Annotated in this window: 55 protein-coding genes and 1 pseudogene (1 of these 56 cut by a window edge); 38 read left to right on the top strand and 18 right to left on the bottom strand. The window is 71.7% G+C overall.

The features are described 5' to 3' along the window. The first annotated feature begins 205 nt into the window (after nucleotides 1-205). From ABLE53_RS05770 to ABLE53_RS05785, 4 genes are all read left to right on the top strand, one after another. Nucleotides 206-676, top strand: coding sequence for an SRPBCC family protein (locus tag ABLE53_RS05770; protein ID WP_348857775.1), 471 nt, complete (start codon nucleotides 206-208; stop codon nucleotides 674-676). A gap of 95 nt (nucleotides 677-771) precedes the next feature. After that, nucleotides 772-1485 (top strand): DUF969 domain-containing protein, encoded by a 714-nt coding sequence (locus ABLE53_RS05775; protein WP_348857776.1) that lies wholly within the window; start codon nucleotides 772-774, stop codon nucleotides 1483-1485. Beyond that, the gene (locus ABLE53_RS05780) at nucleotides 1482-2456 is read left to right on the top strand and encodes a DUF979 domain-containing protein (RefSeq protein WP_348857777.1); all 975 of its coding nucleotides are present in this window, start codon (nucleotides 1482-1484) and stop codon (nucleotides 2454-2456) included. The genes ABLE53_RS05775 and ABLE53_RS05780 overlap by 4 nt, the downstream gene beginning before the upstream one ends. Further along, nucleotides 2456-3481, top strand: coding sequence for a DUF2891 family protein (locus tag ABLE53_RS05785; protein WP_348857778.1), 1026 nt, complete (start codon nucleotides 2456-2458; stop codon nucleotides 3479-3481). The genes ABLE53_RS05780 and ABLE53_RS05785 overlap by 1 nt, the downstream gene beginning before the upstream one ends. A 94-nt stretch (nucleotides 3482-3575) precedes the next feature. Here the strand turns inward: ABLE53_RS05785 and ABLE53_RS05790 are convergent, their stop codons facing one another. From ABLE53_RS05790 to ABLE53_RS05800, 3 genes are all read right to left on the bottom strand, one after another. After that, nucleotides 3576-4541 (bottom strand): hypothetical protein, encoded by a 966-nt coding sequence (locus tag ABLE53_RS05790; RefSeq protein ID WP_348857779.1) that lies wholly within the window; start codon nucleotides 4539-4541, stop codon nucleotides 3576-3578. Between the two features lie 176 nt (nucleotides 4542-4717). Then, a complete protein-coding gene (locus tag ABLE53_RS05795; RefSeq protein WP_348857780.1) occupies nucleotides 4718-5800 on the bottom strand; it encodes an inositol-3-phosphate synthase in 1083 nt (360 codons plus the stop codon). Next, nucleotides 5800-6432 (bottom strand): PadR family transcriptional regulator, encoded by a 633-nt coding sequence (locus tag ABLE53_RS05800; protein ID WP_348857782.1) that lies wholly within the window; start codon nucleotides 6430-6432, stop codon nucleotides 5800-5802. Before ABLE53_RS05800 ends, ABLE53_RS05795 begins: the two co-directional genes overlap by 1 nt. 259 nt (nucleotides 6433-6691) lie before the next feature. Between ABLE53_RS05800 and ABLE53_RS05805 the strand changes: the two genes are divergently transcribed. Together ABLE53_RS05805 and ABLE53_RS05810 are read left to right on the top strand one after the other, a co-directional pair. After that, nucleotides 6692-9190 carry a transglycosylase domain-containing protein gene (locus ABLE53_RS05805; RefSeq protein WP_348857783.1) on the top strand — a complete coding sequence of 833 codons (2499 nt, stop codon included), beginning with the start codon at nucleotides 6692-6694 and terminating at the stop codon, nucleotides 9188-9190. A gap of 9 nt (nucleotides 9191-9199) precedes the next feature. Then, nucleotides 9200-10627: a glycosyltransferase family 87 protein gene (locus ABLE53_RS05810; RefSeq protein ID WP_348857784.1), complete on the top strand. Its 1428-nt coding sequence runs from the start codon at nucleotides 9200-9202 to the stop codon at nucleotides 10625-10627. Nucleotides 10628-10639: 12 nt separating this feature from the next. On the opposite strand, the gene ABLE53_RS05815 is transcribed toward ABLE53_RS05810, so the two are convergent. After that, a complete protein-coding gene (locus tag ABLE53_RS05815; RefSeq protein WP_348857785.1) occupies nucleotides 10640-11674 on the bottom strand; it encodes an alanine racemase in 1035 nt (344 codons plus the stop codon). A 3-nt stretch (nucleotides 11675-11677) separates the two neighbouring features. Then, nucleotides 11678-12829, bottom strand: a complete 1152-nt coding sequence (locus ABLE53_RS05820; protein WP_348857786.1) for a lipid II:glycine glycyltransferase FemX — start codon at nucleotides 12827-12829, stop codon at nucleotides 11678-11680. A gap of 136 nt (nucleotides 12830-12965) precedes the next feature. Here ABLE53_RS05820 and ABLE53_RS05825 point away from each other — a divergent pair, with 136 nt between their 5' ends. The 6 genes from ABLE53_RS05825 (at nucleotide 12966) to ABLE53_RS05850 (ending at nucleotide 20380) form a co-directional block, all read left to right on the top strand. Next, nucleotides 12966-14273 (top strand): UDP-glucose dehydrogenase family protein, encoded by a 1308-nt coding sequence (locus ABLE53_RS05825; protein ID WP_348857787.1) that lies wholly within the window; start codon nucleotides 12966-12968, stop codon nucleotides 14271-14273. A gap of 170 nt (nucleotides 14274-14443) precedes the next feature. Continuing rightward, nucleotides 14444-15046 (top strand): RNA polymerase sigma factor, encoded by a 603-nt coding sequence (locus ABLE53_RS05830; RefSeq protein ID WP_348857788.1) that lies wholly within the window; start codon nucleotides 14444-14446, stop codon nucleotides 15044-15046. Then, the gene (locus ABLE53_RS05835; RefSeq protein ID WP_348857789.1) at nucleotides 15046-15516 is read left to right on the top strand and encodes a hypothetical protein; all 471 of its coding nucleotides are present in this window, start codon (nucleotides 15046-15048) and stop codon (nucleotides 15514-15516) included. The genes ABLE53_RS05830 and ABLE53_RS05835 overlap by 1 nt, the downstream gene beginning before the upstream one ends. 34 nt (nucleotides 15517-15550) lie before the next feature. Next, a complete protein-coding gene (locus ABLE53_RS05840) occupies nucleotides 15551-17317 on the top strand; it encodes a S8/S53 family peptidase (RefSeq protein WP_348857791.1) in 1767 nt (588 codons plus the stop codon). Between the two features lie 15 nt (nucleotides 17318-17332). Then, nucleotides 17333-19753, top strand: a complete 2421-nt coding sequence (locus tag ABLE53_RS05845) for a CHAT domain-containing protein (protein WP_348857793.1) — start codon at nucleotides 17333-17335, stop codon at nucleotides 19751-19753. Between the two features lie 273 nt (nucleotides 19754-20026). Further along, nucleotides 20027-20380: a hypothetical protein gene (locus ABLE53_RS05850; protein WP_348857794.1), complete on the top strand. Its 354-nt coding sequence runs from the start codon at nucleotides 20027-20029 to the stop codon at nucleotides 20378-20380. Nucleotides 20381-20495: 115 nt separating this feature from the next. On the opposite strand, the gene ABLE53_RS05855 is transcribed toward ABLE53_RS05850, so the two are convergent. Together ABLE53_RS05855 and ABLE53_RS05860 are read right to left on the bottom strand one after the other, a co-directional pair. Further along, nucleotides 20496-21518, bottom strand: a complete 1023-nt coding sequence (locus tag ABLE53_RS05855; RefSeq protein ID WP_348857795.1) for an LLM class flavin-dependent oxidoreductase — start codon at nucleotides 21516-21518, stop codon at nucleotides 20496-20498. Continuing rightward, nucleotides 21515-22321: a deoxyribonuclease IV gene (locus tag ABLE53_RS05860; protein ID WP_348857796.1), complete on the bottom strand. Its 807-nt coding sequence runs from the start codon at nucleotides 22319-22321 to the stop codon at nucleotides 21515-21517. Before ABLE53_RS05860 ends, ABLE53_RS05855 begins: the two co-directional genes overlap by 4 nt. 86 nt (nucleotides 22322-22407) lie before the next feature. On the opposite strand from ABLE53_RS05860, the gene ABLE53_RS05865 reads away from it, so the two are divergent. Further along, nucleotides 22408-22995 (top strand): hypothetical protein, encoded by a 588-nt coding sequence (locus tag ABLE53_RS05865; protein WP_348857797.1) that lies wholly within the window; start codon nucleotides 22408-22410, stop codon nucleotides 22993-22995. 125 nt (nucleotides 22996-23120) lie between these two features. Then, nucleotides 23121-25082 carry a CocE/NonD family hydrolase gene (locus tag ABLE53_RS05870; protein WP_348857798.1) on the top strand — a complete coding sequence of 654 codons (1962 nt, stop codon included), beginning with the start codon at nucleotides 23121-23123 and terminating at the stop codon, nucleotides 25080-25082. A 114-nt stretch (nucleotides 25083-25196) separates the two neighbouring features. On the opposite strand, the gene ABLE53_RS05875 is transcribed toward ABLE53_RS05870, so the two are convergent. Then, nucleotides 25197-26174, bottom strand: coding sequence for a serine/threonine-protein kinase (locus tag ABLE53_RS05875; protein WP_348857799.1), 978 nt, complete (start codon nucleotides 26172-26174; stop codon nucleotides 25197-25199). Between the two features lie 56 nt (nucleotides 26175-26230). Further along, the gene (locus tag ABLE53_RS05880; RefSeq protein ID WP_348857800.1) at nucleotides 26231-27493 is read right to left on the bottom strand and encodes an SGNH/GDSL hydrolase family protein; all 1263 of its coding nucleotides are present in this window, start codon (nucleotides 27491-27493) and stop codon (nucleotides 26231-26233) included. Between the two features lie 167 nt (nucleotides 27494-27660). On the opposite strand from ABLE53_RS05880, the gene ABLE53_RS05885 reads away from it, so the two are divergent. The 7 genes from ABLE53_RS05885 (at nucleotide 27661) to rplI (ending at nucleotide 32260) form a co-directional block, all read left to right on the top strand. Further along, nucleotides 27661-28008: a metal-sensitive transcriptional regulator gene (locus ABLE53_RS05885; protein ID WP_348857801.1), complete on the top strand. Its 348-nt coding sequence runs from the start codon at nucleotides 27661-27663 to the stop codon at nucleotides 28006-28008. A gap of 44 nt (nucleotides 28009-28052) precedes the next feature. Beyond that, a complete protein-coding gene (locus ABLE53_RS05890; RefSeq protein WP_348857802.1) occupies nucleotides 28053-28262 on the top strand; it encodes a heavy-metal-associated domain-containing protein in 210 nt (69 codons plus the stop codon). Further along, complete coding sequence (locus tag ABLE53_RS05895) at nucleotides 28262-30367, top strand: heavy metal translocating P-type ATPase (RefSeq protein WP_348857803.1); 2106 nt, start codon at nucleotides 28262-28264, stop codon at nucleotides 30365-30367. The genes ABLE53_RS05890 and ABLE53_RS05895 overlap by 1 nt, the downstream gene beginning before the upstream one ends. Before the next feature lie 98 nt (nucleotides 30368-30465). Further along, nucleotides 30466-30756, top strand: coding sequence for a 30S ribosomal protein S6 (rpsF, locus tag ABLE53_RS05900; RefSeq protein WP_348857804.1), 291 nt, complete (start codon nucleotides 30466-30468; stop codon nucleotides 30754-30756). Between the two features lie 164 nt (nucleotides 30757-30920). Further along, complete coding sequence (locus tag ABLE53_RS05905) at nucleotides 30921-31490, top strand: single-stranded DNA-binding protein (RefSeq protein WP_348857805.1); 570 nt, start codon at nucleotides 30921-30923, stop codon at nucleotides 31488-31490. Nucleotides 31491-31563: 73 nt separating this feature from the next. Next, nucleotides 31564-31800 (top strand): 30S ribosomal protein S18, encoded by a 237-nt coding sequence (gene rpsR / locus ABLE53_RS05910; protein WP_348857806.1) that lies wholly within the window; start codon nucleotides 31564-31566, stop codon nucleotides 31798-31800. Between the two features lie 13 nt (nucleotides 31801-31813). Continuing rightward, entirely contained in the window at nucleotides 31814-32260 is a 447-nt protein-coding gene (rplI, locus tag ABLE53_RS05915; protein WP_348857807.1) for a 50S ribosomal protein L9, read from the top strand. 99 nt (nucleotides 32261-32359) lie between these two features. Here the strand turns inward: rplI and ABLE53_RS05920 are convergent, their stop codons facing one another. Then, nucleotides 32360-33706: an MATE family efflux transporter gene (locus ABLE53_RS05920; RefSeq protein ID WP_348857808.1), complete on the bottom strand. Its 1347-nt coding sequence runs from the start codon at nucleotides 33704-33706 to the stop codon at nucleotides 32360-32362. Between the two features lie 629 nt (nucleotides 33707-34335). Between ABLE53_RS05920 and dnaB the strand changes: the two genes are divergently transcribed. The 7 genes from dnaB to ABLE53_RS05955 all read left to right on the top strand — a co-directional run bounded on the left by dnaB (nucleotide 34336) and on the right by ABLE53_RS05955 (nucleotide 39911). Continuing rightward, on the top strand, nucleotides 34336-36759 hold the full coding sequence (dnaB, locus tag ABLE53_RS05925; RefSeq protein WP_348858845.1) for a replicative DNA helicase: 2424 nt from the start codon (nucleotides 34336-34338) through the stop codon (nucleotides 36757-36759). An 86-nt stretch (nucleotides 36760-36845) separates the two neighbouring features. Further along, a complete protein-coding gene (locus ABLE53_RS24785) occupies nucleotides 36846-37136 on the top strand; it encodes a VOC family protein (protein ID WP_425474859.1) in 291 nt (96 codons plus the stop codon). Between the two features lie 232 nt (nucleotides 37137-37368). Further along, complete coding sequence (locus tag ABLE53_RS05935) at nucleotides 37369-37767, top strand: VOC family protein (protein ID WP_348857810.1); 399 nt, start codon at nucleotides 37369-37371, stop codon at nucleotides 37765-37767. A 361-nt stretch (nucleotides 37768-38128) separates the two neighbouring features. Next, on the top strand, nucleotides 38129-38731 hold the full coding sequence (locus tag ABLE53_RS05940; protein WP_348857811.1) for a hypothetical protein: 603 nt from the start codon (nucleotides 38129-38131) through the stop codon (nucleotides 38729-38731). A 65-nt stretch (nucleotides 38732-38796) separates the two neighbouring features. Beyond that, entirely contained in the window at nucleotides 38797-39114 is a 318-nt protein-coding gene (locus ABLE53_RS05945; RefSeq protein ID WP_348857812.1) for an ArsR/SmtB family transcription factor, read from the top strand. Then, nucleotides 39111-39608 (top strand): SRPBCC domain-containing protein, encoded by a 498-nt coding sequence (locus tag ABLE53_RS05950; protein WP_348857814.1) that lies wholly within the window; start codon nucleotides 39111-39113, stop codon nucleotides 39606-39608. The genes ABLE53_RS05945 and ABLE53_RS05950 overlap by 4 nt, the downstream gene beginning before the upstream one ends. 51 nt (nucleotides 39609-39659) lie before the next feature. Beyond that, on the top strand, nucleotides 39660-39911 hold the full coding sequence (locus ABLE53_RS05955; RefSeq protein ID WP_348858846.1) for a VOC family protein: 252 nt from the start codon (nucleotides 39660-39662) through the stop codon (nucleotides 39909-39911). An 84-nt stretch (nucleotides 39912-39995) separates the two neighbouring features. Here the strand turns inward: ABLE53_RS05955 and ABLE53_RS05960 are convergent, their stop codons facing one another. From ABLE53_RS05960 to ccsA, 5 genes are all read right to left on the bottom strand, one after another. Beyond that, complete coding sequence (locus tag ABLE53_RS05960; RefSeq protein ID WP_348857815.1) at nucleotides 39996-40886, bottom strand: cytochrome c-type biogenesis protein; 891 nt, start codon at nucleotides 40884-40886, stop codon at nucleotides 39996-39998. Continuing rightward, entirely contained in the window at nucleotides 40877-41419 is a 543-nt protein-coding gene (locus ABLE53_RS05965; RefSeq protein ID WP_348857816.1) for a TlpA family protein disulfide reductase, read from the bottom strand. The genes ABLE53_RS05960 and ABLE53_RS05965 overlap by 10 nt, the downstream gene beginning before the upstream one ends. Then, the gene (locus ABLE53_RS05970) at nucleotides 41416-43386 is read right to left on the bottom strand and encodes a heme lyase CcmF/NrfE family subunit (RefSeq protein WP_348857818.1); all 1971 of its coding nucleotides are present in this window, start codon (nucleotides 43384-43386) and stop codon (nucleotides 41416-41418) included. The genes ABLE53_RS05965 and ABLE53_RS05970 overlap by 4 nt, the downstream gene beginning before the upstream one ends. Nucleotides 43387-43408: 22 nt before the next feature. Beyond that, nucleotides 43409-43822 (bottom strand): cytochrome c maturation protein CcmE, encoded by a 414-nt coding sequence (locus ABLE53_RS05975; RefSeq protein ID WP_348857819.1) that lies wholly within the window; start codon nucleotides 43820-43822, stop codon nucleotides 43409-43411. 85 nt (nucleotides 43823-43907) lie between these two features. Beyond that, entirely contained in the window at nucleotides 43908-44642 is a 735-nt protein-coding gene (ccsA, locus tag ABLE53_RS05980) for a cytochrome c biogenesis protein CcsA (protein WP_348857820.1), read from the bottom strand. Between the two features lie 265 nt (nucleotides 44643-44907). On the opposite strand from ccsA, the gene coxB reads away from it, so the two are divergent. From coxB to ABLE53_RS06030, 10 genes are read left to right on the top strand one after another with little or no spacing between them, the layout of a single operon-like run. Next, nucleotides 44908-45846, top strand: a complete 939-nt coding sequence (coxB, locus tag ABLE53_RS05985) for a cytochrome c oxidase subunit II (RefSeq protein WP_348857821.1) — start codon at nucleotides 44908-44910, stop codon at nucleotides 45844-45846. A 7-nt stretch (nucleotides 45847-45853) separates the two neighbouring features. Further along, the gene (ctaD, locus tag ABLE53_RS05990; RefSeq protein WP_348857822.1) at nucleotides 45854-47836 is read left to right on the top strand and encodes a cytochrome c oxidase subunit I; all 1983 of its coding nucleotides are present in this window, start codon (nucleotides 45854-45856) and stop codon (nucleotides 47834-47836) included. Further along, nucleotides 47833-48465 (top strand): cytochrome c oxidase subunit 3, encoded by a 633-nt coding sequence (locus tag ABLE53_RS05995; RefSeq protein WP_348857823.1) that lies wholly within the window; start codon nucleotides 47833-47835, stop codon nucleotides 48463-48465. The genes ctaD and ABLE53_RS05995 overlap by 4 nt, the downstream gene beginning before the upstream one ends. Then, nucleotides 48462-49016 (top strand): hypothetical protein, encoded by a 555-nt coding sequence (locus tag ABLE53_RS06000; RefSeq protein ID WP_348857825.1) that lies wholly within the window; start codon nucleotides 48462-48464, stop codon nucleotides 49014-49016. Before ABLE53_RS05995 ends, ABLE53_RS06000 begins: the two co-directional genes overlap by 4 nt. Further along, nucleotides 49013-49891: a cytochrome c oxidase assembly protein gene (locus ABLE53_RS06005; RefSeq protein WP_348857827.1), complete on the top strand. Its 879-nt coding sequence runs from the start codon at nucleotides 49013-49015 to the stop codon at nucleotides 49889-49891. The genes ABLE53_RS06000 and ABLE53_RS06005 overlap by 4 nt, the downstream gene beginning before the upstream one ends. 29 nt (nucleotides 49892-49920) lie before the next feature. Beyond that, nucleotides 49921-50337 carry a c-type cytochrome gene (locus ABLE53_RS06010; protein WP_348857828.1) on the top strand — a complete coding sequence of 139 codons (417 nt, stop codon included), beginning with the start codon at nucleotides 49921-49923 and terminating at the stop codon, nucleotides 50335-50337. A 1-nt stretch (nucleotide 50338) separates the two neighbouring features. Next, nucleotides 50339-51151 carry a cytochrome bc1 complex diheme cytochrome c subunit gene (gene qcrC / locus ABLE53_RS06015; protein WP_348857829.1) on the top strand — a complete coding sequence of 271 codons (813 nt, stop codon included), beginning with the start codon at nucleotides 50339-50341 and terminating at the stop codon, nucleotides 51149-51151. Further along, on the top strand, nucleotides 51148-52002 hold the full coding sequence (locus tag ABLE53_RS06020; RefSeq protein WP_348857830.1) for a ubiquinol-cytochrome c reductase iron-sulfur subunit: 855 nt from the start codon (nucleotides 51148-51150) through the stop codon (nucleotides 52000-52002). The genes qcrC and ABLE53_RS06020 overlap by 4 nt, the downstream gene beginning before the upstream one ends. Further along, a complete protein-coding gene (qcrB, locus tag ABLE53_RS06025) occupies nucleotides 52002-53387 on the top strand; it encodes a cytochrome bc1 complex cytochrome b subunit (RefSeq protein WP_348857831.1) in 1386 nt (461 codons plus the stop codon). The genes ABLE53_RS06020 and qcrB overlap by 1 nt, the downstream gene beginning before the upstream one ends. After that, complete coding sequence (locus ABLE53_RS06030; RefSeq protein ID WP_348857832.1) at nucleotides 53384-53704, top strand: hypothetical protein; 321 nt, start codon at nucleotides 53384-53386, stop codon at nucleotides 53702-53704. Before qcrB ends, ABLE53_RS06030 begins: the two co-directional genes overlap by 4 nt. Nucleotide 53705: 1 nt before the next feature. On the opposite strand, the gene nrfD is transcribed toward ABLE53_RS06030, so the two are convergent. The 3 genes and pseudogenes from nrfD to fdh all read right to left on the bottom strand — a co-directional run. Then, nucleotides 53706-54743, bottom strand: coding sequence for an NrfD/PsrC family molybdoenzyme membrane anchor subunit (gene nrfD / locus ABLE53_RS06035; protein ID WP_348857833.1), 1038 nt, complete (start codon nucleotides 54741-54743; stop codon nucleotides 53706-53708). Then, complete coding sequence (locus ABLE53_RS06040) at nucleotides 54740-55636, bottom strand: 4Fe-4S dicluster domain-containing protein (RefSeq protein WP_348857834.1); 897 nt, start codon at nucleotides 55634-55636, stop codon at nucleotides 54740-54742. Before ABLE53_RS06040 ends, nrfD begins: the two co-directional genes overlap by 4 nt. 2 nt (nucleotides 55637-55638) lie before the next feature. Beyond that, nucleotides 55639-56437: pseudogene (fdh, locus tag ABLE53_RS06045) on the bottom strand (formate dehydrogenase) (its annotated part continues 1883 nt past the right edge of the window); the annotation flags it as partial.

Consider the following 56437-nt stretch of genomic DNA (forward strand, 5'->3'; position numbering starts at 1 on the left):
GCATCGCCGCCACCCTCAACCAGCGGCCACGGCCTACCCTGGACCTACAGACCCCAGCCCAACGGCTGGCCCAGCTGCTCGACCAAGCAGCCTGACCCAGCGTTGCTTCGACCGATTGACCTCGCCCACTTCGCACGTGGCACCATCGGCGCGGACTGTCACCGTGACACTTTGCGCGGGCGCTACTCGTCGGTAGGTTGCGGCCATGACTGTGACGCAGACGCCGGATGACCTCACCGCCACCACCACGATCGCCGCGAGCCCCGCCCAGGTCTGGGCGATGGTCACCGACGTGGCGCGGATGTCGTCGTGGAGCCCGCAGGTCGTGAGGACGGTGGTGGTCGGCCGGCCGGTGCGGCTGGGCACCCGCTTCGTCAACATCAACCACCAGGGCTGGAAGCACTGGCCGACCACCGCCAAGGTCGTCCGCTTCACCCCGCACAGCGACTTCGCGTTCCGGATCGCCGAGAACCACTCGGTGTGGTCCTACCGGCTCGAGCCGACCGATGACGGCGGCACCCTCGTCACCCACCGCCGCGAGCTCCCCGACGGGATCTCGCTGCTCTCCCGCGGGCTCACCAAGGTCGCCCTCGGCGGTCAGGACTGCTTCGCCGCCGAGCTCCGAGAGGGCATGGAGCGGACGCTCGAGCGGCTCAAGGCCGAGGCCGAGCGCTGAGCTGACCGGGGCGCCTGCCCGCGCGGCGTCACACGACCGAAATCGGGACGCCATAGATTGCCGGACCATCCTGTTCTCGGCCCCAGGAGGTCCCCATGTGGGTTCTGCTCGCCGTCGCCGTCGTGGTGGTCGGCTTCGCCCTCAGGCTCAACTCCATGCTCGTCGTCACCGTCGCGGGCATCCTCGCCGGACTCATCGCCGGACTGTCTCCGCGCGAGATCATCGACACCTTCGGCAGCGGCTTCGCCGGAAGCCGGTCGGTGACCGTCTTCATCGTCGTGCTGCCCGTGATCGGGCTCATCGAGAGGTACGGCCTCCAGCATCAGGCCCGTCGCCTGATCGCCAGGCTCGCCGGGCTCACCGCCGGGCGGCTGCTGGCGGCGTACCTCTTCATCAGGCAGCTCGCCGCTGCCCTCGGCCTCACCGCGATCGGGGGCCCGGCGCAGGCTGTCCGGCCGATCGTCGCGCCCATGGCCGAGGCCGCCACCGAGCGCCGCCACGGTCCGCTGACCGAGCGGATGCGGGAGAAGGTGCGCTCGTACTGCGCGTCGGCCGACACCGTCGGCCTCTTCTTCGGCGAGGACATCTTCGTCGCGGTCGGCTCGATCCTGCTGATCACCGGCCTCGTCGACGCGACGTACGGCCTCAAGCTCGACGCGCTCGACCTCGCGGTGTGGGCGATCCCGACCGCGGTCTGCGCGTTCCTCATCCACGGCTACCGGATGCTCCGGCTCGACGGGGAGCTCTCCCGGATGGCGTCGGCGGAGACGCGGTCCGAGGACGTGGAGGAGGCGGAGGAGGCGCGATGATCAAGGTCGAGTGGTTCTACTGGCTGTGCGCGGCCTTCTTCCTCGTCGTCGCGCTGATCCGGGTCACCGACGGCGGGGACCGCAAGCGCTGGGGCAGCGGCGCCTTTTGGGCGATCCTGGCGTTCACGTTCGCGTACGGCACCGTCGTGGTGAACGGCAGCGCCTCGCCGTTTCCGGAGGGGCTGGCCGTGATCGCGCTGGCGGTGCTCGCCGGTCTCGGCTTCCCCGGCCGCGGCACGGAGCGTACGACGGACGACGCCGAGCGGGCCGCGCTCTCCGACCGCTTCGGCGCGAAGCTGTTCATCCCCGCGCTCGTGATCCCGCTCGTCGCGGTGGTCTTCGGCGCGCTGCTCAAGAAGGTGGACGTCGGTGGTGAGCCGCTGCTCGAGGAGGGCTCGGAGACCATCATCGGACTCGGCGTCGGCGCCGTCGTCGCGCTCGTCGTGGGGCTCGTCCTCTTCCGGCTGCCGCGGCCCGCGGTGCCGTTCCGCGAGGGCGACAGGCTGCTCGGCCACATCGGCTGGGCCGCGATCCTGCCGCAGTTCCTCGCCACCCTCGGTGCGCTCTTCACCGCCGCGGGCGTCGGCGACGCGGTCCGCCGGATCACCAACGCCATCCTGCCGAGCGGAGTGCTGATCCTCGCGATCGTCGTCTACTGCCTCGGCATGGCGCTCTTCACGATCATCATGGGCAACGCGTTCGCGGCGTTCCCGGTCATGGTCGCGGCGGTCGGCTGGCCCGTCCTGATCCAGCAGTACGACGGCAACCCCGCCGTGGTCTTCGCCGTCGGCATGCTGGCCGGCTTCTGCGGGACGCTGTGCACGCCGATGGCCGCGAACTTCAACCTCGTGCCCGCTGCATTGCTGGAGCTGAAGGACCAGTACGGTCCGATCAAGGCACAGATCCCGACCGCCGTACCGCTGTGGGTCTGCAACGTCCTCATCATCTGGATCTGGGGGTTCCCGCACTGATGTCTGCCGACTGGCAGGAGACGTACGCCGAGACGTGGGCGGGCACCGTCGTACGCGTGCTGCGCACGCCGTACCCCTGGATCTCCTCCCACGCCTCCACCGGACCCGACGACTGCGACGTGACGCCCGAGCGGCTCCATCCGGCCTTCCACGGGTCGGTGGACTGGCACTCGTCGTGCCACATGCAGTGGTCCGGCGTACGCCTGCTGGGTGAAGGGGCACTGTCCGACGGGCTCCGGGCGGAGCTGGTCGCCGAGCTCGACGGGAGGCTGACCGCGGCCCACGGCACGGTCGAGGCCGCCTACCTGCGGGAGCGGAGCGGCTTCGAGCGGCCGTACGGCTGGGCCTGGGCCGCGATGCTCGCCGCCGCGGTCGACCGGGCCGCCTCCTCGGGGGCCGTACCCGAGGCCGTGGGGTGGCGGCAGGCGACCGGCCTCGTCGCCGACGCGGTGGCGGACAACCTGCTCGACTGGCTGCCGCGGCTCGCCTACCCGGTCCGGCACGGCGTGCACTCCAACACCGCGTTCGGGCTCGCGCTCTGCCACGAGGCGTACGCCGCCCTCGGCCGCCCCGAGGTGGTGACGGCCATCGAGCGGCGGGCGACCGAGTGGTTCGGCGCGGACCGCGACTACCCGAGCTCGTGGGAGCCGTCGGGGGAGGACTTCCTCTCGCCGGCGCTCTGCGAGGCGGACCTGATGCGGCGGGTGCTTCCCGCGGAGGAGTTCGGCCGCTGGCTGGCCGGCTTCCTGCCGGACCTCGCGACCGGCGGCGATGCGCTCCTGTCGGTCCCGCGGGTCAACGACCGTACCGACGGCAGGATGGTCCACCTGTTCGGCCTCGCGCTCTCCCGCGCCTGGCAGCTCCGTCTCCTCGCGGCGTACCTCCCCGCCGACCGTGCCGACCGCATTCGTGCCGCCACCAGCGCGCAGGTCGGCGAGGTCGAGCGCGAGATCGTCTCGGGCGACCTGATGTCGACCCACTGGCTCGTGTCGTTCGCGCTACTGGCGGTGACGGCGACGGAGTGACCCCCGCCACCTGCCTCGCTGCATCGATCGATCTCCCTGACCGATCGGTGCATCGGGCCAGCCGCGGCCGATGCCAGGATCGGTCACGGCCCGCTCAGCCGCGGCCGGGGAAGTGTGGTCGCCACGCGTCCGACAGTGTCGCCGGTACGCCGGGCTCGCCGCGCTCGCGCAGCAGCCGCCACACCCTGAGGACCGTCTTCTCGGGCTCGACGAACACCCCCTTGGCGATCACCACCACGATGCGCCAGCCGTCGTCATCGGCGTCCTCGCGCCGCTCGAGGTCCGACTCCCACTGCTGGACGACCTCGACGTGCTGGCGCCCGTCGTACTCGACGGCCACCTTCGCGACCCGGTAGAGAAGGTCGTGCTGGCGCTTGGTCCCGTTCTCCGACCCGACCAGCGTGTTGATCTCCGGCTCCGGCAGCCCGGCCAGGACCAGCAGCATCCGCAGCCTGGTCTCCATCGGTGACCTGACTCCGGCCCGGACATACGCCGCCGCCTCTTTCGCCCGCGCGAACCCGCGGAGTCGGCTGGCCGCGGCGTAGGCCCGCAGCCCGTCGGGGCGTACGCCGTGGTCTCGCACGAGCTGGTCGCCGACGACGACCAGGTCGACGAGCGTGAGCTGGTCGGCGAGCTCGACGAAGAGCTGCTCGGGCGCGGAGACGTCGACGCCGTCGATCCGGACGGTCTGCCCCCGCCTGACGACGTGGCAGACGATGCCGGGGTGGGTCCGGCGATGCCGCGGCTCGACCACCGTCACGTGCTCTTCCGGGAGCGCCGGGATCGCCAGCCCGTAGACCCGGGCCGCCGACGCGTGGCTCGCGAACCCGTTGCCGTGGAACGGGATGAGCGCAGCTTGCACTCGTTGCAGTGGGGTCGCGGGCACGTCCGCGGCGACGTAGACCCCCGCGAAGAGCCGCTTGAACCGCAGCCCGCGCAGCGTGCTCTGCTTGAGACCGGCGCTGACGGCGTCCGCGCGGGAGAACGGCATCGAGATGTCGAGCTCGGTGGCCTCGGCGGGATCGGGGGACCCGGCGGGGGCGGGCTGGTCGACCGTCATGCACCAGAGGATGCGACGGATCACCGGCGAACGTCGGCCGCTCTCCACAGGGCCTGCACGATCCTGGTTTCCCATCCGGGCGGCGCGGTGCACCGATCGATCACCGTGACCGATCGGTGCAGGCCAAATGCGCACCGCCCCGCCCGGCTGGCGCCGGACGGGGCAGTGTCACGTGGTCACTCGCCTGCGATGAACCTCTCGAGCATGGCGCGACCCTCGGTGTCCTCGATCTGGACCGGCGGGCTCTTCATGAGGTAGGCCGAGGCCGGGATGATCGGGCCGCCGATGCCGCGGTCCTTGGCGATCTTCGCGGCGCGGACGGCGTCGATGATGATGCCGGCCGAGTTCGGGGAGTCCCAGACCTCGAGCTTGTACTCGAGGTTGAGCGGGACGTCGCCGAAGGCGCGGCCCTCGAGCCGGACGTAGGCCCACTTGCGGTCGTCGAGCCACTGCACGTAGTCGGACGGGCCGATGTGGACGTTGCGGTCGTCGATCTTGTCGGCGAGCTCGCCGCGGAGGTTGGACGTGACGGCCTGGGTCTTCGAGACCTTCTTCGACTCCAGCCGGTCGCGCTCCAGCATGTTCTTGAAGTCCATGTTGCCGCCGACGTTGAGCTGGTAGGTGCGGTCGAGGGCGACGCCGCGGTCCTCGAACAGCTTGGCCATCACCCGGTGGGTGATGGTCGCGCCGACCTGGGACTTGATGTCGTCACCGACGATCGGCACACCGGCGTCCTCGAACTTCTTCGCCCAGGCCGGGTCGGAGGCGATGAAGACGGGCAGCGCGTTGACGAAGGCGACGCCCGCGTCGATCGCGCACTGCGCGTAGAACTTGTCCGCCTCCTCCGAGCCCACCGGGAGGTAGGAGACGAGGACGTCGACCTGCTTGTCCTTGAGGACCGAGACGACGTCGACCGGCTCGGCGGCGGACTCCGCGATGGTCTGGCGGTAGTACTTGCCCAGGCCGTCGAGGGTGTGGCCGCGCTGGACCTCGACGCCCAGGGTCGGCACGTCGGTGATCTTGATCGTGTTGTTCTCCGAGGCGTTGATGGCCTCGGAGAGGTCCTTGCCGACCTTCTTGTCGTCGACGTCGAACGCGGCGACGAACTGCACGTCGGAGACGTGGTAGTCCCCGAACTTCACGTGCATGAGACCGGGGACGGTGCTCTGGGGGTCGGCGTCCTTGTAGTACTCGACACCCTGGACGAGGGAGCTGGCGCAGTTGCCGACTCCGACGATTGCTACACGTACCGAACCCATCAGGGCTCCTTCCACTGGGATGGTTCTTGCGGGCGGGTGCCCACTTCTTCGCCTTCGTGGCCAGACCTCGGCGGGGCCGGCGGCTCTGGCTCGTGCGGATTGCGCTCCGCGTCGATGAGCTGGGAGAGCCACTTGACCTCGCGCTCGACGGACTCCACGCCGTGCCGCTGGAGCTCACGGGCGTAGGAGTCGACTTCCTTCTGGGTCATGGCGAGCTGCTGCTGGATCCGGTCCAGCCGCTCCTGGAGCCGGCTGCGCCGGCCCTCGAGGACCCGCAGCCGGATCTCCATGTCGGTGCGCCCGAAGAAAGCGAACCTGATGTCGAAGTTGTCGTCCTCCCAGGCCGTCGGGCCGACCTCCGACATGAGCTCGGAGAACTCACGGTGGCCGGCCTCGGTGAGCTGGTAGACGATCCGCGGGCGCCGCGTCACAGGGGTCAGCGACGTCGTCGACTCCTCGATGAGGCGCTTGCGCAGCATCTTCTTCAGGGCAGGGTAGAGCGAGCCGTACGACAGCACCCGACCCCAGCCGAGCATCAGGTTGAGCCGCTTGCGCAGCTCGTAGCCGTGCATGGGTCCCTCGTGCAGCAGTCCGAGGACTGCGAGCTCGATGGTCTCCGCGCGACGTGCCATGCAATGCATCGTAGCGATATATCCGCCCGTTGCGAACAGGGGTCACATCGAAAATCTGGCAGTCCGGCCGGAGCCGGTCCGGATCCGGCGGCACCCGCGTCCGGAATGGGGCACGGCCTTGCGGGGTGCGTACCCTGTGGGCTGCCGCCTGCAAGGCTCGGGCGGGCGGCGGCCGTCGGCGCGAGTCTCGTCGACGGTGTGTGCAGTGAGTGCCGGCGGCGTACGCCGGCCGGTCGGTCAACGGGAGTTGTGCGGTTTCGTGAGTGATCACCCCACCAGCGGCAGGCGCCGGACGGGCTCGTCCGGCAAGCGCTCCGCGAGGTCATCCACCCAGGGTGCTGGTCGGGGGGCCGGCACGCGCGGCAGCGCGTCAGCAGGCACGTCGGGCAAGGCCGGCAGGAGCGGCAAGAACGGCAAGAAGCCGCTCACCCGCAAGCAGATCGCCTGGCGGATCGGCCGCTGGGTCATCGCGGCCGGGCTCGCGTTCGTCCTCGTGCTCGTCGGTCTGGCCATCGCGGCCTACAAGATGACCGACATCCCGAACCCGAACCGCGACTTCCAGACCGAGGCGACCTACGTCTACTACGCCGGCGGCCACCAGCAGCTCGGACGGTTCGCGGAGCAGAACCGCGACTCCATCCCGTACGACGAGATGCCGCAGACCATCAAGGACGCGGTCGTCGCCGCTGAGAACCGCACGTTCTGGACCGACAAGGGGATCGATCCGAAGGGCATCATCCGGGCGGCGTTCTCCAACGCGCGCGGCAACGCGACGCAGGGCGCGTCGACGATCACCCAGCAGTACGTCAAGATCCTCTATCTGAACCAGGAGCGCTCCTACAAGCGCAAGCTGAAGGAAGCGATCCTCTCGCTCAAGATCCAGCGGACCATGAGCAAGGAGAAGATCCTCGAGGGCTACCTCAACACGATCTACTTCGGTCGCGGTGCCTACGGGATCCAGGCGGCGGCGGAGGCCTACTTCCAGAAGCCCGCGAAGAAGCTCACCCTGCGCCAGTCGGCGGTGCTCGCGGCGGTGCTGAACAATCCGTACGGCCTCGACCCCGAGAACGGCAAGGACGCCAAGGAGGCGCTCAAGGAGCGCTACGACTACGTCCTGGAGAACATGGCGGAGGACGGCACCGCTCCCGCGGCCCGCGCGGAGCACGCGGAGAAGCGGCTGCCCCGGTTCCCGAAGGCGAAGGCCGGTGACATGTACGGCGGCCAGCGCGGCCACGCGCTGACGCTGGTCAAGAACGAGCTGCTCCGCCTCGGCTTCACTCCCGAGCAGATCGAGGGCGGCGGCCTGCGGGTGAAGACGACCTTCACCAAGAAGGCGATGAACGCCGCCGAGCAGGGGGTCAAGGAGGCCGAGCCGGACGGCTTCAGCGACAAGAATCTCCACGTCGGCGTCGCCTCCGTCGAGCCCGGCACCGGCGCGCTGCGCGGCTTCTACGGCGGCCAGGACTTCCTGAAGTCGCAGATCAACTGGGCCTCCTCGGGCGGCATGGTCGGCTCGACGATGAAGCCGGTCACGCTCGCCGCGGCGCTCCAGGCGGGCTTCTCGCTGAAGGACACCTTCGACGGCAACAGCCCCTACGAGTTCCCCGACGGCCTGACCGTCCACAACGAGGGCGAGCAGGCCGGCGAGGCCGACGGCCACAGCTACGGCTCGCACGTGACCGCGACGTACGCCCTCGAGGAGTCGATCAACACCGCGTTCGTCGACATGTCGAACTCCATCCCCGACGGGCCCCAGAAGATCTACAAGACCGGCCTGCGGATGGGCATCCCGCCGACGAAGGCCGACAAGGCCTACCCGGGGATCCCCGCGACGAGCGGCGACTACGACCCGGACGACGTCCTCATCACGCTGGGCCGCGCGGGCATCAGCCCGATCAACATGGCCAACACCTACGCCACGATCGCCAACGGCGGCGTACGCTCCAACGTCCACGTCATCGACAAGGTGACCGACCCGGACGGCACCGTCCTCTACCGCTACAAGCAGGACGACAACAGCTCGCGGGCGATCTCGGAGGACATCTCCGACGACGTGTCGTACGCCATGCAGCAGGTCGTCCAGAGCGGCACCGGTCGGGCGGCGCTCGCGCTCGGCCGGCCGGCCGCCGGCAAGACCGGGACGGCGACCAACGACAAGGGCGACGTCGTCTCCGCGTGGTTCGTCGGCTACACGCCGCAGCTCGCGACGGCGGTCATGTACACCCGCGGCAACGGGCGCGGGAAGCTGGACGGCTGGCTGCCGTCGTACTTCGGTGCCGACTATCCGGCCGACACCTGGACCGCTGTCATGCAGCGCGACATGGACGGCGTCCCCGTCGAGGAGTTCCCGCCGCCGGCCAACGTCGACGGCGACGCGCCCGACGACGACCACGAGCCGCTGCCGACGCGCACCGCGGCACCGCCGCCGCCGAAGAAGACGCACAAGCCGGAGCCGGAGCACACCCACAAGCCCCACCCGAGCGCGCCGCCCACGCCGACCCCCACCCCGACGCCGACCCAGCCGTCGCCGTCGAATCCCGGCGGGTCGGGTGGCTGCCCGGTGCTGAACCCGAACTGCGACGAGCCGAGCGAGACGCCCACGTCGAGCGAGCCGAGCTCGACCACGTCCAGTCCAGGTGGCGGCAAGACGAAGTCGCCCGGTCAGAACCGCGCGCCGCTGGCGTGGGCTGTCCGGCCGACGTACGCCGACCGGCCGATGTCACCGGCGAGCCGCAGCCTCACCGACGACGCCGCCTAGTCCCGCCCGATGCCCGAGCCCGTGACCGGCCCCGTCGTCGCCCCGACCCGGGAGGACGAGGTCGTCACGGCCGCCTCGGAGGTGGTGGGCGGCCCGCTGGGCCGCTACGCCTGGGGGCGGCGGCGGTGGTTCGGCGCCGCCGGGATCCTGGTGCTCCTGACCGCTCTGACGTTCGCGATCGGGATGGTCCAGAAGAAGCCCTGCTACGACGCGACGTGGCAGAACGCGACCGAGCGCTACACGCACATGTGCTACTCGGACCTGCCGTACCTCTACACGCTGCGCGGGTTCGCCGAGAACGAGTGGCCCTACAGCGACGACCCGACGGTGCGGGCGCGGTATCCGCAGGTGATGGAGTACCCGGTCGGGATCTCCTACTACGCCTGGGGCGCGTCCTGGGTGACGCAGTGGATCACGCACCCCGACACGTCGCTCCGCTACGCGGCGCCGGTCGAGGACCTTCCGGGCCTGCCGGGGATGGACCACGAGGTGCGGGTCTTCACCGTCGTCAACGTGGTCGGGTTCGCCGTCGCCGCGCTGCTCGCGACCTGGCTGCTGGCCGGGACCAACCGGCGCAGACCGTGGGACGCAGCCGCCTTCGCGCTCTCGCCCGCCTTGGCGCTGAGCGGGATCGTCAACTGGGACCTGCTCGCCGTCGCGTTCGTGGCCGGGGCGCTGTGGGCCTGGTCGCGCGGCCGACCGCTGCTGACCGGGGTCCTGGTCGGGCTCGGGACCGCCACGAAGCTCTATCCGCTCTTCCTGCTCGGCGGCCTGCTCCTGATCTGCTGGCGACGACGACACTGGCGGGCGTACGCGGCTGCCTTGGTAGGCGCCGCGCTCGCCTGGGTGGTGGCCGACCTGCCGGCGTACGTCACCGGACCTTCGGAGTGGAAGGTGTTCTGGACCTTCAACACCGACCGCGGAGCCGACCTCGGCTCGCTGTGGCTGGTGGGCTCGCAGATCGCCGACGTGACCCTGAAGCCGCACACGATCAACCTGTGGTCGTGGGTCCTCTTCGCGCTGTGGTGCGCGGGGGTGCTCGTGCTCGGGCTGCGTGCGCCGCGTACGCCGCGGCTGGCCCAGCTCGGCTTCCTGATCGTCGCGGGCTTCCTGCTGGTCAACAAGGTCTACTCGCCGCAGTACGTCCTCTGGCTGCTCCCGCTCGCCGTCCTCGCCCGGCCGCGCTGGCGCGACCAGCTGGTCTGGCAGGCGAGCGAGGTCGTCTACTTCTGCTGCGTGTGGTGGTATCTCGGCGGGCAGCTCACCGCCGGTGCCACCGACGACGTGCCCTTCTACTGGCTCGCCGTCCTCGTCCGGGTCGCGGGGGAGCTCTACCTGGTCGGGATCGTCGTACGCGACATCCTGCGGCCGTGGCACGACCCGGTGGTCGCCAGCGCGAGCGCCGTGGCGCCCGATCCGGTCCTCGCGCGCCTCTGACGGGGCGCGGGGTCAGGTGACCGTGATCTCGTCGAACGTCGTGGTCGTGTAGCGGACCCGGACCTCGAGCTCGTCACCGACCTCCGGGACGCGGTGGCCGTGCGGGACGAGGAGCATCGACTCCTGCATGTGGGGGGGCTCGGCGAAGAGGAGGGACCTGCCGTCGAGGAGGTACGGCGAGCGGGCGACACCGACCGCGTCGAGGCCACCCTTCGCGACGGCGACGGCGCGGCTGCGCAGCCCGGGCGCGCCGGTGGGCGCCTCGAGGCCGAGGCCGTGGCCGGTGCCCCCGGCGGCGACCAGCAGGTGGCCGTTGCGGAGTGCGGTGCGGCCGCGGTAGCCGTAGCCGTCCCCGCGCTCGAGCGGGTGCACGTCGTCGACGGTCGCGGTCGCCCTGAACGCGCCGCGGTCGCCGAGCCACAGCCCGGTGCCGACGCGCGGCCGCACCGTGAGGTCGGCGTACGACGTCCGGAGCTGCTCGAGCTCGGACGGCGTCAGGTGGGAGACCCAGACGGTGGCCGCCTCGGCGCCGACGACGTCGTCCATGAGCGCACGGGCCTCGGGCAGGTTGTGACCGGTCATGGGCAGGTGGATGCTGACGCCCTCGAAGCGCGCCCGGCGACGGGCGAGCGGGGCCGCCTCCCAGAGCTCGGCGGCGGACATGCCGTGGCGCCGCATCGAGGTCATCCGCTCGAGCAGGACGCGGGCGCCGGGCTGGCGGCCGAGCAGGGCCGGGAGGTCCTGGTAGCGGCTGACCGTGTGGATCACCCGGTCGGCGAGGTCGGGGACGAGGTCGGGGACGTAGGGGCGCCACGGGGTGAGCACGACGAGCGAGCCGTCGTATCGTGAGGCGACCTCGGGCAGCTCGGCGTACGTGCCGACGGCGAGGACGTCTGACCCCAGCCAGCCGGCGCGCCGGGCGAGCCGGGCGAGGGTGAGGCCGTAGCCGTTGCCCTTCGCGACCGGGACCAGACCCTGCGTGGCGTCGGCGACGGAGCGCAGGTGGGTGCGCCAGCGTTCGCCGTCGACGGTGAGCTTGAGCGGCACCGGTCAGCCCCTCCGCTTCATGTAGAGGTCGAACGCGGTGTAGAGCGGGCGGTTGAGCGGGAGGTCCCACTCGCCGGCGTACTCCACCGCCCGGCCGCCCGTGCCGACCTTGAACTGGATCAGCCCGACGTGGGAGTCCTCGGCCGACAGCGTCGGGGTGATGCCGCGCAGGTCGTAGACGGTGGCGCCGGCGGCGAGGGCGTCGCGGATCATCGCCCACTGCAGCGCGTTCGACCCGCGCACCTCGCGCTTCTCGGTGGAGGAGGCGCCGTAGGAGTACCACGCGTGCGTGCCGACCCGGACCATGATCGTCGCCGCCAACAGGTCGCCGTCGTGGTGGGCGAGGAAGAGCGTGAAGCGCTCGGGGGCCTCGGCGGACATGGCCTTCTGCATCGTCTGGAAGTACGACAGCGGACGCGGGGTGAAGTGGTCGCGCTCGGCGGTGTGGACGTAGAGCTCGTGGAAGGCCGCGAGCGCCTCCCCGACGTCGGGTCCGTCGGGCGAGCCAGTCGAGACCACCTCGACACCCTCCTTGGCGGCCTTCTTGATGTTGCGGCGCCACAGCTGGTTCATCCCCTTGAGGACCTCGTCCTCGGTCCTCGGGGTGCCGTCGTCGTGGACGAGGGGAATCTCGAACGTGTACTGCGGCTGGCCCGCGCCGAAGCCGTCCTCCGGCGACTGCAGCCGCCAGCCCGCCTGGCGGAGCTGGCTGACAACGCGGGCGCCGGCGGGGTCGCGCCACGTCGGCGCGAGGTCGGTGAGCCGGCGGACGCCGTCGTCGGCGATGCCCTGCTTGACCTGCTCCGCGCTCCAGGTCGCGGTGGCGACCGGCGGGCCGATCCGTACGCCGAAGGCGCCGTTCCTTCTGAGGTACGCCGCCAGCGGGTCGAGCCACTCGGCGAGGTCGCCGGTCCAGTCGATGACCGGACCCTCCGGGAGGTAGGCGAGCGTGTAGCGCCTGAGCTTGGGCACCGGCCGGTGGAGGACCAGTGCCGCCCCGGCGAGCTCGCCGTCGCGGAAGAAGCCGAGGGACTCCGAGCGCCACTCCGTCTTGACGCCCGCCCAGGCGGGGGTCTGCAGGAAGCTCACCAACGGGCGCGTGGCGATGAAGGCCAGGTGCTCGTCGGCGGTGATCGGGCGCACGGTCACAGTCACCCGCGGAAGGCTACCGGCCGGCGGTGGTCGCTCCCCGATCGGCGGGTGTGAGCCGTTCGACGCCGCCCGACCCGCATGCAGGCGGCCTGCGCGTGGCACCAGTGAGACTCCGATCCGATCTGCGAGGAGACGCACGATGAGGATGACGGTGATCGGCTCCGGCTATCTCGGGGCCACCCACGCCGCCTGCATGGCCGAGCTCGGCCACGAGGTGGTGGGCGTCGACACCGACCCGGCCAAGGTCGAGGCGCTGAGCGCCGGGCGGGCGCCCTTCTTCGAGCCGGACCTCGAGCCGCTGCTGCGCAAGCACACCGAGACCGGGCGGCTCCGGTTCACCACCTCGCTCGCCGAGGCGGCCCGGGGCGCCGCGGTGCACTTCGTCTGCGTCGGCACCCCGCAGCAGCCCGGCCGCCCTGCCGCCGACACCTCGGCGGTCGAGGCGGTCGTCGAGGAGCTGGCCCCGCTCCTCGCGCCGGGCGCGGTGGTGGTCGGCAAGTCGACCGTGCCGGTCGGGCTGGCGGCCGCACTCCGGCGTACGGTCCTCGCGGGCGGGGCCGAGGGCGCCGACCTGGCGTGGAACCCGGAGTTCCTCCGGGAGGGGTACGCCGTCGAGGACACCCTCCGCCCGGACCGGATCGTCGTGGGCGCCGACCGCCCGGAGACCGTCGAGGTCGTCCGCGCGGTCTATGCGGATGCCGTTTCACGTGGAACGCCGTTCCTCACCGTCGGCCTCGAGACCGCCGAGCTGGTGAAGGTGGCGGCCAACTCGTTCCTCGCCACGAAGATCTCGTTCATCAACGCGATGGCCGAGTTCTGCGAGGCCACCGGCGCCGACGTGGTCGACCTCGCCCACGCGGTGGGGTACGACGACCGGATCGGCCACCGCTTCCTCAAGGCCGGCCTCGGGTTCGGCGGCGGCTGCCTGCCCAAGGACATCCGCGCCTTCCAGGCCCGCGCGTCCGAGCTCGGGCTGGGCCGCTCGGTCGGCTTCCTCGGCGAGGTCGACGAGATCAACACCCGCCGGCGGGAGAAGACCGTCGACCTCGCCCACGAGATCCTCGGCGGCCGGGTGAGCGGCCGCCGGGTCGCCGTCCTCGGCGCTGCGTTCAAGCCCGACTCCGACGACGTACGCGACTCCCCGGCGCTCGACGTCGCGGACCAGCTCTACCTGCGCGGCGCGGAGGTGACGGTGTACGACCCGGAGGCGCGCGAGACCGCACGCAGGCACTCCCCGCGGCTGTCGTACGCCGACAGCCTGGCCGCCGCGGTCGAGGCCGCCGACCTTGTGCTGCTGCTCACCGAGTGGGCGGAGTTCGTCGCGATGGACCCGGCCGCGGTCGGCGACCGGGTGGCACACCGCGCGATCCTCGACGCGCGCAACGTGCTCGACCCGCGGGCCTGGCAGGAGGCCGGCTGGACCTATCGGGGGCTGGGCCGGGGCTGAGCCCGGGCCGAAGGTCCCGTTCACCTGCCCGACTGACGAACCCACTCCACAAGCCGCGTTGGGAGTGCAAAGGTGGGGCTCGGGAAGATCTCGGCTCCCGGACGTATCACGACCCGTGGTCGGAACTCTTCGGGGTCGTGACCGTAACGACCACTCGGGGAGCCGGAACGATGAGCACCGCGACCTCCAACGAGCCCCGGCCGGCTGACGGCCCCGGGGCTGTCTGGGTTGAGGCGACGCGGGCCTTCGACCGTTGGCTGGCTGGGGACCCAGCCGGGCTCCAGGACCTGGTCGGGGTGATGACACCCGTGCTGTGGCACGTGGTGCGCGCCTACGGTCTCGCGCGCGAGCAGTCCGAGGACGTCATCCAGACGACCTGGCTCGCGCTGGTCCGCCGTAGCTCCGCGATCGTCGACTCAGCCGCCGTGGGGGGCTGGCTGACCATGACGGCGCGCCGCGAGGCCTGGCGGACCGCACGGGGGGCGGGTCGTTCCCTCCCGGTCGACGACGAGGACATCGCCGTACGCCTGCCGCGTCAGCGGTCGGCCGAGGCGGACGCCGTCGACCGGGAGGGCGCCCGGCGCCTGTGGGAGGCGGTCGACGAGCTGCCGGAGCGTTGCCGCCGGCTGCTGCGTGTGATCGCCTTCGAGAACCGACCCGACTACGCGTCCCTGGCCGTCGACCTCGACATGCCCGTGGGCAGCATCGGACCCACCCGCGGGCGCTGTCTGGCGAAGCTGCGCGTCGCGCTCATGCAAAGAGGAGAGCTGTGATGGCGGAGATGAGCCGGGAGAGCCTGCTGGAGATCGTCCGTACGGTCTGGGAGGAGCGCGACCCCGTCCCCGACGGACTCGTCGAGCGGATGCAGGAGGCGGCCGCCGCCGAGGAGGAGGCCGCCGGGCTGGCCTTCGAGCTGGAGCTGATGACCCTCGTCGAGCGCTCCGAGGAGCTCGCCGGCGCGCGGGGCTCGACGGCGTACACCCTGCGGTTCGCGTACGACGACGTCGACCTGCTCCTCCGCATCGCCGCCGACGGCGACCGCTCCCGCGTGGACGGCTGGATCGTCCCGCCCGAGCCGATGACCGTCCGCGCCATCCGCGAGCAGACGCCCTCCGCTGCTGCCATCGTCAGCGACACCGGTCGCTTCGAGCTCACCGATCTGCCTCTCGGGCTGGTCCACCTGCGCCTCGAGCCCCACGACGGCTCACGGGCGCCGTTCGCCACCCCGACCTTCGAGATCTGACCCCATCACTCTGACCGACACGCAGGAGAGCGCTGTGCCGAAAGACCCCGACGAACCTCGCCACCCGCGCCGCGACAGGGATGCGTGGAAGAACGGCTGGTCGGACCGCCGAGTCCTTGATCCCGAGAAGGCGGTCATCCCGACGATCAAGGCCATGCCGACGGCGTACGTCGGCGTCCATCTCACCGTCGCCCGATCGCAGGCGCGGGGTCACGACGGCAAGCGCGAGCCGCACTACGTCCGGGTGGTGCGGCGGCTGGTGAAGGCCGCCGAAGAGCTGAACTGGACGGCGACGCCGTGGGAGGACGAGCGCACCAAGGGACTTGACTGGGGCCTCATCATCATCGACATCGAGGGCAAGGCCGGCGAGGAGCAGCCTGATGCCTGGAGGGTGCTGCAGAAGGCTCGCGCGCTCCTCGAGGAGGCGAAGCAGGGCGACGGGGCGGACCCCCTCTGGTCCGACCACGACGGCAACCCCCTGGGTGGTGCCTGCCTCAACCACTTCGTCTCGCCGGTCGCGCCCCGCGGGTTCCGGCCCAACACGACGTTCTACGAGCCCAACACGACGTTCTACGAACCCAACACGACGTTCTACGAACCCAACACGACGTTCTACGAACCGAACGGGACCGGCGCATCAGGCGTGGCGAGCTACCTCAGTATCGGCAGCGGGGGTCGTCAGCCCGTGGCGTACGCCGGACCGGAGCCTGTCCGTCGCTCCGATCGGGACTACGAGCCGACCGAGGGGGAGCCGGACAGCGCGCGCCGGCGGCCTGTCGTCGCGATGCTGGACACGGGCGTGTGGGCGCGGCATCCATGGTTCCGGAGGCAGGGTGATGATCCGGTCGTCCGTACGGACGTCGAGGTCAGCACGCCGATCCTCGACGAACACGACAAGGTCGTGGAGACGAGGATGATGAAGATCGGTGATCCGTCGATCTCGGGACCGGACTGGCAGGACGCAGACGACGACGGGCCGTTCGACGGCGCTCTTAACGGGATCGCCGGCCATGCGACCTTCGTCGCCGGGCTCATCCACCAGAGATGTCCCGAGGCGGTCATCTACTCCTGGCGGGTGGTGCCGCCCGACGGCGAGATGGAGGAGAAGGAGCTGCTCATCGCACTCGCCCAGATCCTTCACCTGGTGAAGACCGGGACGCCGATCGACGTCCTCAACCTCTCCCTGAGCTACTACCACGAGACGTCCACCGACCATGACGCCTCTGGTGACACGGCACTCATCGACCAAGCGCTCCGGGAGGTGCTGCACCTGATCACCGCTCAGGGGGTGACGGTCGTCTGCTCGGCCGGCAACGACGCGACCAGCAGGCCGGCCTACCCAGCCGCCTTCGGACCGTGGATCGGCAGGAAGATGACCAAGGAGGAACGGCGTCGGGCCCCGATCGTCTCGGTCGGGTCGTCGAACCCCGGCGGGAGGGCAGATGCGCTCTTCAGCAACGTCGGGCGGTGGGTGCGCCACTACGAGCAGGGCGCGGTCGTGATCAGCACCTTTCCCAAGGTCCAGGGCGGCTACCAGCCCATCGCACGCGACGTGGTGGACGTGGCGGGGACGCGACGTCGACGGAGCTCGATGGATCCGGACGACTTCCGCAGCGGCTTCGCGATCTGGAGCGGCACCTCCTTCGCCGCGCCGATCACCGCCGGAAAGGTCGCCGCGGCGCTCCACGGAGCGGGGGGATTCGGTCCGGGCGAGCAGCCCACGTACGAGGATGCCTGGACGGCGGTCGAACGCGTCACCGAGCTGAAGCAGGACGATGTCGAGGCAAAGTCTCCGCGATGACGCCATGATGTGAGGGTGTCGTCCCGCGAGAGACTTCATGCGCGAGGGGTTGCTGCGAGCAGCCGGGGGCGTCATGCCCGGGCCAGGCATCTGCTGGAACGAGCCCGGGACGGGCTCGAGCCCGGAGACCTGCGCGCTCGGATCGACGCGAGCCTCGCCTACATCTGGCAGGAGACCGGCGCCGGTGACGGGGTCGCGCTGTGCCGGAGGGCGCTCGACTACCCCGGCCTGACAGACACAACCCGCGGCACGCTCCACAGTCAGCTAGGGCTCCTGGCGATGCTGCGGGGCGAGCGGGAGGAGGCTCTCGCGGCGTTCGGTGACGCGATCCGGCTGCTGCGGGACCCGCGCCTCCTGGGGCGTGCGCATCTCAATCGGGGCAGCGTCTATACCCAGCGGGACCTCGCCGGTCCGGCCGCGGACGACTTCGCCCTGGCAGCCCGTTACTTCTCGGAAGCGGGCGACGAGCTCGCTGCGGCCAAGGCCCGGTTCAATGTCGGCTACACGCGGATGCTCGAGGGTGATCTCGTCAGCGCGTTGAGCGCGATGGACGAGGCCTACCCCGCCTTCGTCACCGCGGGTCCGCTGCTTGCCGCGACCGCCGACTCCGGTCGGGCGGAGGTGCTCTTCGCCGCCGGGCTGGTCGAGGAGGGTCGGGACGCCCTGCGGAGCGCCCTGAGGGCGTACGTCGGGCGCCGGCTGTACCGGCGCCGCGGCGAGCTCGAGCTCGATCTCGCGCGGTCGCTGGCGCACGCCGACCCCGCCGGTGCGCTCGAGGCGGCCCGCCGGGCCCGCGTCCAGTTCGCGAAGAGTCGGGCAGCCGTGTGGCAGCTACGGGCCGAAGGGGTGATCCACGCGGCAGAGGTCGAGCTGGGCCGGACGGCCCCGGCCTTGATCTCCCGCGGGGACGATCTGGCCGATGAGCTCGACAAGGTGGGGCTCGACCAGGCCGCTGCTACCGCCCGGCTCCAGGCCGCCCGGGTCGCCGGCCGCCGGGGCGACCTGGACGGCATGCGCGAGCGGGTGGCGCGCGTGAGCCTGCGGCGGACGACGCCTCTGCCCGTGCGCCTGCTGTCGTACGACGTCCGCGCCGAGCTCTGCACCGCAGCGGGCCGACGGGGGCGCGCGCTGGCCCACCTGCGTCGTGGCCTGGCCGAGCTGCACGACTGGCAGAGCTCGTTCGGGAGCCTGGACCTGCAGACCAACGTGGTGGGCCACGGCGTACAGCTCGCGACCCGCGGCCTCGAGCTGGCGCTCGGGTCGCGGTCGGATGCGGTGCTGTTCGAGTGGTCGGAGCGCGCCCGGATGCTGGCGTCGCGGATCCAGCCGGTCAGCGCGCCGACCGACCCCGAGCTGGCGGCGGATCTCGCGGAGCTGCGCAGCGGGCCGAGCCCCGCGCGCGAGGCCGAGCTGCGCAAGCGGATCCGCGAGCGTGCGTGGCAGCAGCGCGGGTCGGGCGAGGTGGCCGAGCCGGTGTCGCTCGACGAGCTGCGGGCGGGGCTGGGCGACCAGGCCTTGGTGGCGTACGTCGTCGCGGCCGGCCGGGTAGTGGCGCTGGTCGTCACCCGGGCCGAGGTGAGGCGGGTCGACCTCGGCGACCGGGACCGGCTCGGCAGGCTGCTCGGTGGTCTGCTGCCCGACCTCGACATGGCGTCGGGCGACCTCGACGGTCCGATCGCCGAGGTGGTCAGGGCACAGCTGATCGCCCGGCTCGAGCAGCTCGGTGAGGCGCTCGTCAGCCCGCTGCTGCCGTACGTCGCCGGCCGTCCCGTCGTACTCACCCCGTCCGGCGCGCTCGCCGGTGTGCCGTGGACGCTGCTGCCAGGACTGGCCAGCTGCCCGGTCACCGTCGCCCAGAGTGCGACGTCCTGGCTGGCGCGGACCGCGGCGCCGTACCGCACCTCGACGGCGGGCTTCGTCGCCGGTCCCCGCGTGCGCCGCGCCGACGACGAGGTCGCCCTCGCGGCGAAGGAGTGGCACGACGCGACCGTGCTCACCGGCGAGCGCGCCACGGCGGCTGCGGTCTCCGAGCTGGCCGCCTGCGTCGATGTGCTCCACGTCGCCGCCCACGGCCGGCACTCCGCCGAGAGCCCGCTCTTCTCCGGTCTGGCGCTGAGCGACGGGCCGTGGTTCGGGTACGACGTGGACCAGCTCGCCGCCGTCCCCGACGTCGTCCTGCTCTCCGCCTGCGAGGTCGGGCGCTCGACCGTGCGCTGGGGCGAGGAGCTGATCGGCATGACCGCCGCCTGGCTCCACGCTGGCGCCCGCTGCGTCATCGCCTCGCCTGCCGCGGTCGGCGACGAGGCGGCGTACGACGCCCTCGTCCGCGTCCACCGCGGCCTCGCCGCCGGACTGCCGCCGGCCGAGGCGCTCGCCGCCGCCGTCCCGCCGCCCACCCCGCACACCGCGCCCGCGCCGTTCCTCTGCTTCTGCTGAGGCGCGCTCGAGATCTGGGCGCTGGGCCGTGCAGCGGTGGATGGGCAACCGATTGATGTTCGGGTTCGGTTGCTGAGTCACCGCTGTCTGGCAGGCCGCCCTTGCAGCGGTGGATGGGCAACGGTGTGGTCGATGAATCAGGTTGCTGGCCCACCGCCGCCCGGGTCAGGACGGTTCCCAGCCCACCGCTGAATGCGTCCGAGACCGACGTATCAGCGTCGGGACCGCCGTCTCCTCCCTGTCGTGCTGTCGACCTATCCGAGGAGCCCAGCCATGCCCAACGCGTCGACCTCCCTCCGCACGATCCGCGATCCGCGCGGAGGTCAGGTGATCGAGTGCCCGGTCGCCACCTGCGTCGAGGTGAGCTTCACCCCGTCGCTGGTGAGCAAGTGGCGCATCGAGGACAGCCCGGGCCACCTGGTGCCGCTCAGCGAGGGTGACCACCACTTCGTCTTCATGGTCTTCAGCGCGCGCACGGAGCCGACGCCGCTCCGGCTGGTGAGGTACCGGCCGGACCGCGAGGACGCTCTCGAGGAGCGGACCGTGCACGTGCTGCCGAGCGACCGGTTCGCCGGCTGGCCCAGGGTGCCGCGGCAACGACGCCGCTCCCTGGCGGCCGCCGGCTGAGCCGCGTCGGAGGGCACCCCCAGGGGCGGGGGCCGGGGGTGCCCTCACCCTTCTCGCGACGTCATACGGGCAGGGACGGTCCGTCGTTGGAGCCGTATGACGTCCGCGGCGCGGGTCAGGCGACGGGCGACCAGCCGAGCATCGGCCCGAGGCGGGTGGCCATGTCGGTGAGGATCTGCACGTAGTCCGCGTGCTCGAAGGTGAACGGCAGCGCGAACGCGACCTCCTCGACGGCCTGGAAGCCCGGATGCGCGGTGAGCCGCTCGGCCAGCTGCTCGGAGGTGCCGACCAGGTCGGGGGCGAACATCGCGCGCTTCGGCCCGAGCTGCTGCGGCTCGCGGGTGCGGGGGAGCCGCGCTACGGCGTACGCCTCGTACTTCTGCACCTGCTCCGTGGTGGCCGAGTCGGTCGGGATGACGACGAGGCCCTGCGAGACGCGGGCGGCCTCGCCGTCGGGGTGCAGCGAACGGAAGAGGTCGATCTGGCGGCGCTGGATGACGCCGAAGTCGAGGGTGTCCTCGGCGGCGTCGATGACGCTCGAGGTGAGCAGGTTGAGCCCCCTCTGCGCGGCCCAGGTGACGCTGCGCTCGGAGCCCCCGCCGTACCAGACCCGGTCGACGAGGCCCGGCGAGTGCGGCTCGATCCGGCGGGAGAAGCTCTCGATCCCGCGGGTGCCCTCGAAGGTCGAGACCGGCTCGCCGGCGAGGTTGTGGAGCAGCCGCTCGACGCGGGTGTAGGTGAAGTCCTCCTTGTCCCACGTGTCGGGGTAGAGGTGCTCCTTGAACGCATCGAAGTTCATCGGCGGGCCGACGCTGACGCCCGGGTTGATCCGGCCGTGGGAGAGTACGTCGACGGTCGCGAGGTCCTCGGCGAGGCGGAACGGGTTCTCCAGGCCGAGCGGCGTGACGGCGGTGCCGAGCTCGATCCGGGACGTGCGCTGCGAGGCGGCGGCCATGACGGCGATCGGCGAGGAGATGCCGTACTGCAGGTGGCGGTGGCGCAGCCACGCCGAGTCGAAGCCGAGCTGCTCGCCGAGCTCGATGATCCGCAGCGTCTCCTCGTGGCCGCTCGCCGGGTCGGAGGGGTCGAAGAGCCCGATCGTGAGGAACCCGAGCCGCCGCAGCGGCCGGTGGCTCACACGCGCTCCCGCAGCCAGGCGAAGTCGGCCTGGTGCTCGGCGGCGCCGCCCGGCGTCTCGCAGACGACCGGCGCCCCGGCGTCGCGTACGACGGCGGCGAGCAGGTCCGGGTCGATCTTCCCGGTCCCGAAGTTGGCGTGCCGGTCGGCGCCGGAGTCGAACTCGTCGCGCGAGTCGTTGCAGTGCACCAGGTCGATCCGGCCGGTGATCTTGCGGACGTCCTCGACCACGGTCTCGAGGCTGTTGCCGCCGGCGTGGGCGTGGCAGGTGTCGAGGCAGAAGCCGACCATGTCGTAGCCCTCCGCCTGGCTGATCGCCGCCCAGACCCCCTCGATCCGCTCGAGGTAGCGGGTCATCGCGTTGTCGCCGCCCGCGGTGTTCTCGATCAGCAGCGGGATCTTGATGTCGGTGGCCTCGACCGCCTTGCGCCAGTTGTCGAACCCCTTGGCGGGATCGTCGGCCTTGTTGACGTGGCCGCCGTGGACGATGAGCCCCTTCGCGCCGATCTCGGCCGCCGCGTCCATGTGCTGCTGCAGCAGCTTGCGGGACGGGATCCGGATCCGGTTGTTGGTGGTGGCGACGTTGACGATGTACGGCGCGTGCACGTACAGGTCGATCCCCGCCGACTCGGCCGCATCGCGGAGCGCGGCCGCGCCGCCGGCGTACGCGACCTCGGGGCCCTTGTAGCCCTGCGGGTCGCCGAGGAAGAACTGCACCAGCGGGGCGTTGCGCGCCTGCGCCTCGGCGATCGGGTCGGTCTGGTCGACGTGGGCGCCGATCCTGATTTCGCTGGGCTCGCTCATGCCGCCAGTTTAGGAACCCCCCGAGCGGGCAAGCGGAGGCAGTTCGGGTCACCAGCGCCCCGCCGGGGCAGTGAGGAGTTCCACCCATGAGCTACGACGCACCGCCCCCGCCCCCGCCGGGCGCCACTCCGCCGCCGCCGCCGGCCGGCGGGCCGTACTTCCCCGCCGCCCAGGCCGCCGTGCCGAAGGCCGGCTTCGAGCCGCTCGGCCTCGGCATCGCCGTCGCCGGTGTGCTGGCGCTGATCTTCAGCTTCGTCAACAAGTTCTACACGGTGAGCGCGACCCTCGACCTGGGCAAGGACATGGGCGGCAGCCAGTCGATCTCCGACTCCGGCTCGGCCTGGCACGGCGTCTTCGGCTGGCTCGGCGTGGTCCTCGCGGTGGTGGCGGCCATCTACGTCGTCCTCGCCGCGTTCGACATCAAGCCGCCGAACGTCCCGGCGCCGATCGCGACCGCCGGCGTCCTCGGCCTCGCCTTCCTCTGCGAGCTGGTCGCCCTGTTCGTCGTCCCGGCCGGTGACGTCGACAAGGCGAAGGACGAGGCCTCGCAGATGGGCATGAAGCTCAGCGTCGACGAGGGCCACGGCTGGAGCTACTGGCTCGTGCTGGTCCTCGTGATCGTCGCGCTCGGGCTCGCCGTGATGAAGCTGCTCAGGAGCAGGCCGACCCTGTGAGACAGCCTGCTCGTGCTCCGCTCGTAACACAGCGTTGACCGAGGGCGCTTTACGTCGGGGCCACCCGCCGATAGCAATAGCGGGTGGCCCCGCTCTGGGCGGGGCTCGACGACGAGAGGAACCCCATGTCCACCACCCCCGCTCGGGTCCGAGACCGGCGCAGGGCAGCGCCCGCTGCCGCCCTGGTCGCCGCGCTGGTCGCGCTCGTTGCCGCGCTCGGCCTCGCCGCGCCGGCCCAGGCCTCCGCGGCAGCCTCGGCCGCCTCGCCCACCTCGGTCGCCGCGAAGCCTGCCGCGCCGGCGTACACCCTCGGTGCCGACGGCACGACCAAGGCGACCTACTCCTACGCCGACGCGGTCCACGAGTCGGTCTGGGTGGACGCCCCCGACCTCGACGGTGACGGCACTCCCGAGAAGGTCGCGGCCGACATCATCCGGCCGAAGGTCGCCGCCGGCACGAAGGTGCCGGTGATCATGGACGCGAGCCCGTACTACTCCTGCTGCGGCCGCGGCAACGAGAACGAGCTGAAGTCGTACGACGCCGACGGCACGATCGCGAAGATGCCGCTCTTCTACGACAACTACTTCGTCCCGCGCGGGTACGCCGTCGTCGAGGTCGACATGGCCGGGACCAACCGCTCCACGGGCTGCGTCGACGAGGGCGGCCCGTCCGACATCCTCTCCGTCAAGGCGGTCATCGACTGGCTCAATGGCCGGGCGACCGCGCACACGCTCGACGGCACGGCAGCGACCGCCGACTGGACGACCGGGCAGGTCGGGATGATCGGCAAGTCGTACGACGGCACCCTCGCCAACGGCGTCGCCGCCACCGGCGTGAAGGGCCTGAAGACGATCGTGCCGCTGTCGGGCATCAGCTCGTGGTACGACTACGACCGCGCCCAGGGCATCCCGTACTACGACGGCTACGCCCCCTGGCTCTCCTCCTACGTCGAGGGCGACCGCGACCCGGCGTTCTCCAAGGACTGCACGGCCGTCAACGACAGGCTCGGCACGGACGCGGACGACGCCACCGGCGACTACAACGCGTTCTGGGCCGAGCGGAACTACCGCGACGGCTCGCTGTTCTCGGCGAAGAAGGTGAAGGCCGACGTCTTCATCGTCCACGGCCTCCAGGACACCAACGTCAAGACGCTCAACTTCTCCCGCTGGGAGGAGGCGCTGCTCGCCAACCACGTCAAGGTCAAGATGTGGCTCTCCCGGCTCGGCCATGTCGACCCGTTCGACTACGACCGGGCGACCTGGGTCAGCACCCTGCACCGCTGGTTCGACCACGAGCTGTACGGCATCGACAACGGCATCGACACCGAGCCCGCCGTACGCGTCGAGGTCTCACCGAACCACTGGGTGACCGAGAGGTCCTGGCCGCACTCGACGGCGGTCAGGCTGCACCCGCAGGCCGACGGCACCCTGGCGCGCAAGCCCGCCACGGGCGCGGCGACGTTCACCAACGACCCGGCCGGCGCCTTCCTCTTCGGGGTGGCCGCCGGTGACAACCCGAACCGGCTGCTCTACACGACCGGCGCACTGACCAAGAACGTCCGGATCGCGGGCACCCCGACGGTGACGGTGAAGGTGAGCGACGACGCGCCCGTCGGCCAGCTCTCGGTCGGCCTGGTCGACTACGGCACCGCGGAGCGGGTCTCGGGCGGCAACGACGGCGCCGAGACCCTCGACACGGAGTCCTGCTACGGCGAGTCCACCGACGTCGACGACGCCTGCTACTACGACGTCCAGCGGCTGCTGGAGACCTCGGACTACCAGATCCTCGACCAGGGCTGGGCGAAGGTGCCCGGACCGGGCACCCACACGCTGTCGATCGACCTCGCGGCCGACGACGTCGTGATCCCCGCCGGCCACACCATCGGGCTGATCATCATGGGCGTCGACGCGTGGAACACCGACGTCTGGGACACCGACGCGACGCCGTACGCCGTCGACCTGAAGGCGACGACGCTGTCGCTGCCGGTGGTCACCGCGGGCGGCCCGAGGTTCGGCAAGAAGAAGGCGCTGCCGCACGACCTGGCGACGCCCCGCGGCGCCCGCCACGGGAAGCGCACGCCGAGCTGATGAGGCTGAGCTGACGAGATCGGGTGACGACCGGTGACCGCCGTGCTGCTCGGGCTGGCGGCGGTCCTGGTCGTCCTCGGGTTCGTGCTGCTGACCCGCTCCTCGGCGCCGGGCTCAGCCGAGGAGCCGGGTCAGCGCCACCGCGCAGAGCGCGATCGCCGAGGCGAAGCAGGCGGCCGCGGTAAGCACCTGCGCTGAGGATCGCGTACGCCGGGCGGCGGCCTCGGGCAGCGCGAGCGACTGCCGCAGCGGCATGCTGGCCTCGCCCAGCCGGTCGTGGACCTCGGGCCCGTCCGGCCGCGGCCGGAAGCCGCCGAGGCTATGCTCGGCGCCGATCAGCAGCAGCCGGCGCTGCGCGTCGGCGGCCGAGCGAGGACGGTCGGCCGGGTCGGTGGCCGTCAGCGACGCCAGCAGCGGCGCCAGCGGACCCTCCGGCACCCCGCGCTGGAGCAGCGGCGGGACGCCGGTGAGCAGCTGGATCGCGACCCGCCCGGCGGCGTACAGGTCGTGGCTCGGGTCGGGCGGTGCACCGGCCGCCTGCTCGGGCGACGCGTAGCCCTCGGTACCGACCATCCCCGGCACCGAGGTGAGGCGTACGGCGTCGGTGGTGGCCGCCACCCCGAAGTCGCCGAGCCGCAGGTGCGGCCGGGCGCGCCCGGTGACCTCGAGCAGCAGGTTGGCGGGCTTGACGTCGCGGTGGACGACGCCGGCGGCGTGGACGGCGCAGAGGGCCTGGAGGAGCTGGTCGAGCAGCACCGCGGCGTACTCCGTCGGCAGCGGGCCGTGCTCGGCCAGCAGGTCCGCCACCGTCCCGCCGCGGACGAGGTCCATCGTGAAGACCACGACGTCGTCGTCGGCCGCCCAGCCGGTCGGGGCGACCACGTGCGGGTGGCGGATCCGGAGGCCCTGCTCCCGCACGAAGCGCAGCAGCATCGCGCTGTTGGTCTGGGTGAGCACCTTCGCCGCGACCCAGGCCTGGGTGCGGACGTCGTACGCACGCCAGACCGAGCCCATCGCGCCCGCGCCGATCCGGTCGACCAGCACGTAGCGGCCGGCGACGGGGGCTCCTGGGGTCCCGGACGAGTCGATCACCCGCGGGAGCCTAGGTCACCCCCGATCGCCGGCACACCTCTGCGCTGTGGACCGGATCAGCTCAGCAGCATCTTGAGGTTGATCGCGTCGGCCATCGCGGCGTAGCCGGCGTCGTTGGGATGCAGGTGGTCACCGCTGTCGTACTGCGGGGCGAACACCTTCGGGTTGTCGGGGTTCGCCGTCGCGGCGGCGAAGTCGACGACCCCGTCGAACGCGCCGCTGGTGAGGATCCACCGGTTCACCTTCTGCCGGGTCCTCTCGCCCTCCTGCGACCAGTAGGCGGCCCCCTTGAACGGGGTCAGTGTGCCGCCGTAGATCCGCAGCCCGGCCGCGTGCGCCTGGTCGATGATCTGCCGGTAGCCGGCCTCGAGGTCCTTCGCCGTGACGTGCGGGCCGGTGCCGATGTCGCTGTTCCCGATGTCGTTGATGCCCTCGACCATGATCACGTCGGTGGCGCCTGGCTGGGAGAGCACGTCGCGCTGCAGCCGGGCGAGGGCGCTGACCCCGAAGGTGCCCGCGTCGCTCAGGATCCGGTTGCCGCTGATCCCCTCGTCGACGACGGAGAGCGTCTTCCCCGACCTGGCGTCGAGCCGCCGGGCGAGGTAGTTGGGCCAGCGGTCGTTGGCGTTCTTGCTCGAGGCGTAGCCGTCGGTGATCGAGTCGCCGAACGCGACGACGGACCCCTTGATCCGCGCCGAGGGATGCACGTCGACGGCGTCGACGAACAGCCAGCACGAGATCGTGGTGGGGTACGCCGAGGCGGCGTTCGCCTTGGTCGCGTTGCCGGCGCCGACGAAGCTGTCCTGCACGGCGAGTGGATGGAACGTCGCGGGACCGGTGAGGGAGGGCACGTAGACGCTGACGGCCAGGTCGCGCTGCTGGGTGACCGTGTAGTCGACCCAGTCGCTCAGGGCCTCGGCGCCGGCCGGGATGGTGACCGTCTTCTTGCCGCCGAACCGGAGCACCTGCTTCGTGCTCCCGACGATCGCGGCGCCCGTCTTCTGGACAGCGATCGAGGCTGCGCCGACCGTCAGCGGCGCCGTGCCGAAGACGTTGCTGATCCGGACACGAACGCGGTCGCCGCCGACGCTGGGGTAGACGATGTTGCGGACGGTCTGATCGCTGAACGCCCCGGGACCGGCGGGACAGGTGCTGGTGGTGGCGCCGGCGACGGGGCTGCCCGTCCAGGTGCCGACCCAGTCCGGGCTCGCGGCGGCGTGGGCGGCGGGCGGGGCCAGGAGGGTGAGCGCCGCGGCGGCCGCGCCGGCGGTGAGGGTGCCGACGGCGGTGCGGAGCGTGGATCTGGAGTTGTCGTTCATGTCTGGTTCTTTCCGAGAGTGCCGAGCTGTGACGTCCGTCACATCCCCACCATCGGCGCGCTCGGGTGCGGTGGTCAATGGGCCGGCGTATGACCGATACCCCCGGCCCGTACTTGGGCCCTATACCCCACAGGGGTACCGTGGCAGTACGGACGAAGGGAACCGCCATGACCGACCGGATCGCCGAGAGCGCCAGCGAGCAGATCACCGGACCGACGGAGCACGCCGACCACGGCTACCTGCACCACGGCAACAAGGACGCCTACCTCAAGCGGCTGCGCCGCATCGAGGGCCAGGTCCGCGGCCTGCAGCGGATGGTCGACGAGGAGGCCTACTGCATCGACATCCTCACCCAGGTCAGCGCCGCGACCAAGGCGCTGCAGTCGGTCGCGCTCGGGCTGCTCGACGAGCACCTCGGCCACTGCGTCGCGGAGGCGATCCAGCAGGGCGGCCCGGAGGCCGACGCGAAGCTCGTCGAGGCTCGCGAGGCCATCGCCCGCCTCGTCCGCTCCTGAACCACCCTGAACTATCCGCACCACCCCGAGCTCGAAGGAGAGCCATGAGCACACACACCTTCACCGGCACCGTCCTCGGCATGACCTGCGCCCATTGCGTCGCATCGGTCACCGAGGAGGTCGGCGAGGTCGACCACGTCGTCGGCGTCGACGTCGACCTGGCCAGCGGCGCGCTGACCGTCCTGTCCGAGGTGCCGGTCGCCCCCGCCAACGTCCGCACGGCGGTCGAAGAGGCCGGCTACCAGCTCGTCTGATGAGCACCCACCAGGACGTCGCCACCCGGACCGTCGAGCTCGCGCTCGACGGGATGACGTGCACGTCCTGCGCCAACCGGATCGAGCGCAGGCTCAACAAGCTGGACGGGGTCAGCGCGACGGTCAACTACGCGACCGAGAGGGCCACGGTCGCGTACGCCGGCGGCGTCTCGACCGATGAGCTGATCGCGGCCGTGGAGGCCGCGGGCTACCACGCCTCCCTGCCGGCGGCGGATGGTGACGTCGACCGCTCCGCCGCACTCCGGACCCGGCTCTGGCTGGCGGCGGCGCTGAGCGTGCCGGTGGTGCTCCTGGGTATGGTCCCGGGGACGGAGTTCGAGGGCTCCGGCTGGGTCTCGCTGGTGCTGGCGACCCCGGTCGTCGGCTGGGCGGGCTGGCCGTTCCACCGCGCGGCGCTGGTCAACCTGCGCCACGGCGCAGCCACGATGGACACGCTGGTGTCGGTGGGCACGCTGGCGGCCTACCTCTGGTCGCTGGTGGCACTGGCCGCCGGCACGGGCGGCGACCTCTACCTCGAGGCCGCGGCGGTGGTGACGACGTTCGTGCTGGCGGGGAGGTACGCCGAGGCGCGGTCGAAGCGGCGCGCCGGCGACGCCCTCCGCGCGCTCGGGTCGCTCGGCGCCAAGGACGTCGCCGTCCTGCGGGACGGCGCCGAGGTGCGCGTGCCGGTGGCCGAGCTGGCCGTCGGCGACCTGTTCGTCGTACGCCCCGGTGAGAAGGTCGCCACCGACGGCGTCGTCGCCGAGGGCGCCTCGGCGGTCGACAACTCCCTGATGACCGGCGAGTCCGTGCCCGTCGAGGTCGGCCCGGGCGACGCTGTGGTCGGCGCCAGCCTCAACGCGGGCGGTCGCCTCGTCGTACGCGCGACCCGGGTGGGCCGCGAGACCCAGCTCGCCCAGCTGGCGCGGCTCGTCGAGGAGGCGCAGACCGGCAAGGCGGCCGTGCAGCGGCTCGCCGACCGGGTGTCGGCGGTCTTCGTGCCGGTCGTGATCGGCCTTGCACTGTTCACCCTGGCCGGGTGGCTGCTCCTCGGCGGCGGCGCGGACGACGCGTTCACCGCCGCGGTCGCGGTGTTGATCATCGCCTGCCCGTGCGCGCTCGGGCTCGCGACCCCGACGGCGCTGCTCGTCGGCACCGGCCGAGGCGCCCAGCTCGGGATCCTCATCAAGGGGCCGGAGGTACTCGAGTCGACCCGCACGGTCGACACCGTCCTGCTCGACAAGACCGGCACCGTGACGACCGGCCACATGACCGTGACGGAGGTGTACGCCGCCGGGCCACTGACGCAGGGCGAGGTGCTGCGCCTCGCGGGTGCCGTCGAGGTCGGTTCCGAGCACCCGGTCGGGCGCGCGATCGCGCAGGCCGCTGCGGCCGCCGGGCCGCTCCCGTCCGTGACCGACTTCCGTGCGGAGCCCGGCACGGGCGTCTCTGGTGTCGCCGACGGCCGCCGGGTCGTGGTCGGCCGCGGCAGCGACGGCGGCGTCGAGGTGACCGTCGACGGCGAGCCGGCCGGCACCATCGAGGTCGCCGACGCCGTCAAGGAGAGCTCCGAGGCGGCGGTCGCCGCGCTGCGCCGCCTCGGGCTGCGGCCGGTGCTGCTGACCGGCGACCGCGAGGAGGTCGCCCGCGCCGTGGCGCAGCAGGTCGGCGTGGACGAGGTCGTCGCCGGCGTACTCCCCGCCGCGAAGGTCGACGTCGTCAAGCGCCTGCAGGACGAGGGCCGCGTGGTGGCGATGGTCGGTGACGGCGTGAACGACGCGGCCGCGCTGGCCCAGGCCGACCTCGGCCTCGCGATGGGCACCGGGACCGACGTGGCGATCCAGGCGGGCGACCTCACGCTCATGCGCGGCGACCTGCGCCAGGCCGCCGACGCGATCCGGCTCTCCCGTCGGACGCTGGCGGTCATCAAGGGCAACCTGTTCTGGGCGTTCGCCTACAACGTCGCCGCGATCCCGCTGGCTGCGGCCGGCCTGCTGAACCCGATGATCGCGGGAGCGGCGATGGCCTGCTCGTCGGTCTTCGTCGTCACGAACTCGCTGCTGCTGCGGCGATTCGGTCGGCGTACGTCCGGCTCGTTATGCTGACGTGTCCCGTTCCGACCGACGGAGTCCGGGACACGACGCACAGCCCTCCTGCCATGGAGAGACCATGGCCGCCGAGTCCGTAGGAGGTGGAGACCGCTATGCGCGCCTATGAAGTGATGGTCATCCTCGACCCGAGCCTTGACGAGCGTACCGTCGCCCCGTCGCTCGAGAAGTACCTCAACGGCGTCGTCGTCAAGGACGGCGGGACCGTGGAGAACCTCGACGTGTGGGGCCGCCGCCGGCTGGCCTACGAGGTCAAGAAGAACGCCGAGGGCATCTACGCCGTCATCAACCTGACCGCCGAGCCCGCGACCGTCCAGGAGCTCGACCGGCAGTTCGGCCTGAACGAGTCCATCCTGCGCACCAAGGTCCTCCGCCCGGCCAAGTGAGCCGGGGGGCGTGCCGCTTGCGGCGTGCCCTGTGGAGGATCACTGTCCGTTTGTCGGTGCGGCACTGTTGAATGGGCCGCGAAGTCACCGGCATCCGGATGCAGATCAGAACAGCGCCTAGCGCCTGAAGCGGGGGCGCCAAGACAACCAGCAGGGAGGCCTCAATGGCAGGCGACACGATCATCACCGTGGTGGGCAACCTCACCGACGACCCCGAGCTGCGCTTCACGCCCTCGGGCGCCGCGGTCGCCAACTTCACGGTGGCGTCGACCCCCAGCACCTTCAACCGCCAGACCAACAGCTGGGAGGACGGGGAGACCCTCTTCCTGCGCTGCTCGATCTGGCGCCAGGCCGCTGAGAACGTCGCCGAGTCCCTGCAGCGCGGCATGCGTGTCGTCGCCCAGGGGAGGCTGAAGGCCCGGTCCTACGAGACCCGTGAGGGCGAGAAGCGCACCGTCTTCGAGCTCGAGGTCGACGAGATCGGTCCGTCCATGCGCTACGCCACCGCCAAGGTCACCAAGACCTCCCGCCAGTCGGGCGGTCAGGGTGGCTACAACAGCGGCGGCTACGGCGGCGGGCAGCAGTCCGCGCCGTCCGGCGGCTCCGGCGGCTCCGGCGGCCAGGGCAACGACCCGTGGGCCACCCCGGCTCCGTCCGCCCCGCAGGGCGGCGGCCAGCAGGGCAACGACCCGTGGGCGACGCCGGGCGTCGGCACCGACGAGCCCCCCTTCTGATCACCCGCCCATTCACATCCGAATCCCTCAACCATTCCGGCGCGAGCCGGGCTTCTAGGAAGGAAGCACCACAATGGCCAAGGCAGTGATTCGCAAGCCGAAGAAGAAGGTTTGCCAGTTCTGCAAGGAGAAGGCGACCGGTGTCGACTACAAGGACACCGCGCTGCTCCGCAAGTTCATCTCCGACCGCGGCAAGATCCGCGCTCGTCGGGTGACCGGCAACTGCGTCCAGCACCAGCGCGACGTGGCGACCGCGGTCAAGAACGCCCGCGAGCTCGCCCTGCTGCCCTACACCTCGACCGGTCGCTGAGAGGAGTCACGGCATGAAGATCATCCTCACCCAGGAGGTCACCGGTCTCGGCTCCGCCGGTGACGTCGTCGAGGTCAAGGACGGCTACGCCCGCAACTACCTCGTGCCGCGCGGCGACGCGATCCGCTGGACCCGCGGCGCCGAGCGCCAGGTCGAGCAGATCAGGGCGGCCCGCGCTGCGCGCGCCGTCCGCGACGCCGACCACGCCGGCGAGATCAAGGGCAAGCTCGAGGCCGCCCCGGTCAACGTCAAGGTCCGCGCCGGCCAGGACGGCCGCCTCTACGGCGCCGTCACCGTCGCCGACGTGGCCACCGCGCTGGCCGAGTCCACCGGCGAGCAGATCGACAAGCGCACCATCGCGCTCGGCAACCCGATCAAGTCGCTCGGCAGCCACGAGATCTCCGTCAAGCTCCACGACGAGGTGTCGGCCACGGTCGCCCTCAACGTCGTTCCGGCCTAAGGCGCAGCACGACGAGATCGCCCCGACAGGGCCGTCCTCCACCAGGAGGGCGGCCCTGTTCGCGTCGAGGCGGGGGTTCGGACCGCTTGAGTCGGGGGTTCAGGCCGTGCGCGTGGTGGCGCCGGTGACGAGCCAGCGGTCACCGAGGGCCCGGCGTACGAGCACGACGAACCGCGCCCCCATGAAGACGAACGCGAAGCTGACCCACACCCACATCAGCCCACCGCCGAGGATGACCGCGAGGGCCAGGAGCGGGAGGTAGGCCACCAGGGTGAGCACCCCGCCGGTCGCGAGGTAGCGACCGTCTCCGGCCCCGATGAGGACCCCGTCGAGGACGAAGACCACGCCCGCCACCGGCTGACCGACGGCGGCGACGACCACGACGCCGACGAGCAGATGGCGTACGTCGTGGTCCTCGGTGAAGAGGGCGCCGAGGAAGGGCGAGGCGGCGGCGAGGAGTACGCCGACGACGACCCCGACCACCACGCCCCACCACACCATCCGAGCGGTGATCGAGCGGGTCTGCACGGTCTCGCCGGCGCCGAGCGCGCGGCCGGTCAGCGCCTGGGCGGCGATCGCGATGGCGTCGAGCACGAACGCCAGGAACGACCACAGGGTCATCGCGATCTGGTGGGTGGCGAGGTCGACGGCCTGCTCGTGGCTCCCGTCGCCGGCGATCCGGGTGACGGCGTACGTCGTCGCCAGCAGCGCCGCCCGTAGGGTGAGGGTGCGGATGACGAGCGCGACGCCGGCGCGGGCGGCCGTCCGGATCCCGGGCAGGTCCGGACTGACCGGCGCGCCCTCCCGGCGCGCGGCCCGCACGACGACGTACACCAGCGCGCCGGCGGCGAGGAGCTGGGCGACGACGGAGCCAGTGGCCGATCCGGCGATGCCCAGCCGGGCGCCGTACACGAGCGCGATGTTGAGCAGCACGTTGAGGGCGTTCCCGCCGATGGCGACGATCATCGGCGTACGCGTGTCCTGCAGGCCGCGCAGGACTCCGGTCGCGGCCAGCATGAGGAGGAGCGGGGTGACGCCGAGGACGGCGATGCGGAGGTACGTCGTGGCCGGCCCGACCACGTCGTCGCCGGCGCCGAGCGCGCGGCTGAGCGGGCGGGCGAGGAGGATGCCGGGGACGGTGACCAGCACGCCGATGACGACCGCGAGCCACAGCCCGTCGACGCCCTGGGCGATCGCGCCCCGTCGGTCGCCCGCCCCGATTCGCCGCGCGACGGCGGCTGTCGTGCCGTACGCCAGGAAGACGCACAGCCCGACGATCGTCTGCAGGACCGCCCCGGCGATGCCGAGCCCCGCGAGCTGGTCGGTGCCGAGGTGGCCGACGATGGCCGAGTCGGCCATCAGGAAGAGCGGCTCGGCCACGAGCGCGAGGAAGGCAGGGATCGCGAGCCGCCAGATCTCCCGGTCGTGGCTGCGGTCCATCGGCATGTTCGGGAGGCTATCGGGGCCCGGCGGGGTCGTGCCCGCGGGGACGCGGGTTGCCGGCGTGAGTCGTGTAACCCGGTGGAAAACTTGTGGAAGGCACCGTGCCGGACGCTTTGTCGACAAACCGTCGGCCTTCCCTACGACGATCTGGTGATGATCGCCATCCGCGGCCGAGATTTTTTCCGTCCACACGCTGGGAGAGGCGTTTTCGCAGGTCAGAGCCAACTTGCGAGCGACGCGGAACCGGTTCTCAACAGTCCTGTCCCCAGCCTCTGCACAAAGATCGCGAACTCGTCCACCCCTGCCCACCGGTTTTCAACAACGGTCTGTGGATAACGTCCTGTCGCCGTCGTACGGAGGGCGCGTACGGTCCCTGGATCGGCGCCACCGGCTCGGCGCGCCGGGCGGCTCACCGGGACTGTCGGTGGCCGGCTCTAGCGTGGTGGTCGGTGGGTCGAACGGTTGTGCTCGAGCGTGGGTGCACGCATGCGTGAGGGGGACTGTTGAGCGTCACCGAGTCGGATACGCGAGGGGTGCCGGAGCCTCCCTTCGAGGAGTGGGGCGACGGCCCGGCGGCTTACGAGCCGGGCGAGAGCGCCCGGCGACCCGGGGACCGCACGCCGCCGCAGGACATGGCCGCCGAGCAGGCCGTGCTCGGCTCGATGCTGATCTCGAAGGACGCGATCGCCGACGTTGCTGAGACCCTTCGCGGCCTCGACTTCTACCGCCCTTCCCACGAGACGATCTACGACTCGATCATCGACCTCTACGGCCGCGGCGAGCCCGCCGACATGGTCACCGTCGCCGACGAGCTGCGCCGCCGGGGTGAGCTCGAGAGGATCGGCGGTGCGCCCTACCTCCACACCCTCGCCGCCAACGTCCCGATCGCCGCCAACGCCGGCTTCTACGCCGAGATCGTGCGGGAGAAGGCGATCCTGCGCCGCCTGGTCGACGCCGGCACCCGGATCGTCCAGATGGGCTACACCGGCGAGGGCGAGGTCGACGACATCGTCGACGTCGCCCAGGCCGAGGTCTTCAAGATCACCGAGAAGCGGTCGGCGGAGGACTACGCGCCGCTCTCCGACATCATGGACGGCGTCCTCGACGAGATCGAGGCGATCTCCAACCGCGAGGCCGGCATCTACGGCGTCCCCACCGGCTTCGCCGACCTCGACGAGCTCACCAACGGCCTCCACGCGGGCCAGATGATCGTCGTCGCGGCGCGGCCCGCCATGGGGAAGGCGCTGGCCCTCGACACCCCGCTCCCGACACCGTCCGGCTGGACGACGATGGGGGAGGTAGAGGTGGGTGACCTGCTGTACGACGCGCACGGCCGGCCGACCCGCGTCGTCGCTGCGACCGAGGTGCTCGAGGACCGCCCCTGCTACGAGGTTCGTTTCTCCGACGGCTCCGTCATCGTCGCCGACGCCCAGCACCAGTGGCTCACCGAGACGCGCGCAGCACGGAAGTCGAAGTGGGCGGCCGAGAATCGCTACAACCGCACGCGCAACCAGCGGACGTTCGCTTCCGTCGTCACGACGGCGGAGATGGCGACAACGGTTCGGATCGACGCGGACCAGCGGGTCAATCACTCCGTGGTCAACGCATCGGCCATCGTGGGTGCGCATCGAGCCTTGCCGATTCCGCCGTACGTCCTGGGGGCATGGCTCGGCGACGGACACAGCGCGAGCAGCCGGATCACGTGCGAGACCGACGAGATACCCATGCTGATCGAAGGGCAGGGCCTGCTGGCTGAGCGCCGAGGCGTCATGCTCTACAGCATCAAGCTCCCAGGAAGTCATCACCCGCGCGGTCAGGCTTGCGCCACCTGCGGGTCTCCGGCCACGGCCAACCGCTCCCTGTGCCGGGACTGCCACGCCGATCACGGCACGATGACGGCGTTGCTCCGAAAGATCGGCGTGCTGGGCGACAAGCACATCCCGAGGTCCTACCTGCGTGCATCCGAGCAGCAGCGCCGCGAGCTGTTGGCGGGACTCATGGATACGGACGGCACAGTCGTGCGGGGGGTGGGATCCTGCCAGTTTGCTGTCACTAACAAGCGGCTGGCGGACGACGTGTATGAGCTGATCGTCAGCCTTGGCTACAAGTGCGGGCGTACGTCGAAGCGTGTGGCCGGGCGCGACGAGAGCACGTCGACCTGCTACATCTTGAACTTCTCCACGACGGACGACGTCTTCCGACTCGCTCGCAAGCAGTTGCTCCACAAGGAGGAGAGGCCGACGTCGACGTCGCGGATCGGACGGCGCTACGTCACCGAGGTCCGCCCGGTGGCCAGCGTCCCCGTCCGTTGCGTCCAAGTCGACAACGACGACCATCTCTACCTCGCGGGCCGCGGGATGATCCCGACGCACAACTCCACACTCGCCCTCGACCTCTGCCGCGCGGCCTCGATCCACAACAACCTGACGAGCTGCTTCTTCAGCTTGGAGATGACGCGCTCGGAGATCACGATGCGGCTGCTGTCGGCCGAGGCGAAGGTGCCGCTCAACCACATCCGCAACGGCAACATGAGCGACGAGGACTGGAACAAGCTGGCCCGCAAGATGGGCGAGGTCTCCTCGGCGCCGATGTTCATCGACGACAGCCCCAACATGACGATGATGGAGATCCGGTCGAAGGCCCGCCGTCTCAAGCAGCGCCACGACCTGAAGCTCATCGTCATCGACTACCTCCAGCTGATGACCTCGGGCAAGAAGGTGGAGTCCCGCCAGCTCGAGGTCTCGGAGTTCTCCCGCCAGATCAAGCTGCTCGCCAAGGAGCTCGACGTCCCGATCATCGCGCTGTCTCAGCTCAACCGCGGTTCCGAGCAGCGCTCCGACAAGCGGCCCATGGTCTCGGATCTTCGCGAATCCGGGAGCATCGAGCAGGACTCGGACATGGTGATCCTGCTCCACCGCGACGACGTCTACGAGAAGGAGTCGACCCGACCGGGCGAGGCGGACCTGATCGTCGCCAAGCACCGCAACGGCCCGACCCGCGACATCGTGGTCGCCTTCCAGGGGCACTACTCCCGCTTCGTCGACATGGCCCACTGACCGCCGCGGCTGTTGTCGAGCACGTCCGGATCGGCGAGGCCCACCGCGCCCAGCTGGGGGTGGACGGCGAGCGCGCCGATCTGATCGTGCGCGAGTACCGAGACGGTGAGACTCACGACCCCAGAGGTCATCAGGTGATGATGCGTGTCGATGATGTGCGTGCAGTGCTCGACGCCGCCCGGCGCGCGGGGGCCGATGCGGGCGCCGAGCCGCACGACTACGAGTACGGCGAACGCCAAGCCGCCTTCGTCGACCCGTTCGGGCACGAATGGGTGCTGACCGAGACGCTGCGAGACGTCGACCCTCAGGAGTGGGGAGGCGCCACGGTGCCGTGGACAGCCTGCTCCGAGCGCTCGCTGACGAGACCAGGAGGTTGATCCCCGACGAGCTCGCGGCGAGGACGGCCAAACCCTGTTCCCGACCTGCTCCGTACTCGCCTCCCGGCATCAACTCCGCTCCACGCGCCAGGCCATCTCAGCACCTTGCCGTGCTCGAGGACGCTGGTCTCGTGACGACAGAGAAACGCGGGCGATCCGAGTTCCACTACGTCAACGCCGAACCACTCGCTGCCATTGCTCAACGCCGGCCCATCCCGGAAACGGAAGACTCATGAGGATCCGCCTGACCAGCATCCATGTCGACGACCAGCGCGCCGCACTCGCGTTCTACACCGAGGTGCTGGGCTTCACGAAGCATCACGACATCCCTCTTGGGGACAACTCCTGGCTCACGGTCGTCTCAGCCGAAGACGTCGACGGACCTGAGCTCCTTCTGGAGCCCGCGGACCACCCGGCCGTCAAGCCATACCGCGACGCACTCGTCGCCGCCGGGATCCCCCTCGCCCAGTTTGCGGTCGATGACGTGGCGGCCGAGTACGACCGGCTCACTCGCCTCGGTGTCACCTTCACCCAGCCCCCGACCGACATCGGCAACGGCTCCATTGCGGTCTTCGACGACACTTGCGGCAACCTCATCCAGATCATCGACGAGTTGCCAGCCGAATCCTGAGCAGGGAGCGACGCGGGCCGTCAGATCCTGATCTCCACCGCCGAGTTCGTCCATCTTCCCTCCATCTCGACACCGGGGGCATCACCGGCACGAGCTCTGATTTCTCGCGAAGTTCGCTCACGTCCCTGGACGCCGATGAGGAGTACGCGCTTGCCACTAGAGACGCGGCATCCCCCGCAGCGCATGCGCACGTGTCTGACGAGGAGCTGGCAGCGCTCGCGGGTCGATGGGGTCACGGCGGCCATCCGAGATCGAGCCGCCGCGATCCCGACGCTGACCGGCCTACGGATCGCTTTGCGCGGTGCAGGGGCCGTCCAGCGAAACACCTCCGCCCCTCGGCCAAGGTTGCCATCATGCGTTCATGAAGCCACTCGGACGTCGGACCTGGATCGTCGTCACCATCGCCGCCGTAGTCGTCGTCCTGCTCGGCGGCGCCGGCGGCCTGACCGGATGGCTCCTGACCGCCAAGCACTCCGCCGAACAGGTCGTGGTCCGCTGGCGACCGCACTGCACCGGCACCACCCTGAGTCGATACCGCGGCCATCTCGCGGTCCGCTCCGTCCCCGGCTGGCGCTGCCGCCTCACGATGAAGGTCAGGAACCGCAGTGGCTACGACATCCATGTCACCGGGGTGAAGGGACCGTTCATGGGAACCGGCGGCGGCGCCGAGGTCCAGGGCTTCTCCACCCAGAATGCCCCGATCCGAGACGACCCCGACAGCATGGGCATCGACGCCATCTGGGATGTCGACCTGACCGTCCCGGGGCACGCCTCCCGCACCATCGACCTCTTGGTCGGCTGGCGCAACACCGGGTGCAACGACGCCGGACACGAGTGGTTCGACCACTGGCCAACCATCGTCTTCACGATTCTTCACCGCGACCACCAAGTCTCTGCCTCCGAGCGGCTCACACTGGCCACCGTCACCGACCACCACGACACCACCGGCGCCTGCGCAGGCTAGATCGGAGCCGTCGCTCTTTGACATGTACGCTTGACGTTACGTAACCGACTCGGTACGTCCGCGCCATGGACGCAGTACTGCAGGCCCTCGCCGACCCGAGCCGCCGTACGGTGCTCGAGATCCTGCGCGACGGCGAGGCAACCGCTGGCGAGCTGGCCGGGGCGCTCCCCATCGCCCGGCCGGGTGTCTCTCGGCATCTGCGGGTGCTGCGGGAGGCGGGGCTGGTCGACGTACGCCAGGACGCGCAGCGGCGGATCTATCGGCTGCGTCCCGAGACGCTGATGGAGATCGACGAGTGGCTCGGCGCCTACCGAAGGTTGTGGACACAGCGCCTCGACGCGCTCCAGACCGAGATCGCACGAGGAAAGAGGAGTGGGACGTGACGAGCGAGATGACAGGGACGATGCGCGCCTTGGACGCTGACCGTGGAGCTGTGCGGGTCGAGCAGGTCTACGACACGGGCATCGACGACCTGTGGGAGGCGTGTACGACGCCGGAGCGTCTGGCACGCTGGCTCGCGCACGTGAGCGGTGACCTGCACGCGGGTGGCACGGTGCCGATGTCGTTCACGAGCACCTGGACCGGGCCGGCGCGCATCGAGGTGTGCGAGGCTCCGCGACACCTGCTTCTCGTGACCGAGCCGGGCACCGAGGACGAGGGCGAGATCGAGGCCTGGCTCACCGAGGACGGTGAGCAGACGCGCCTGCTGGTCGAGGAGCGTGGCCTGCCGATCGCCAGCCTTCACTTCCACGGCGCCGGATGGCAGGCGCACCTCGAGGACCTCGGCCGATCGCTCGAGCTCGGAGCGAGCGCGCACCCGGCGGCTGGTCGGAGAACGAGCCCTCGCCTGCGTGGCGTGCTCGGTGGGATGAGCTGACGCCGGCGTACCAGGCACAAGAGGTGCAGCGATGACCGCAGCGCCGCCGGCATCGGACCCAACGGCTCGATCGGGTTCCAGCACGTGGAGGATTTCCGCGCACCGATCTGGCCCGGCAACGAGGTGCCCATGCAGATGCACCTCGACTTCTTCGTCACCGACCTGGCCGCGACCGAGGCCCGCGTGCTGGCGGCCGGGGCGACGCGGTTCGACTTCCAGCCCGACGACGACCGCTGCCTGGTCTACGCCGATCGCGCCGGGCACCCGTTCTGCCTGTCGATGTGGGAGGAGCCCAAGTTGTAAGAGGCCGCCGGCCGCACTTTCCCACCGGCGCCAGGATGTCGAAGCTGGGGAAGCGGACGACCGCACCAGCCACTCGGCAGCCGGTCAGCCTGCGGCCAGCAGCCGGCGTACCTCCGCGGTCGCCGGGTGGTCGGGATAGCGGTGGACGAAGGTCCGCAGCGTGTGCGTCGCCGTGATCTCGCCGTTGGCGCGCTGCGCGAGCCCGAGCACCAGCAGGGCGAGCGGACGATCGGCGCCGGAGCCGGTGGCCACCGGACGGATGAGCTTCTCCGCCGCTGCTGGGTTTCCGGCGCGGAGCAGCGCGAACGCCACGGTCACCGGGTCATCCGACGACGCGGACCGCGAAGCGGAGGGCGAGGCGGACGAGGACGCCGTCGGCGCGGCGGCGTCCGACCGGCCCGCCGAGGCGCCGTCGTCCGGGCCGCCCAGCACCAGCAGAGGTACGGCGACGGCCGCACCGACTGCGACGGTGAGGGCCACCGCGAGCCGGGCGGCCGGGAGCGGGGGCGCGTCGCCGGCCTGCCCCGTCACCGGCTGGCCGGGACGGCCGCGACGGCGCCGGACGAGGAGCACGCATCCGCCGACGACCGCGACGCCAGCGACCGGCGGCGCGACCCACAGCACCCAGCCGAGGCCGTGCCGCTGCGGCTCGAGCACGATGTCGCTGCCGTACCGGGTCCGGAACCACGCCACCACCTGGTCGTCGCTGCGGCCGGCGGCCAGCTGGCGGCGGATCTCGCTCCGCATGCTCTCGGCGACCGGGCTGGTCGAGTCGGCGGCCGACTCGGCGACGCAGGTGGGGCACCGCAGTCGCCCCGCGACGTCCTGCGTCCGGTCGTCGAGCGAGCGCGTGCCGTGCCCGGAGAGCAGCGCGACGGCGAGGACCGCGAGCGCGACCAGGGCGGCCGCGCCGATCAGCAGCCGGCGGATCCACGGGCCGCCTCGGCGGAGTCGAGGAACGCGGGCTAGGTCCACCGATCCGCCTCCTCCGTGAGCCAGGACGTGTCGACCTCGCCGATCCGGTGGGCCCGGATGACGCCGCGCCGGTCGACGACAAAGGTCTCCGGGATGCCGGTCGCGCCCCAGGAGACCGCGAGCCGGCCCTTCGGGTCGTGGACGGCGAGGAGGCTGGTGGCGCCGACGTCGGCGAGGAACTCGCGCGCGGTGCTGACGCCGTCCCGGCTGTCGACCGTGACGACCTGGACGCCGCGTGATGCCCAGCGGCGGGCGAAGCGGGCGATGAGCGGAACCTCGTCACGGCACGGGCCGCACCACGACGCCCAGACGTTCACGACGGTGACCCTCCCGGCGTGCCACCGGTAGGGGCGGCCGGCGAGGGTGGTCCCGGTGAGGACGGGAGCGTCGCGGCCGAGCAATGGGTCGGTCCGGTCCTCGTCGGCGGCTCCGCCGCGGAGCGCGCCGAGGAGGTCCGCGACAACGATGAGTGCGACGACGCCGACGAGGCCGACCAGCAGCTTCAGGTGGGGGATCCGGCGCAGCAGCGTCACGGCGCACCTGCCGGCTCGGGGACGGCAGGCTCCGGCGTCAGCGCGTGGTCGCGCTCCTCGGCGGTACGGCGCCGGCGCCACGGCATCCCCAGGACACCACCGAGGACGAGCAGCGCGCCGCCCGCCCAGATCCACGACACCATCGGGTTGACAGCGAGCCGGACGGTCGCGGTCCTGCCCGACTGCTGGGCGGCGAGCAGCGTGACGTAGCGGTCGCCGCCGAGGGCGCTGAGGATCGCGGGCGCGGCCACGGTGGTCTCGCGGGCGGAGAAGTAGCGCAACGCCGCGGTGGTCGTCCGACCGTCGATCACGAGGCGCGCCCGGGTCTGCATCGCCCCGTCGTCGGAGGAGCGGTCGACGCCGTCGAGCCGCACGGCGACCCCGGCCACCGTGGTGGTCCGCCCGTGGTGAATGGTGGCCTCGCCGACCGAGGAGTAGGCGCTGGAGCCGGCGACACCGACCGCGATGACCGCGAACGCGACATGCGCCAGCCGACCGGCGAGCGGCCGCCGCCGGCGGCGGAGCCAGGCTCGCGGGCTGCGTCGGGCCGCCGGCCCGCGCAGCTCTCGCCAGGTCTCGAGGAGCGCGCTCGCGACGAGCAGCCCGGCCAACCCGAAGACGAGCAGCGCCGCGACACCGCCGTGGCCGGTGAGCCGCACCGCCACCACGACGAGCAGCGCGATCACCAGCGGTACGGCGAGCCGGCGTACGCCGCTGCGGGCCTCCTCCCGCCCGGGCCGCCAGCGCAGCAGCGGCGCGACCACCATCAGTAGGAGGAGCACGAGGACGGCGGGGACCGCGACGCGGTCGTAGTACGGCGGGCCGACCGAGACCTGGTCACCGCGGAGCGCCTCAGCGAGGACCGGCAGCACCGTGCCGAGGAGCACCGTGGCGCAGAGCGCCACCAGCACGAGGTTGCCGGTCAGCAGCGCTCCGCCGCGGCTGGCCGGCGCGCCCACCGCGTGCGGTGGCGCCAGCCGCCCGACCCGCAGCACCACGAGTGCGACCACGCCCACCACGAGCGCCACCACGAAGCCGAGCAGCACCGGGCCGATGCCGGAGTCGGCGAACGAGTGGACGCTCGCGACGACGCCTGAACGGGTCAGCAGGACGCCCGTCGCGGCCAGCACGTAGGCGCCCACGGCGAGGCTGAGGTTCCAGACCGGGAGCGCGCCCGTGCGTCGCTGGACCATGATTCCGTGCAGCAGCGCGGTGGCGAGGAGCCAGGGCATGAGCGAGGAGTTCTCGACCGGGTCCCAGGACCAGTAGCCGCCCCAGCCCAGCACGGCGTACGACCACCACGCCCCGAGGACGATGCCCGCGGTGAGCGCGACCCAGGCGAAGCGGAGAGGGCCGGCGACCGCGTCGAGCCAGCCCCGACCGACGCGCCCGGTGACGAGCCCGCCGACGGCGTAGCCGAACGGGACGACGAGCCCCACGAGGCCGAGATAGAGCAGCGGCGGGTGGATGCCCATCGCGGGGTTGCTCTGCAGCAGCGGTGTCGGGCCGGGGCCGTCGTGCGGCACCGGGTCGACGCGGTCGAAGACCCCTCCGGTGGTGAACGCGAGGCAGCAGAAGAAGGCCGTCGCGCCGGCGACCACGCAGACCGCCCAGGCGCGCAGCGGCCCGTCGTGGCGGCGGGCCAGCACGGCGAGGTACGCCGCGATGACCAGGCACCACAGCAGGAGCGAGCCGTCGTGGGCGGACCAGAGGCTGGTGATCGTGTAGTAGAGCGGGGTCGAACGGCTGCCGTTCTCGGCGACGAACCGGACCGAGAAGTCGTGGCTCACCAGCGCCCACTCCAGCGCGGCCACCGCCCCGGCGGTACCGACGAGCGCCGCCCGGGCGCCCCAGCGGGTCAGCGGCTCGGCCCGGCCCGTGACCGCAGCCCACCCGCCGACGACCGCCGTGGAGAGCGAGGCGCAGCAGGCGAGTGCGAGGAAGAACAGTCCGGTCGCCGAGGTCATGGTCGCGTCGTCCGGTGGTCCATCAGTGGTCGAGCACCTCGGAGGGCTCGTACTGGTTGTCATGGCGTACGACGACGGAGCCGGCCTCGAAGACGCCGCGGTCGTCCAGGGTGCCGTTCACGACCGCGCCCTGCCCGGCCCGGAAGGTCTGGGGCGGGACGGTCCGGCTGACGACCTCGACCTGCTGCTTGCCGTCGGTGAGCGCGAACCGCACCGTCCCGCCGGAGCGGTGGATCGAGCCGTCGACGACGAGCCCGCCGAGACGGACCTGGTGGCTGCTTGGCGCCGCGAGCAGCTCGCTCGGCGTGCGGTAGTAGGTGAGGGTCCCCTCCGCGCCGGCCGTCGCCAGCAGGGAGACACCGACCACGACCGCGGCGACGAGCACGAGTAGCGGGAGGCGGGCGCGCCACCCGCCAGGGAGCCGCGGCCGCCTCACGACCGCCTCCGCAGCACCGTCCAGACCAGCAGCGCCCACACCGCCACCGCCAGCAGGTAGCCCACCGCGACCGTCGTCCAGCCGGTCATGCCCCGGTCTCCTCGCGCATCGGGGGGACCGGCGCACGCTCCGCCGGGGCGGCCGGCACCGCGGCCGGGGACGTCGGGGCGGTCAGCTGCAGCACCCGTCGCCGGACGTACCACGCCCCCGCCAGGGTGAATGCCAGCACGCCGACCAGCAGTGCCAGCAGCATCAGCGGCGCGATCGGCGGCGACAGGCTCGGGCGCAGGACTGTAGGCGGCTGGTGGAGCGTCCGCCACCAGAGCACGGAGAAGTGCGCGATCGGCACCTCGACCGAGAAGACCAGCCCGGCCACCGCAGCACGACGGCGGACCCGGTCCTCGTCCCCGGGCAGCGACCGCAGGGCGAGGTAGGCGACGTAGCTGACCAGCAGCAGCGCGGTGGTCACGAGCCGCGGATCCCAGGCCCACCAGACCCCCCAGGCCGAGTGTCCCCACAGGCTGCCCTCGGCGATCGCGAGAGCAGTCATGGCGACCCCCAGCTCCGCGGCGGCACGCGCCACCGCGTCGTACGGGCCGGGGCGGCGCAGCAGCACCGCGATGCTGCAGAGCGCGACGCAGGCGAACGCGGCGAACGCGGTCCACGCGCCCGGGACGTGGACGTACATCAGCCGCTGCGGCTCGCCCTGGATCGCGGCACGCGGCGCGACCACGAGGGCGAGTACGGCGGCGACCGCGGCGACACCGAGGGCGGCCGGCCCGAGACGAGTGCCGGCACGAGCAGCCCATGAACGCACCACGGCCCGTCATCTCCTTCGGGGATCGGCAAGATCGTGCGCTTCCGGTTCCCGATCGGACCTCCGCTATTCGCTCGGCCGCCTGCTTCTGCGAACTTCTCAGTTCTTCCCAAGGTCCTCCCGCTCCTCTCCTCCCGTCCCGGGCCCGCGACGACTCCGTCGACGACGTTTGCCGGACCGCCGTGGTGGTACCGACAGACAGCCCGCGGGCCGCACCGCGGGCGCAGCCTGCGGGCCCGGCGGAGCGGTCGAGGAAGGGTGGTGAGCGGTGAGCCGTATCGGCGCCGAGGATCACTCGACGTTCTCCCCGGTCGGCCCCAAGGCCGACTTCTCGACCACCGCCTGGTGGCTGCTCTTCGGGGTCGCCGCGTTCGTCTGCGTGGTGGTCATCGCGCTCGTCGTCGGCGCGATGATCTCCCGGAGAAAGGCGGCGAAGGTCCGCGAGGGTGAGGCGAAGGGCTTCGTCATGACGTTCGGCGTCGTCATCCCGGCCGTGGTGCTCGCCGCCACCTTCGCGCTCAGCGTCGCCGGCATCGCCAAGAACGCGAAGCCGTCCCGCCCGGCCGCGCTGAAGGTGCAGGTCGTCGGCCACCAGTGGTGGTGGGAGGTGCGCTACCCCGACAGCGGTGCCGTGACGGCGAACGAGATCCACGTGCCCCTCGGCACGCCGGTGGAGCTGCAGCTCACCTCCGACGACGTCATCCACAGCTTCTGGGTGCCGGCGATCATGCCGAAGCTGGACCTGATCCCCGGGCACACCAACGACACCTGGATGACCGTGGACGACGCCGGCACCTACCGCGGGCAGTGCGCCGAGTACTGCGGCCTCCAGCACGCCCACATGGCGTTCACGGTCGTCGCCGAGCCCGAGGCGAAGTTCCAGCAGTGGCTCGGCGACCAGGCCGACCCCGCCGTGCAGCCGACCACGGCGGAGGAGCGGAAGGGGTACGACGTCCTCACGTCGGGCAGCTGCGCGAGCTGCCACACGGTGCGCGGCACTCCCGCGGACGGCAAGGTCGGCCCGGACCTCACCCACCTGGCCGACCGGTCCCGGCTGGCAGCCGAGACGATCCCGAACGACCGCGGCCACCTCGGCGGCTGGATCGCCAACTCGCAGCAGATCAAGCCGGGCAACAAGATGCCGCCGCAGCCGCTGTCGCCCGGCGACCTGACCGCCGTGATCACCTACCTGGAGAGCCTGAAGTGAGCGTGCGATGACGACCGAGCGGGTGGCGCCGGACAGCGAGATCATGGCGCAGGACGTCGAGGCGGCGGCCGCGGGCATGCTCCGCGAGCGTGCCGTGGCCGAGGGCGCCGTCGGCGAACGGCTCCGGGCCGTGTGGGAGGAGGAGCCCGGCTTCAAGGGCTTCGTCACGACGGTCAACCACAAGCGGATCGGCCGCCGCTACCTCGTCACCGCGGCGTTCTTCTTCATGCTCGCCGGCATCCAGGCGCTCGTCATGCGCACGCAGCTCGGGTCGCCGAACAACTCGGTGGTGAGCCCGGAGACGTACGACCAGCTCTTCAGCCTGCACGGCACGGCGATGATCTTCTTCTTCGCCACCCCGATGAACTCCGGGTTCGGGAACTTCTTCCTGCCGCTGATGATCGGCACCCGGGACATGGCCTTCCCGCGGCTCAACGCGCTCAGCTACTGGATCTTCCTGTTCTCCGGGCTCTTCATGTTCGCCAGCCTTCCGCTCGGGATGGCCCCCGACGGCGGCTGGTTCGCCTACGTCCCGCTCGCCGACCGGCTCGCCGGCCACGGCCTGGAGTTCTACGCGCTCGGACTGCTCTTCCTCGCCGTCTCCAGCACGCTCGGGTCGATCAACCTGATCGTCACCGCGCTCAAGATGCGGGCACCGGGAATGACGCTCGCCCGGGTCCCGATCTTCGTGTGGGCGGTCGTGACGCAGTCGTTCATGCTGCTCTTCGCCCTGCCGCCGCTCGACGTCGCCAACGCGATGCTCTTCATGGACCGACGGTTCGGCACGCAGTTCTTCGTGGAATCCGGTGGCGGCGACACGATCCTGTGGCAGCACCTGTTCTGGCTCTTCGGCCACCCGGACGTCTACATCATCGTGCTGCCGGCGATGGGGATCATCTCCTCGGTCATCCCGACCTTCTCCCGGCGGCCCATCGCGGCGTACTCCTTCGTCGTCCTCGCCACCGTCGCGACCGGGATCATCTCCTTCGGCGTCTGGGTGCACCACATGTTCGCGGTGGGCATCTCCGACGTCGCACAGAGCTTCTTCGCCGCGGCGACGCTGACGATCAGCCTGCCCGCGGGCATCCAGATGTTCGCCTGGCTGGCGACGATGTGGCGCGGGCGGATCGTGGTGTCGACCGCGATGCTGTACGCCGTCGGCTTCATCATCACCTTCGTGATCGGCGGCGTCACCGGCGTGATGTTCGCCGTCGTGCCGTTCGACCAGCAGGTGACCGACTCCTACTTCGTGGTCGCCCACTTCCACTACGTGCTCTTCGGCGGCGCGGTCATGCCGATGCTCGCCGGTCTCTTCTACTGGTGGCCGAAGATGACCGGCCGGATGCTCCACGAGAAGGCCGGGATGTGGAGCTTCGCCGTCGTGTTCGTCGGCTTCAACCTGACCTTCTTCCCGATGCACATCAGCGGCCTGCTCGGCATGCCGCGGCGGATCTACACCTACGACAGCGACCTCGGCTGGACGGTGTGGAACGTCTTGTCGACCATCGGGTCGTACGTCCTCGGCGCCGGGTTCCTGCTCACCCTCGGCGTCTTCGCGGAGAGCCTGCTGCGGCGCCGCTGGGCACCCGACGACCCGTGGGGCGGCAACAGCCTCGAGTGGGCGACCGCCTCCCCGCCGGAGGACTACAACTTCCCGGTCGTGCCGACCGTGCACAGCCTCAACCCGCTGTGGGACGACCGCACGCTGCCATCGATGGTGGAGCACCGGCACGACGGCGTACGCACCATGACGGACAAGCACGAGGCGCTGCGGACCAGCGAGCTCGACGCGCGGGTCGAGGAGCCGATGGCGATGCCCAGCGACACCCCCGTCCCGCTCTGGCTGGCCCTCGCGCTGACGCTGTGCGTCGTCTTCCTGATGGCCGGGTGGTACGTCGCCTCGGTGGTCGCCTTCGCGGTGGTGGCCGCCGTCGCGGTGTACTGGATGTGGGACCGCCCCGACGTCGAGGAGATCGAGGAGGCGGCATGACCGACCTGACCGAGCACGAGGTCCTCGTCCGGCCGCGGGCGGCGCCGGAGGCTCCCGCCGGCCGGACGACCGGCTGGTGGGCGATGGTGCTCTTCATCTCGACCGAGGCGGCGACGTTCGCGGCCATCCTGGCGAGCGACTTCTACCTCCGCTTCTCAGCCAAGGGCAGCTGGCCGCCGACGTCGGAGAAGGAGCCGGACCTGGTGCTGCCCACCACGGCCACGGTGATCATCCTGGTCAGCTGCCTGCCGATGCTGCTGGGCTCGCTCGCCGCCGCCCGCGGGTCGCGGGCCGGCGGCCTGCTCGGCACGCTCGGGGCGTTCGCCGGAGGCGTCGCGTTCCTGGTCCTGCAGATCGTCGACTGGCTCTCGGAGTGGCCGGACTCGACGGTCAGCAAGGACGCCTACGGCTCACTCTTCTACGCGATCACCGGACTCCATGCCGCCCACGTCCTGATCGGGGTCGGCATGCTGGCGTTCCTGCTGGTGAGCCTGGCCGTACGCCGGGCCGCGGCCCGCCCGCGCGGACCGGTGTCGCTGGTGGCGATGTACTGGTACTTCATGGGCGTCGTCGCCGTGGCCGTCTACGTGACCGTGTATCTCTCCGCGACGCTGTGGGCGACCCGATGAGGCGGCAGCCTGCGAAGGACGCGGCTCGCAACACGGTCCGCGACACGGCCCGCGAGGCGACGCGGGAAGTGACCGGCCACCCGGTCCGGGAGACCCCGGCCGAGGGCCCGCCCGTCCGACGCGGTGAGCGTATCCCGGCCGTGCTGTTGTGGTACGCCGTGCTGGCCGCACCGGTCGCCTGGGCGGTGCACCTGCTGGTCGCCTGGAGCGTGTCGGAGCTCGCCTGCCTGGCGCCGTCGTCCTCGGGGGTCCTGCTCCAAGGCGGCTCGCTGGCCGGCGGGGCCCGGATCGCGGTCTGGCTCGGCACGCTCGTGCCGTGGCTGGTGGCCGTCAGCGCCGTCGTCGCCTGCGTGGTCGTGACGCTCCGGCGCCGGCGGCTGCGCAGGCGGGTCCGCCGGCAGCCGGGCGAGACGGCCGACGCCTTCGTCGACGTACTCGCGGCCGAGCGCGTCTCGCTGCTGCTGGTGGTGGCGTGGTTCCTGTCGGTGATGTCGGTGACCGCCATCACCGGGGGCGGGATCGCCCTGGCGGTGCTGGAGGCGTGCGCGTGATCCCGCTGCACCTGACCGGCACCGGCGGCGGGCTCGGCCCCGTGGTCCTGATCGCGCTCGGCGTCACCGTGCTCGGCTGCTGGTACGCCGCCGGCCTGTGGGAGGTGATGGACCATCCGCAGGGGCGGCGACAGCAGCGCTGGCGCGCGCCGGCGGTGCTCACCGGCGTGGTGGTGCTCCTCGCCGTCACCGTGCCGCCGCTCGGCGACGTGCTCGAGGAGCGGCTCTCGACCCACATGGCACAGCACCTGGTGATCCTCACCGTGGTCGCGCCGCTGCTGGCGGTCGGCGCCCCGGGCCAGGTGCTGCTCGCGGCACTCTCGCCGACGGTGCGCCGGCCGCTCGTCGCCCTCGCTCACCACCTGCCCGGGCGGGCGCTCGCGACACCGCTCGCCTGGCTGGTCAGCGTGGCCGGGCTGTGGCTGTGGCACCTGCCCGCGGCGTACGACGCGGCCGTCCGCTCCACCGGGGTGCACCTGCTCGAGCACGCCACCTTCCTGCTGACCGCCTGGCTCTTCTGGGCCCGGCTCGTCCGGCTGGCCCGAACGCCCGGGCGTGGGATCGCGGCCGCGGCGTACGTGGCCGCGGCTGTGCCGCCGGGGGCCGCGCTCGGGGCGGTGCTCACCTTCGCCGACCGGCCGCTCTACCCGCTGCAGGCGGCGCACGCCCGCGCCGTCGGCATCGATCCTCTGCTCGACCAGCGGATCGCGGGCATCGTGATGTGGGTACCGCTCGACCTGGTCTACCTCGCTGTCGCGATCTGGCTGTTCGCGCGCTGGCTGCGCGGATTGCAGGAGTCCGCCCCGGACGCCGCCGGGACGAGCACGCTGCCGGCCGACGTGCGGCCGGCGCAGGCGGAGGTGACCTCGAAGTGACCGGACGTGAGCGGAGCGGAGGTGAGAGCGTGAGCGGCCGCCGCCGTAGGGTCGCCGCCCTCTCCGCGACCGCGGGTTGGGTCGTGGTATCCCTGGCTGCCGTCGTACTGACCTCGTGCGGGGGCGAGTCGGAGCGCGACGCCGCACCGCCGCAGGTGGCCCGGTCGGGCGATCCCGACCGCGGCGCGCAGCTGATCTCGTCGTACGGCTGCGCCAGCTGTCACACCGTGCCGGGCGTCGCCGACGCCCACGGCCTGGTGGGGCCGCCGCTGACCGAGTTCGCCCGGCGCAGCTACATCGCCGGGGAGCTGCCGAACACCGAGGCCAACCTCCACCGCTGGATCGAGGACCCGCAGGCCGTGGAGCCGGGCACGGCGATGCCCGACCTGGGGGTGACGCCGCAGGACGCCGCCGACATCACCGCCTACCTCTACACGCTGAGGTGACATGAGAGAACGGCCCAGCCCCTCCCGCACCCGTGCGCGGCTGCTCTGCGCGGCCGCGGTGCTCGCCGCCGCTGCGGTGCTCGCCCTCACGGCGGCGCGGAGCACCGGCACCGCGAGCGTCGCCGCCCCCGCGGCGGACGCGGCCGGCGCTGCGGACCAGGCAACCGGCCGGGAGGTCTTCCTGCGCGACTGCGCCTGGTGCCACGGGACCGACGGCTCCGGCACACACAACGGCCCCTCGCTCACCGACGTCGGCGCGGAGGCCGCGGACTTCTACCTCCGCACCGGCCGGATGCCGCTGGACTCGCCGGACCAGGACGTCCGGCGCGGGCCGCCGGCGTACGACGACGCCACCATCTCCGCCCTGGTGAGCTATGTCGGCAGCCTCGACAACGGTCCGGGGATCCCCGCCCTGGCCGCGGGCGACGCCGTCAGCGGCCGCACGCTCTTCCTGGAGAACTGCGCGGCCTGTCACTCCGCGAGCGGCACGGGCGCCATCGTCAGCGGCGGCCAGCCGGCCCCCGACCTGTGGCACACCCAGAAGCGCCAGGTCGCCGAGGCGATGCGGGTGGGCCCGGGCCCCATGCCGCCGTTCAGCGAGAAGCAGCTCGACCAGCAGGACGTCGACGACATCGTCGCGTACGTCCACCAGCTCGGCTCGTCCCAGGACGTCGGCGGCGCCGGCCTCGACCAGTACGGCCCCATCATCGAGGGCGCGGTGGCCCTCTTCGTCCTGCTGCCCTGCCTGCTCGTGGTGATCCGTCTCCTCGGCCGGCGCGCGCCCGAGCGGTCCAAGGGGGAGGAGCAGCAGTGAGCAGACCCGATCGGGCGCCGCGCAGCGTCGTCCTGGCCTTCCTCCTCAGCGCGCTGGGCGCGGCCGGCTTCGCCGCCAGCTACGTCCTCGACCTCGGCAACGAGGCCCTCGGCGGCTGCCTCGGCGCCGCCTTCGCCTTCCTCGCCCTCGGCCTGGCCCGGTGGTCCAGCCTCATCGAGGGGCACGAGCCGGACTACGTCGAGGAGCGCGCCGTCGGCCCGACCCCGAAGCCGCAGTACGACGCCTTCCGGCGAGCCCTCACCGAGCAGCCGGTGCCGCGCTCGGGTGTGCTGTGGGGCGCCCTCGGCACGGCGGTGGCGGCGATCGGCGGCGCCGCGCTCTTCCCACTGCGCTCGCTGCTGCCGTCGATGGGCACCGATCCCGACGACGTCCTGATGCGCACGCCGTGGCAGGCAGGCACCCGGCTCGTCACCGAGGAGGGCGAGCCGATCCGTCCCGACGACCTCGAGGTCGGTGGCGCGGTGACGGCCTTTCCCGAGGGGCTCGACCCACGAGAGCACGTCGACACCACGACGATGCTCATCCGGGTCGATCCCGCCGTGCTCCGCCTCCCCGCGGGCAGGCAGGACTGGGTGGTCGCCGGCGTCGTCGCCTACTCGAAGCTCTGCACCCACGCGGGGTGCCCGGTCGGGCTCTACACCGACAGCTCCCGCGAGCTGATGTGCCCGTGCCATCACTCGGTGTTCGACGTGACCGACGGCGCCCGGCCGGTCGAGGGCCCGGCACCGCATCCGCTGCCGCAGCTGCCGCTGGGCAGCGACGAGAGCGGCTACCTGGTCGCGCGCGGCGACTTCAGCGGCCCGGTCGGCCCCGGATGGGGGAACCACTGATGGCCGGCATCCTGCTCAGCCTGCTGCCGCGCCCGCGGCCGATGCGGAAGCTCGACGAGCGGCTGGGCGTCGCCGGCACGGGCCGCAGCGTGCTGGCCAAGATCTTCCCGGACCACTGGTCGTTCATGATGGGTGAGATCGCGCTCTACAGCTTCGTCTTCCTGGTCGCCAGCGGTATTTACCTCGCGCTCTTCTTCGAGCCCAGCTCGGCGATGACGGTGTACGACGGCCACTACCGGCCGATGCAGGGCCAGGAGGTCTCCGCGGCGTACGCCTCCTCGATCCGGCTGAGCTGGGACGTCCGAGGCGGGCTGCTGCTGCGGCAGGCGCACCACTGGGCCGCTCACCTCTTCATCGGGTCGATCGTGCTGCACCTGTGCCGGATCTTCCTCACCGGGTCGTTCCGGCGGCCGCGTGAGCTCAACTGGACGATCGGCGTCACGATGCTGATCCTCGCGATCTTCAACGCCTTCGCCGGCTACTCGCTCCCCGACGACCTGCTCTCGGGCACCGGCCTGCGGATCTTCAGCGCGATCACGCAGTCGATCCCTGTCGTCGGCAGCTGGCTCAGCTTCCTGATCTTCGACGGCGAGTTCCCGGGCCGGGAGATCATCCAGCGGCTCTACCTGCTCCACGTCCTGGTCGTGCCGGCGGTCCTCGCCATCCTGATCTCCGCGCACCTGGCGATCCTGATCCGGCAGAAGCACACCCACTTCCCCGGACCGGGCCGGCGCGACTCGAACGTCGTCGGGTCGCGGATGTGGCCGTCGTACGCGCTCCGCTCGCTGTCGCTGCTCGCCGCCGTCTGCGCTGCCGTCCTCCTCGCCGGCGGGCTGCTCCAGATCAACCCGGTGTGGGCGTGGGGGGACTTCGACCCGGCCACGATCACGGCGCCTTCGGTGGCCGACTGGTACATCCTCTGGATCGAGGGCGCGCTGCGGCTCTTCCCACCGGTGGAGTTCCGGGTCTTCGGCCTCGAGGTGCCCAACCAGTTCTGGCCGGGCGTGGTCCTGCCGGCCCTGGTCTTCGGCACGCTCTACCTGTGGCCGTGGCTCGACCGGCGATGGACCGGCGACCGCGCGCCCCATCACCTCACCGGCAGCCCCCGCGAGTCGCCGCTGCGGGTGGCGCTGGCCTCGGCGATGCTGACCTTCATGGCCGTCCTGCTGGTCGCCGGGTCGGAGGAGCTCATCGTGCAGTGGACCGGCTGGACCGTCGCGGCGATCCGGGACGTCCTGCGCGTCCTCGTCTTCGTGCTCCCGATCGCCGCCGGCCTGGTCGGCTGGTGGGTCGCTGAGTCGCTGCGCCTCAGCGACGTCGGACACGCCGTCGAGCTGGGCCGCCACGAGCTCGTCGCCGGGCTGCGGCGGCGGCGTGAGGCATGAGCCCCGCGGCCCCCGGCGGCACCGTCGAGGTGTGGCGCCAGGACGACGGCGCCTGGCGCTGGCGCTGGGTGTCGCCGGACGGCGCGACCACCCTGGTCAGCCACCGCAGCTTCGACGAACGGGAGGAGGCCGTCGAGAGCGCCCAGGAGGCCTACCCCGGCTTGCCGGTGCCCGAGCCGGAGCCGGCGGCACCCCGTCGGCGCCGGGTCCGGCGGCTCGCCGTGGCGGCTGCCGTCGTGATGGCGGTCGCGGTCGTCGTACGACACCGGGCCGGTCGTCCTGCATCGGCCGGGCACGACGTGCCACGGCGCCGGTGAGTCAGCGCGCCCGGAGCCGCTCGCGCTGCGGCTGCACCGTGTAGCGCGGGTCCTCGGCCGAGGCGACGCCCGCGGAGAAGACCCCGACCCTGGTGCAGGCCGAGCCGGCCATCAGCATGGCGCCCGCCACGGCGCCCGCCGTACGACGGGCGCGACCCTCTCCCCGGGTCAGAAGGGCGAGCGCGGAGCCGGCCAGGGCGAGCCCCTCACCGACCTTGGCCCAGCGGCCGGGACGGCCCGTGTGGTAGGGCTCGGCGACGACGCCCAGCCGGCGCTCCATCAGCTTCAGACCGACGACCTCCGTCAGGGCGCCGATCACCCCGACGCGACGGGGCACGCCCCCCCCGGACCGGGCACCGAGCAGGCCGAGCCCGCCGGCCGCCATCGCCCCCGAGCCGACGAAGACGAACGGCATCTCGCGGTAGCCGTCGTGCCACGCCGGGACCGCCGTGTCGCTGATCAGCACGGCGGTGTACGACGCGACCGCAGGACCGAGCACGGCCGCTCCCGCGGTGCCCGCCGCCCCGAGCGGCCGCATCCTGCCGGTCAGCGCCGACCCCGCGGCGACGAGCGCCGCCGGCGCGTACGCCGAGAGCAGCCAGGCGCCGACGTTCATCGGCGAGGTCACCTTCACGACGCGCAGCATGTTGAGGAAGCGGGCGGGTCGGCCGAGGTCGTGCACGAGCGCCGCGAGCGAGAGGACGGCGGCGCCGGCGGCGCCGGTCTTGCTCACCCGGGCGAGCCGGTCGTCGCCGCGCAGATCGGCGGCGGCGCCGACGAGGGACGACGCCCCGGCGAGCCCGCCGAGGAAGAGGTAGCCGGCGATGTCGGTCGCGGACCAGACCGGCTTGTTGAGGACCGGCTGGCCGTAGTAGGAGCGGAACTCCGCGTCGGGCACCATCGCGCGCTCGCCGCGCCGCCCGCCCCGCCGCCGGCGGCGGGCGGTCCGGTCGTCGGCCGGTGCCTCCCGGCCCGGGCGGGGGTGCTCGAGCCCCTCGCGGGTGACGCCGGACTCGTTGCCGCCGGGGTGGTTGCTCATGACTCCCCTCCCAGGGCCGCGGCCGCCACGCCGGCGGCGAGGGCGAGAGCGGCCAGCCCCGCCCGCCGCCACATGGCCGGCAGGTCGCGGGTCGTCACGACCGGGTCCGGCGGCAGGCCGTACGCCTCCGGCTCGTCGAGGAGCAGAAAGAACGCGCCGTCGCCGCCGACACCGTCGTCCGGGTCACGTCCGTAGAGCCGTGCGACGTCCACACCGCGCTCGTGCAGCTGCTCGACCCGGGCGTCGGCCCGCTCGCGCAGCTCGTCGAGCGGCCCGAACTGGATCGAGTCGGTCGGGCAGGCCTTCGCGCACGCCGGCTCCATCCCGACGCCGAGCCGGTCGTAGCACAGGGTGCACTTCCAGGCCCGGCCGTCCTCCTTGCGCTGGTCGATGACGCCGTAGGGGCAGGCGGGGATGCAGTAGCCGCACCCGTTGCAGATGTCCTCCTGCACGACGACCGTGCCGAACTCGGTGCGGAAGAGCGATCCGGTCGGGCAGACGTCGAGGCAGGCGGCGTGGGTGCAGTGCTTGCAGACATCGGAGGCCATCAGCCACTGCAGCTGGCCCTCCTCGTCGATGAGGTCGCCGCCGGGCGGCAGGTCCGGGCGGATGTCGGGAGCGTCGGCGGGAGCGCCGACCTCCGGCATGCCGAGGTCGACCGCCGCCGTACCGCTGCGGTTCTCGATGAACGCCACGTGCCGCCAGGTGTCGGCGCCGAGGCCCTCGGAGTTGTCGTACGACATCCCGCTGAACGCCAACCCGTCCTCGGGGACGTGGTTCCACTCCTTGCAGGCCACCTCGCAGGCCTTGCAGCCGATGCAGACCGAGGTGTCGGTGAAGAACCCCATCCGGGGCGGCGCGTCGTCGTACTCGCTCTCGGGGATCAGTTCCACGCTCAGATCTCCGTCCCGGTGTCGTCGTCGATGCCGGCCCGCCGCTGGTAGTCGCGCACCAGCGCCACCCGGTCGGCGCCGCGGGGGCGGCGCCCGGGTCGGATGTCGCAGGCCAGCGCCTTGACCTCCTGGATGTGGACGTTCGGGTCCAGCGCCACCGAGGTGAGCTCGTTCGCCGCGTCTCCGGTGCTGTAGCCGTTGGGTCCCCAGTGGTAGGGCACTCCCACCTGGTGGACGGTGCGACCGGCCACCCGCAGTGGCGCGATCCGCTCGGTGACCATCACCCGCGCCTCGATCGCGTTCCGGGCGGTCACGATCGTCGCCCAGCCGCCGTGCTCAAGCCCGCGCTCGGCGGCGAGCTCGGGGGACACCTCGCAAAAGAGCTCCGGCTGGAGCTCGGCGAGGTAAGGAACCCAGCGGGTCATACCGCCGGCAGTGTGGTGCTCGGTGAGCCGGTAGGTGGTCAACGGATAGGGGAAGAGCTCCGCCCCCGGCTGGTCGCCGCTGGGCTGCAGCCGGTTGTTCTCGTGCGGGTGGAGCTCACGTGCAGGGTTGCGCTGCTGCCGGTAGAGCGGGTTGCGGAAGGGCGACTCCTGCGGCTCGTAGTGGGTCGGCAGGGGTCCGTCGGTGAGCCCGGACGGTACGAACAGCCATGCCTTGCCGTCGGCCTGCATGACGAACGGGTCGATGCCGGTCAGCGCCTCTGCGCCCTTCGCCCCGGCCGGCGGCCGGTAGTGTGGCGACTTGTCCGCGGCGAAGTCGGCGATGTCGTGGCCGGTCCACAGCGCGTTGTCCTCGTCC

The organism is Nocardioides asiaticus (assembly GCF_040049175.1).
Classification (GTDB): Bacteria; Actinomycetota; Actinomycetes; order Propionibacteriales; family Nocardioidaceae; genus Nocardioides; species Nocardioides cheoyonin.

Coding starts and splice junctions, on each gene's coding strand:
- ABLE53_RS05770 (WP_348857775.1), top strand. CDS start 206: ATGACTGTGACGCAGACGCCGGATGACCTCACCGCCACCACCACGATC.
- ABLE53_RS05775 (WP_348857776.1), top strand. CDS start 772: ATGTGGGTTCTGCTCGCCGTCGCCGTCGTGGTGGTCGGCTTCGCCCTC.
- ABLE53_RS05780 (WP_348857777.1), top strand. CDS start 1,482: ATGATCAAGGTCGAGTGGTTCTACTGGCTGTGCGCGGCCTTCTTCCTC.
- ABLE53_RS05785 (WP_348857778.1), top strand. CDS start 2,456: ATGTCTGCCGACTGGCAGGAGACGTACGCCGAGACGTGGGCGGGCACC.
- ABLE53_RS05790 (WP_348857779.1), bottom strand. CDS start 4,541: ATGACGGTCGACCAGCCCGCCCCCGCCGGGTCCCCCGATCCCGCCGAG.
- ABLE53_RS05795 (WP_348857780.1), bottom strand. CDS start 5,800: ATGGGTTCGGTACGTGTAGCAATCGTCGGAGTCGGCAACTGCGCCAGC.
- ABLE53_RS05800 (WP_348857782.1), bottom strand. CDS start 6,432: ATGGCACGTCGCGCGGAGACCATCGAGCTCGCAGTCCTCGGACTGCTG.
- ABLE53_RS05810 (WP_348857784.1), top strand. CDS start 9,200: ATGCCCGAGCCCGTGACCGGCCCCGTCGTCGCCCCGACCCGGGAGGAC.
- ABLE53_RS05825 (WP_348857787.1), top strand. CDS start 12,966: ATGAGGATGACGGTGATCGGCTCCGGCTATCTCGGGGCCACCCACGCC.
- ABLE53_RS05830 (WP_348857788.1), top strand. CDS start 14,444: ATGAGCACCGCGACCTCCAACGAGCCCCGGCCGGCTGACGGCCCCGGG.
- ABLE53_RS05835 (WP_348857789.1), top strand. CDS start 15,046: ATGGCGGAGATGAGCCGGGAGAGCCTGCTGGAGATCGTCCGTACGGTC.
- ABLE53_RS05850 (WP_348857794.1), top strand. CDS start 20,027: ATGCCCAACGCGTCGACCTCCCTCCGCACGATCCGCGATCCGCGCGGA.
- ABLE53_RS05860 (WP_348857796.1), bottom strand. CDS start 22,321: ATGAGCGAGCCCAGCGAAATCAGGATCGGCGCCCACGTCGACCAGACC.
- ABLE53_RS05865 (WP_348857797.1), top strand. CDS start 22,408: ATGAGCTACGACGCACCGCCCCCGCCCCCGCCGGGCGCCACTCCGCCG.
- ABLE53_RS05870 (WP_348857798.1), top strand. CDS start 23,121: ATGTCCACCACCCCCGCTCGGGTCCGAGACCGGCGCAGGGCAGCGCCC.
- ABLE53_RS05880 (WP_348857800.1), bottom strand. CDS start 27,493: ATGAACGACAACTCCAGATCCACGCTCCGCACCGCCGTCGGCACCCTC.
- ABLE53_RS05885 (WP_348857801.1), top strand. CDS start 27,661: ATGACCGACCGGATCGCCGAGAGCGCCAGCGAGCAGATCACCGGACCG.
- ABLE53_RS05890 (WP_348857802.1), top strand. CDS start 28,053: ATGAGCACACACACCTTCACCGGCACCGTCCTCGGCATGACCTGCGCC.
- ABLE53_RS05895 (WP_348857803.1), top strand. CDS start 28,262: ATGAGCACCCACCAGGACGTCGCCACCCGGACCGTCGAGCTCGCGCTC.
- rpsF (WP_348857804.1), top strand. CDS start 30,466: ATGCGCGCCTATGAAGTGATGGTCATCCTCGACCCGAGCCTTGACGAG.
- ABLE53_RS05905 (WP_348857805.1), top strand. CDS start 30,921: ATGGCAGGCGACACGATCATCACCGTGGTGGGCAACCTCACCGACGAC.
- rpsR (WP_348857806.1), top strand. CDS start 31,564: ATGGCCAAGGCAGTGATTCGCAAGCCGAAGAAGAAGGTTTGCCAGTTC.
- rplI (WP_348857807.1), top strand. CDS start 31,814: ATGAAGATCATCCTCACCCAGGAGGTCACCGGTCTCGGCTCCGCCGGT.
- ABLE53_RS05920 (WP_348857808.1), bottom strand. CDS start 33,706: ATGCCGATGGACCGCAGCCACGACCGGGAGATCTGGCGGCTCGCGATC.
- dnaB (WP_348858845.1), top strand. CDS start 34,336: ATGGCCGCCGAGCAGGCCGTGCTCGGCTCGATGCTGATCTCGAAGGAC.
- ABLE53_RS05935 (WP_348857810.1), top strand. CDS start 37,369: ATGAGGATCCGCCTGACCAGCATCCATGTCGACGACCAGCGCGCCGCA.
- ABLE53_RS05940 (WP_348857811.1), top strand. CDS start 38,129: ATGAAGCCACTCGGACGTCGGACCTGGATCGTCGTCACCATCGCCGCC.
- ABLE53_RS05945 (WP_348857812.1), top strand. CDS start 38,797: ATGGACGCAGTACTGCAGGCCCTCGCCGACCCGAGCCGCCGTACGGTG.
- ABLE53_RS05970 (WP_348857818.1), bottom strand. CDS start 43,386: ATGACCTCGGCGACCGGACTGTTCTTCCTCGCACTCGCCTGCTGCGCC.
- ctaD (WP_348857822.1), top strand. CDS start 45,854: ATGACGACCGAGCGGGTGGCGCCGGACAGCGAGATCATGGCGCAGGAC.
- ABLE53_RS05995 (WP_348857823.1), top strand. CDS start 47,833: ATGACCGACCTGACCGAGCACGAGGTCCTCGTCCGGCCGCGGGCGGCG.
- ABLE53_RS06000 (WP_348857825.1), top strand. CDS start 48,462: ATGAGGCGGCAGCCTGCGAAGGACGCGGCTCGCAACACGGTCCGCGAC.
- qcrC (WP_348857829.1), top strand. CDS start 50,339: ATGAGAGAACGGCCCAGCCCCTCCCGCACCCGTGCGCGGCTGCTCTGC.
- qcrB (WP_348857831.1), top strand. CDS start 52,002: ATGGCCGGCATCCTGCTCAGCCTGCTGCCGCGCCCGCGGCCGATGCGG.
- ABLE53_RS06030 (WP_348857832.1), top strand. CDS start 53,384: ATGAGCCCCGCGGCCCCCGGCGGCACCGTCGAGGTGTGGCGCCAGGAC.
- nrfD (WP_348857833.1), bottom strand. CDS start 54,743: ATGAGCAACCACCCCGGCGGCAACGAGTCCGGCGTCACCCGCGAGGGG.